The following is a 55,646-nucleotide window of genomic DNA, read 5'->3' on the forward strand; positions in this document are numbered from 1 at the left end:
CCGGCGGCGAGCAGGAGCGTCAGTACGGCGGCGGCGGCGACCACCACGGCCGTCGCCGCCATCAGCGCCTCCCCGACACGGCCGTGGAAGCCGCCGTGTCGCGGGGGCGGGGTGAGCGCGGTGGGTGACGGTGGATCTGTGACGGTGGGCAGCCTGCCGCGGTCGGCGGGGTCCTCCCAGCACTGGGCGTCCGCGTTCCAGTAGCGCCGGCTCTCGGCCATCGCCCTCCTCCCTCACATGCCGAGCAGACCGGTGACGGCTCCCGCCGAGGTCAGCACGGTGGTCAACGAGGCCGCGTCGGTGAGGAGTTCACGCAGGCGGCGCAGCCGGCCCTCGCCCGCGCTCCCGGTGCGGGTGATCTCGTCCTCCGCGTCGGCCAGGGCCTCGTCGAGCTCCGCGGTCTGCTGGCTCGCCCGCACCGTGGTCAGGTCCGCTCGCAGTTCCCTGAGGGCGGCGAGCAGCCGTTCCGTGTCGTCGCCGTTCGCCGGGGCGGTGCCGTGGTGGCTGGTGGCCTCCGCGTGGCTGCCGATGGCGAACGTGCTGTCCGACACGCTGCCGATGCTGACATGGGGTGGGGACTCTTCACTGGCCATGTGGTGCGGGTCCTCTCCACGGCGGGGGCTGCCCGCCGCTCGTCGTGGTGGCTCGGGCACTGCCGCCGACGGCGAACGTGCTGCCGGCCACCGAGTCGATGTACACGCCGCCGTTGCTGATGTGGACGACCTTCTGGGCGAACTCGTCCGTCCGGTAGCCGGCTTCGGCGAGCGCCGCCCGCACGCCGTACGCGATGCGGTCCTGCACCCCTTTGAGGTAGCGGTCGACGTCCATGGACTGGAAGAGCGATCCGGCCGGTTCCGCGGCGAGTTCGCGCACCGAGACCGCCGGCCCCTCCGGCAGACCGCGGGCGAACTCGCCGGTCATCCTGCGCCACGCGTGCACGGCGCGACGGCCGAGGGCGACAAGCGCCTCTCCCGGCGCACCGGCCATGCGGGTGACGATGTGGACCGCTTTGCCGAAGGCGTTCTGGTGGGCGAACGTGTACGCCTCGTGATGGGCGTCCTTGAAGTCCGCGCGCACGGGAAACAGCACGTGCGGGGCCACTTCCAGCATCAGCATCTGGCCTTGCGTGTGGACCCGGACGAAGACCGTGACGACCAGTTCCTCCTCCCAGCCGGCCACCCCGATCCGCAGGAAGTGCCGGCGCTTCTCGCCGCCCTCCTCGACCGCGTGCGCCCGGTGCAGCTCGAACGACCGCTGGTCGTACGGCGCGTCGTCGCGGTGGTCCAGGCCCTCCGCCGGGAGGAACACACACTCGTCGATCCGCAGCTGGCGCAGCCGGTCCCGGACGACCTGGCCCTCCCGCTCCGAGACTTCCGCCACTTCGCGCAACTGCTCAAGGAACGGGCGCACCGAGGCGAGGACGTCGCCGTTCCCGATCGGCCGCCTCTCCCTCGCCGGGTCGGGGCGCAGCTCGACCGCCAGGACCCAGGTGTCGTGCGCGACCCCGGCGCCACAGAACGGATGCGCCTCGTGGTACATGACGAGCGGGGCGTGCTGCTCGCGCCGGATGCGGTCCTTCAGCGCCCGGAGCCTGGGCTCCGCGGCCCACTCGGCCGGATCGATCTCCGCGTCGGGGAAGTGCTCGGGGGACAGCGGGCCCCGCAACACCTCGACGTACCGCGCCTGTTGTCTGACCACGCACACCGCCATCAGCAGCAGGCTGGCCAGCGCGAGCCACGCCTGCGGGACGCTGAGCTCGTCCGCCCCGGGCGGCGGTTCGAAGGGCCCCTTGTCGGCCGCGCCGAAGCCGACGTACAGGGTCGCGATCAAGAGATACGCGAGAAGAAGACGACCGGCCCAGCGGAGCCAGAAGGCGAACGTGCGACGCCGCCCGGGCGGGTCGGCGGCGGTGCCGCGCATCCGGCGCGCGAAGGACAGCAGCAGTCCGGGAACCACCAGGGCCACCAGCCACCAGCCGGAGGCCACGACCCCCAGCAGCAGGAGCATCAACACGCACCAGGACCAGAACAGTTCCATGCGTCGGGCCTGCAGGGCGTGGGCCAGGACCCGGGCCGCGTCGAACCCGAGCGAAGGCGCCACGACCCGGTGCTCCATGCGGTAGAGCTCGTCGATGACCTTGTCCCGGAAGCCCGCGTCCAGATACGTCCCCGCGCAGAGCAGCCGGCTGGCCTCGCTGGCGTGCGGAGGGAGGCCCCGCGGCGGAGGGGCGCCCCGAGGCGGTGCGGCGGACGGCGGAGGGCGGTTGGGCGGTGGCACATAGGCGGAACCCACGATGCTCCTCCACGTTCGCTGGTGCCGGTCCCGCATACCGAACGGATGGGGACCCTGACGCAACGTTAGTTGGGAAACGGTGGATCGGCAGCGCTTTCCCGTCTTTGCCTCTCCTTCCCACCACTCCCTCTTCGCCACGACGGGGCAGCGCGTCGAGCCCGGGCGCGTCGCTCCCTTGGGACATCGGGGTGTCTCCGCGGTGCTGGGGGCTCGGTGACGAGGGGACGTACGTCGGGGGAGTGGCCCGATGGCCGTCAGTTGACCGACCAGGTGTGGCTGACGGGGCGTGTGGCCGCCAGCGGTCTGGTCGGCCGGAGGAGGTCCATCGAGACGAAGTGCGAGACGTCCGTCAGCGAGGGGCTCTCCGTGAGGATGAGGCTCTCCAACGCGCGCAACTCGGCGGGGGCGTCCAGGCCGAGCTGGGCGGAGAAGTGTCCCCGCGTGTCGCGGTAGACCGTGAGAGCCTCCGCTCCTCGCCCGCAGCGGTAGAGGGAGAGCATCAGCTGGATTCTCAGCCTGGTCCGGTAGGGGAACTCCTGGGTGAACTCCAGGAGTTCCGGTACCAACCCCACGTGCTCCCCGACACGCAGACGCGCGTCGACATGGTTCTCGTAGGCGGTCAGTCGCACCTCCTCGTAACGGGGCAGGACGTTCTCGCGGAACACGTCGCTGGAGAGCTCGGGCAGCATCGGCCCGCGCCACAGGGCGAAGGCGGATTCGAAGAGCGGAAGGGCGGTCCGGTCGGGGGCGTCCTTGGCCTGGCACGTCAGCCGTTCGAACCGCACGAGGTCCAGCGAGCCGTCCCCCGTCGTCAGGCGATAACCGTCCCCGACGGTCAGGAGGCGGGCGTGGTCGGCCGTCAGCCCGTTCTCCCGAAAGGTTTGCCGGAGCCGCGAGACGTGTGTGCGGAGGGAGTTCGTCGGGGACGCGGGTGGATCGTCTCCCCAGAGGAGGCGGGTGATGCGGCCCCGGGAGACCGGTTTTCCGCGTGCCAGCAGCAGAATGCCCAGAACCGCTCGACGCTGAGGCGGGCCGGCGTCGATATGCCTTCCGTGATGGACGATCTCCAACGGGCCGAGGACGCGCCAGTTGACCATGTTGCCTTCCAGCCTTCCGGACGAGTGAGCGAGAGGGAACGTCGTCTGTCGCCGACGCGAAGCCGACACCGGGGCCGCCGGGGCCACCGGGGCCTGCCGCACCGCCGTGGCCGAACCCACTCTGCCGCCCGCCTCTTACCAAGCGCTTACCAAGCGCTTCTCAACCCCGCGACAAACGCCAGGACAACGCCACGACATCGCCACCGAGCCGACGCGGCGGCACGGTTCAGACGTCGTCGAGCCGGCGATCCGAGCCCCGGCCCCCGGGGCCGCTCATGAGGGGGGGACGCCGAGGGCGGAGGGCGGTGCCGGCCCGCTTCCGTGCGGGAAAGCGGGGAAAGGGGCGATGCGCCCGGTCCGTTACCCTGCGACGCATGGCCATCAGACTTGAGAACGTCGGCATCGCGGTGCGGGATCTCGAAGCGGCGATCTCCTTCTTCACCGACCTCGGCCTCACGGTCGTCGGTCGTGACACGGTCAGCGGCGAGTGGACCGAGACCGCCGTCGGCCTGGACGGCAACCATGCCCACATCGCCATGCTCCAGACGCCGGACGGCAACGGCCGCCTCGAACTCTTCGAGTACGTGCACCCGGAGGCGATCGAGACGGAGCCCACGCTTCCCCACGAGATCGGGATGCACCGCGTCGCCTTCTCGGTCGACGACCTCGACGAGGCCCTTGAGGTGGCGGCGCGGCACGGATGCCGTCCGCTGCGCGGGGTGGCGACCTACGGGGACGTCTACCGGCTCACCTATCTCCGCGGCCCCAGCGGCATCCTGGTGATGCTCGCCGAGGAGCTGGGGAAGGGCTGAACGGCTGGCCGTTCGCCCCGGGGCGTTCCCGCGGTTCAGGGCGCGCGCGGTCGCAGCCGCACGATCAGCAGGTCGGCTCGGCCTTCGAACCGCTGCGCGATCTCGGTGAAGTCGTCCTCGGGCATCGCGTGGTCGCCCTCCTCCAGGAAACGCGAGAGGACACGGAACTCCGCCGCCGTGTCGTGCCGCTCGGTGGAGGCGCCGAACGCCAGCAGCGTGCCGTCCGTCGCGTGCTCCGGCGCGTAGGGACTCCAGCGCGACGCCTCCAGGCGCGCGCGTTCCTCCTCCAGCACCCGGGAGGCGTCCTCGGCGTGGTGGTCGAGCACCAGGTAGGTGATCTCGTAGGCGTCGGCGCCGGTGGGGTTCGAGGTCTCGACGGTGTGCAGCACCTCGGCCGAGCCGACCGCCTCGGCACGGCCCTCCCGCGTGACTCCGGCCGGACCGTCGGTCCGCACGTGCCAGAGCAGGCCGACCAGCAGGTACATCGTCAACAGCAGCGTGAGACCGAGCCCCACCCCGATGCCGACGCTGCGCGCCACCCGCACGGTCATGTGGTGCCCCCGGAAGACCTCCCGGCCCCGGCTTCGCCTTCTCGCCGCCGTCGGGGTGTTGTTCCTCGCACGTGGCGAAGGTAGTACCCACCGCGTCAAGGGAGCAACGGGGCGTTACGGAAGTCGCGGGCACGCGCGCACGTTTCGGCCAGGTGTGCGCGGTGGGCGCTAGGGGCGGTGGGGCAGCCGTGGCAGTGGACAGGAGAGTGGATGACCGTCAAGACGCTGCGGATCCCGACCGCCGACGGCCCGGCCGGCGCCTTCGCCGCGTTCCCGGACGGCGGGGGGCGGCATCCGGGGGTGCTGATGTACGCGGACGCCTTCGGCGACCGGCCGGTGCTGCGGGAGCTGGCCGGCGAGTTGGCCGGGCACGGGTACTACGTGCTGGTCCCGGAGTACCTGTTCAGGAACGGTCGGGCGCCGCTGGTCGCGTTGCCCGAGTACATCGGGGAGGACGAGAGGCCCGGGCTGCTGGCCGAGTTGATGCCGTTGATCGAGGCGCACTCGGCCGAGCGGACGCGGCGGGACGCCGACGCCTGGCTCGCGTTCCTCGCCGACCAGCCCGAGGTCGCCGCCGGGCCGGTCGGGGTGACCGGCTACTGCTTCGGTGGCCTGCTGGCGGTCAGGACCGCCGCTGCCCGTCCGGAACGCGTGGCGGCCCTGGCCGCGTCCCACGCCCCCGTGGCGGCCGACGGGCCGGGAACCCTGGCGAAGATCACCGCCCGGGCCCACTTCGGCCACGCCGCGAGCGACCTGACCCCCGAGGCTCTGGCGGAGCTCAACCGGGACCTGGAGGCCGCGGGGTTCGACCACACCTCGGAGATCTATCCGGGCACGGTCCACGGGTTCACCATGCGCGACACCGCGGCCTTCGACCCGGCGGGGCTGCGCCGCCACTGGGACCGGCTGATCCCGCTTCTTGACGGGGCGTTGGGCGGCGGCTGAGCGCGCGGAACGCGGGCGGCGGCTCGGAGGGAACGCGGGCGGCGGCGGGGCCCGTGAGGGGAGGCTCGGGACCGGGCCCGGCCGGCCGGACAGCCGACTGGCCGTTCAGCTGTCCTCGCGGGGGATCATCACCACCGACAGAAAGTCGACCGCGTCCGAGCCCGCCTCGAACGCGTAGGGCGAGCCGCTGGGGATCGCCGCTGACTCGTTCGCCTCGGTGAGGAACGCGGTGGCGGCGGAGCGGACACGCAGCACGCCCTGGGAGACGTGCACCATCGAGTCGGGGGCGCCCGGCGTCGGGGTCACCCCGTAGCTGTCGTCGCCGGTGATGTGCCACTTCCACAGTTCGACCGAGACATGGCTCGTCTCCGACGCCTTGAGCAGATATGCCCAGCTGCCGTTCGGAGTTGACCAGACCTTGACCGCGTCGGACGAGGGTGCGCCGATCATGCCGACGAGCGCCGCGAACGTGGTGCCGAGGGCCGCCGCGATGCGGTCGACCGTGCCGAGGCTGGGGTTGGCCTGGCCGAGTTCGATCTGGGTGAGCATCCGCCGGCTGACCTCGCTGCGTTGCGCGAGGTGGGCGACGCTCTCGCCGGACGCCGACCGCAGCGCGCGGATGCGCCGGCCCACGAGGACGGCCACCTCGGGCCGGATGCGTTCGGCCATGCGTTCTCGCCCTCGTTCCCGCCTGGTTCCGTCTCGAACAACCGCGTCGACGGACCCCCGGGTGGGCACTATAGTGCTCACGTGGGGGGTGCGCTCGGAGGACCGGCCGCACGCACACCTCTGGTGAGAAGTGAGGCTCCGATGGTCCGAACCGCCGCCCCTCACCCGGGCGTCCCGGGGCAGGGGGCCCGCGCGTCCCGTTCCCGGCTCGACATCCTACGGTGGCAGGCGGGCTGCGGAACGTTCAACGTCCCCCAGGCCGCGGCGCCGATCGCGTTCGCGCTGATCGCGCTGCCCCTCACGGGCACGGCCGAGTCCGGCGCGGCGCTGGTCCTCGCGATGACGGCGGCGCAGGTGCTCGGGGCCGTTCCCGTGGCGCGCGTCGGGCGGCGGTTCGACGGCGTGCGCTATCTGCGCGCACTCATCGGCGTCCGCGCGCTCGCCCTCGCGGCCGTCACGCTCCTCGCCGCGGTGAAGGCCCCGTTCGTGCTCGTGGTCGCCGCGGTGGTCGCCGCCGGGGTCGTCAACGGCGCGGCGTACGGCTACATGCGGCTGCTGCTCAACTATCTCGTCGAACCGGCGGGCCTGCCCCGGGCGTTGGGCGTGGCCGCGACGCTGACCGAGCTCTGCTTCGCGCTGTCCCCCGTGCTCGCCTCGCTGCTCGGCGCGGTCTCGCCCGCGGCGACGATGGCGGTCGTCACCGTGCTGGGGCTCGGCCCGCTCTTCCTGATGCCGCGCGTCCCCGAGGCGTGCGGGCTCCAGGTCAACGAGGTGGGCCGCCCGCGGGTGCGAGTGCCGAGGGCGGCGTTCCTCTGGCTGTTCTGCGCCTGCGCGAGCGGTTCGGCCGCCGCCGCCGTGGAGGTCGGCGCGGTGCCGTTCGCGCTGGCCTTCGGGCTGGAGCCGGCGTGGGCCTTCCTGTTCGCGCTGACGCTGTGCGTCGGCTCGGTCATGGGCGGCATCTGGGTCAGTGTGCGCAACCGGAAGCCCACGCCCCGGAGGGTCGTCGCCTATCTCGCGGCGATGTCCGGCGGTTCGGCACTGGTGCTCGCCGGCGGGCACCTCGCGGTGACCCTCGCCGGTGCCGCCGTCGTCGGGCTCTTTCTGCCGATGCTGAGCACGTTCTACTCCCTCGCCCTGGACGAACTCTCGCCCCCCGGCAGGCGGGCGGAGATGTTCGCGCTTCAGCGCACCGCGAGCTCGCTCGGCATCATGGCGATCAGCGGGCTGCTGGCGCTGTTCGGGTTGCGGGCGGCGCTCACCATGAGTCTCGTGCTGCTGCTGACGGCGTGCGCGCTGGCGGCGGCGCACGCGGCGGGGCTCGCGCGCCCGGCGCGCGCGGAGGTCACCGACGCCGGTCCCGGGGCTCTCGCCGCGAGGCGGAGCCCGGGGCGTTCGACCAGGGCCTAAGGGTGGAGGCGGTCTAGGACCTGCCGGTTCCATCGGCTCAGCGGGTCTCCGCCGTGTGGCCGATCACGGGGGTGGTGGTCCACTGGTTAGCTTCCACTCATGTCTGACGAACAACGGTTCGAACTCGACGCCTATCTCGACCGGATCGGCTGGCGGGGCGCGCGTTCCCCCGACCTGTCAACCTTGCGCGGGGTGCACCGCGCGCAGCTGCTGGCCATCCCGTTCGAGAACCTGGACCCGCTGCGCGGCACCGTTCCGTCCCTCGAACTCGACGACCTCACCGCCAAGTTGGTGCACCGCCGGCGCGGTGGCTACTGCTTCGAGCACAACCTGCTGCTGGCCGGGGCGCTCCGGGCGATGGGCTTCGACGTGACGGTGCTCAGCGGGCGGGTGGTGGTCGGGGCGGAACGGTTCGCGAGCCGGCCACGCGTGCACGCGCTGCTGCTGGTGCGGGCGGCCGACGACCCGCGGATCCACCTCGGGGACGTCGGCTTCGGGAGCATCGGCGCCCTGCCGGAACCGGTGCCGCTGGTACCGGACGTGGAATTCCACGCCGACGCGCGGCGGCACCGGCTGGTAAAGCTGCCGCACGAGGGGCCGTCGCCGCAGTGGGCGCTCCAGGCGTGGCAGGAGAACGAATGGCGGGCGCAACTCGCGTTCACCGAGGAGCCGTTCGAGGTGTCCGACCTGGTGACCCAGAACTGGTATGCCGCCACCTACCCCAACTCTCCGTTTGTCCAGCGCCCACTGGTCCAGCGGACGCGCGTCGGCGCCCATCTGCTGCTGGACGGCCGGACGTTGACCGAGACGAGCGACGACGGGGCGGTCACCCGGCGGGAGTTGGCCGACGAGGCGGAGGTGCGGCTGGCGCTGGACGGGGAGTTCGGGATCGACGTGCCGGAGGGCATGGTGCTGCTGCCCTGATGCGGCAGGGCCTACCGGGACCGCCTGCCGCGCCCGGGACCGCCTGCCGCGCCCGGGACCGCCTGCCGCGCCCGGGGCGGACGGCGGTGGCGGGCGGTGGCAGGCGGTGGCAGGCGGTGGAGAGAGTCAACGCCCGCGTGTCATCCGGTCCCGGTAGGCCCTGCGGGCGCGGGGATACCAGTTGCGGTGCCAGAGGTAGGACGCGACCAGGAGCACGACCGCGGGGACGAACGAGTACACCGCGGTTTCCCCCGCGCTCGCGTGGGACATGGAGAGGAACCCCTGGAAGGCGAGCAGGCCCCCCACCGAGCCGCACAGGGTGATCACCCCGCCCTCGGCCTGGAGCGGGATGGGGAGCTTGCGGCGGTTCATGAAGCGGTCGGGGTCCGGCGGGGTCAGGTCCCCGAACGTCCCGGCCGAGGCCGAAGCCGAGGCTGAGCCCTGTGCCGACCGCCGGGCGGGCCTCCTGGCCGGCTCCGAACCCGCCCCCGCCCCCGGGCCCGACCTCGGCGGCGCGGGCGGGGCCAACCGCACTCCCAGCCGGACCGGATCGCCGTCCGCGTCGGCCAGTTCGAGGGAGAGCGACCGTCTCCCGTCGAAGGCGATCCAGTAGGTGCCGGCCCGGCCCACCACCTCCACCGAGCCCGGAGCGCGCGGCGCGGGACCGCTGCCGCCGCCTTCGCCCGCGAGGGCGAGGGCGGCCTCGCGAGCGTCGGCGCGTGACGGGTGGGGGCCGTCGGGGAGACGGTTGAGCCGGAATCCCCGCGCGGCGGACGCGTCGACGTCCAACCGGGCGACCCACCAGCGGTGGTCTTCGGCGAAGTGGCCTTCCTCTGCTGACACAAACGCAGCGTAACCATCGAGGGGGGAAGCTCGTCAACGGCGGCGCTTCCGCTCCGCCCGCCGCCCGGTGGGGAGGAAGGGGGCGCCGTGCCGCTGGGTGTGACGCCCCGGCTGCGGACCGGAGAACGGGTCGGCGGCCCCGGTTCAGGCCACGAGCGGCGGGTTGAGCTGGGCGAAGCCGTCCTGGGCGCGGTACGGGTAGTAGGGGTAGGGCGCGGTGTGGGCACTGGCCTGGTCGAGGCGAGCCACCTGCTCGGGGGTCAGCGACCAGCCGACCGCGCCCAGGTTGTCCCGCAACTGCCGTTCGTCGCGGGCGCCGATGATCACGGAGGAGACGGTGGGGCGACGCAGCAGCCAGTTGATGGCGATCTGCGGGACGGTCCGTCCGGTCTCCTCGACCAACTGGTCAAGCACGTCCGTGACCTGGTAAAGCCGCTCGTTCTCGACGGGCGGCCCGAACCGCGCGGTGCGGTGCAGTCGGCTGCCCGCCGGCAGTGGGCGCCCGCGCCCGAGGGCGCCGGTGAGCCGGCCCCAGCCGAGCGGGCTCCAGACCAGGGCGCCCACCCCCTGGTCGTGGGCCAACGGCATCAACTCCCACTCGTAGTCCCGGCCGACCAGCGAGTAGTAGACCTGGTGGGCGACATAGCGGGTGCGGCCGTGACGGTCGGCGGCGGCCAGGGACTTCATCAGCTCCCAACCGGAGAAGTTGGAGGCGCCCAGGTAGCGGATCTTGCCGGCGCCGACCAGGTCGTCCAGGGCGGCGAGCACCTCGTCGACGGGCGTGGCGGCGTCGAACGCGTGCGGTTGGAAGATGTCGATGTGGTCGGTGCCCAGGCGGCGGAGCGCGGCCTCGACCGAGGCGATCAGCCGGCTGCGCGAGGTGCCTGCTTCGCCCGGCCCCCCGCCCATGGGCAGCCCGGCCTTGGTGGAGATCAGCACCTGGTCGCGGCGGCCACGGATCGCCGCGCCCAGCACCTCCTCGGCGGCGCCGTCGGAGTAGACGTCCGCGCTGTCGAAGAGCGTGACGCCGGCCTCCAGGCAGATGTCCAGCAGACGGCGGGCCCCTCGGGCGTCGGTGTCGCCCCAGGCTCCGAAGAGGTCGCCGCGGCCCGCGAACGTGCCGGTGCCGAAGCTGAGTTCGGGGACGCTGAGGCCGGAGGCGCCGAGTCTGCGGTGTTCCATGAGGAGGACTCCTTCCACGCCGCGAAACCCTTAACGGGTCAGGCGTTCCGTTAGGTCGGAGGTGAAGCTAGCACGGCCGTGGACGCAAAGGGAACTGGAGTACCGTTATGGTGATCGTGCCGGAAGGGAAGGAGCCAGAGGTGAGCCCGGAGGCGAAGGAGGGCGCGAGCCCGGGTGGCGTGCGCCCGGAGCCAGGCACCGCGCGCCCGGGTGGCCGCACGGCACGGGTGCGTGCGGCGGTGCTGCGCGCCACCGGTGACGCGCTGGTGGAGCACGGCTTCGACCGTCTCGACCTCGGCGAGGTCGCCCGCCGGGCGGAGGTGGGCCGCACCACCGTCTACCGGCGTTGGGGGACCCCTTCCGGACTGGTGACGGACCTGTTGGCGGAGATGGCCGAGTCCTCGCTACCGCGCAGCGACACCGGCTCGCTGGAGAACGATCTGCGGGCCAACGCCCAACTGGTCAGGTCAACGTTGAACGATCCGCGCCAGGGCCCGCTCTTCCGTGCGGTGATCGCGGCAGCGGCCTGTGACCCGCGCGCCGCGTCGGCACTGCGCCGGTTCTACCGGGCGCGGATCGCGGAGTGGGCGCCCTGCGTTGTCGCGGCGGCGGAACGCGGCGAAGTGCCGGCCGACACCGACCCCGAGGAGGTGGTCCGCGCGGTCTCGGCTCCGCTGTACTACCGGCTGTTGGCCAGTGGCGACCCGCTGGACGAGGCAGCCGCCGAGCGCGCGGCGAAGGCGGCGCTGGCCGCGGCGCGCGCGGGCGCCTACCGGCGGCCGGCCGACCGGTGACGTGGGCGGATCCCTACACTTCGGCACGTGCGCGCGAGATGCAAACTGCCGTCCCACTCGCCTCTGGGAGCCGGCGTCTCCGAAACCGGTGGGCTCGTCCCGCTCCGCGTGCCGCACGGTTGGAACGTGGTCCACAACGCGCTCTGGGCCGCGCGGCTCCCGGATGGGCGGGTAGAGGTCAACGACTCCGAGGACCTCTACTGGGCGTGCACCGCTCCGCTGCCGTTCCTGACGGATGAGGAGCGGAAGGAACGTGCGGGAACGGGCGACCTGCGGTGCGGGGAGATCAATATCGACGCTGGCTGGTACACCGACTCCTTCCGCATCGTCGTCCTCGATCCCGGCTGGGACGAGGTGCGGGCCTCTCACGCCACGTCCGGCTTCGTCTCGTTCGTCGGGACCCTGGAGACGTGGATGTGGGAGATCACTTGTCGGGGTGAGTTTCCCGAGTCCTGAGCGGGTCCCCGGTGTGTGTGCGGCGCGGCCTGGCCCGCTCCGCGGGAGCCGGGCACCGTGCGGGACCACGGGCGGTGCCTCGCGGCGCGTCAGTCTGTGAACTGTCGGAGGATCTCCTCCGCTTCCTGGCGCAGTTCCTGGCCCGTCTCGCGTGCGAGGAAGTTCGTCAATGTGTCTCGACAGACGGGGTCTTGCCCGTAAGCCATCGCCCAGACCGCGACCCGTCTGACGCTCGGGTGAGCACTCTCGGACGCCCGGACCAGCCGAGCGGACACGGCTTCCCCCGCTGCGGGGTGAGCGACGGCCCCGAGGAGGAAGGTGGTCCGTTCCTGTTCGGGAACGTAGACGCTGCCATCGAACGCGAGAGCCGCTTCGTCAACGGACCACTGGTCAATCCCGGTGGTCAATTCCTGGAGTTCGGCCCCAGACGGTTCCTGGGGGCCGCTGACCAGCAGATAACGCTCCCCGAGGAAATCGTCCACGACATAGTGGACGCGCGTCTCCTCCGAGACATCCCATATCTTCTCGAAGAAGATTCCTTCGTCGCGGTTTCGCGGAATGGCTCCCCGCGTGGCCCAGTTTCGGGTGGCGGCCAGAGCGCTCAGCTCCTCCACGGTGACATGGTCCCTGAGTACTACCCGGCGGCTCAGGTGACGCGTGCCGGTCACCGTGCGGCCTCTCCTTCCCCCGCCGCCTCCAGCAGCGTGTCGATGAGGCGTTCGGCGGCGTCGGGGCGGCCGTGGGTGCGGGCGGCGTCAGCCATGGTGGTGCGGGCCGCGGGGTCGGCCAGCAGCGGGGTGAGCGCGGTGCGGAGGGTGTCGGCCGTCGGGGGGTCGGCGAGGGCGACGGCGGCGCCGGCCTCCTCCAGGTGGCGGGCGTTGTGGGCCTGCTCGTTGCCGGCCGAGGTGGCCAGCGGCACGAACACGGCGGCCTTGCCGAGGGCGGTGAGCTCGGCGATGGTGCCGGCGCCGCTGCGGGAGATCACCAGGTCGGCGAGGGCGAGCACGTCGGGGAGTTCGGCGCCGACATAGCCGGTCAGCAGGTAACGGGAGGCGAGTTCGGCGGGCAACGTCGCGGTGTGCGCGCGGAGTTCGTCGACGTTGGCCGGCCCGCACTGGTGGATCACGTTGGCCTGGGGGAGCAGCCAGGGCAGCACGTCCCGCACCAGGCCGTTGATCTGCTGCGAACCCTGCGCGCCGCCCGTGACATAGACGGTGGGCAGCTCGGGGGCGAAGCCCGTCAGGCCGAGGGCGGTGCGGGCCTTCTCCGGCTGGCCGGTGAGGACCTCGGGCCGGACCGGGTTCCCGGTGACGACCGCCCGCGCCCTGGCCGCCTCGGGCAGCAGCGGGAGCGTGGAGTCGGAGGAGACGGCGACGCGGGTGGCGCGGCCCGCGAGGCTGCGGTTGGCGAGGCCCAGGCGCACGGTCTGCTCGTGGACGACCAGCGGTCGCTTGCAGAGCCTGGCGGCAAGCCCGACGGGAACGGCGACATAGCCACCGGTGGCCAGGACCACGTCGGGACGGTGGTCGTTGACCAGTTTGCGGGCCTGCGCGACGCCGAGGGGGACGCGGCCCATGTCCTTCACGTTGGCCGGCGAGAGCATCTTCAGCGGGTTGCTGGCGCGGCGGATCTTGCCGGTGGCCACGGAGGCGAAGCGGATGCCCTCGGCGGCGGCGACCCTCGACTCCAGGCTGTCCGCGGTGCCGACCCACAGCACGTCCAACGCGCGTCCGCCGGCGGCGAGTCGGGCGTTCAGGGTGCGCACGGCGGTCAGTGCCGGGTAGGTGTGCCCGCCGGTGCCACCGCCGGTGACGATCAGTCGGAAGGGCTGGTCGGAGGCGGTGGAGTGCTGGGCGTCTGCGCTGCTCACGAGGCGTGTGTCCCGTCTGGGGGGTGTGGCCGGACGGCGCCGGCCGTAGGACATGGGGGGTGGGGACCATAGCAGGAGCGGGCGCCCTGACGGGAAGTGAGCGGCGTTCTCCGGCCAACGGGCCTTTCCCCGAAGGGACTTTGACCGTCATGGCTCTCGCCGTCCGCGCCGCCGCCCTTCCCGGGGTGTGTCTCGGGCCCCCGCCCCGGGCCCGGTCTCAGGCCCCTCGCAGCGCCGAACGCCCCGCGTAGCGCGCCGAGTTGCCCAACTCCTCCTCGATGCGGATCAGTTGGTTGTACTTCGCGGTGCGGTCGGAACGGGAGAGCGAGCCGGTCTTGATCTGTCCGCAGCCGGTGGCCACCGCCAGGTCGGCGATCGTGGTGTCCTCCGTCTCTCCGGAACGGTGCGACATCACGGCCGTCCAGCCCGCCTCGTGGGCGGTGGCCACCGTGGCCAGCGCCTCGCTCAGGGTCCCGACCTGGTTGACCTTGACCAGAACCGAGTTGCCGACCCCGGTGCGGATGCCGTCCCGCACCAACGCCTGGTGGGTGCAGAACACGTCGTCCCCGGTCAGCTGGCAGCGTTCGCCGACGCGGGCGGTCAGCTCGCGCCAGCCGTCCAGGTCGTCCTCCGCCATCGGGTCCTCCACGGAGACGATCGGGTAGGCGTCGATGAGCCGCGCCAGGTAGTCGGCGTGCTCGGAGGGGGTGCGGCGCACGCCCTCGCCCGCGTAGTCGTAGACACCGTCGCGGAAGAACTCGGACGACGCCGGGTCCATGACCAGCCCGATGTCCGTGCCGGGGCGGTAGCCGGCGCGTGCGACCGCCGCCGTCACGAAGTCCAGCGCCTCCTCGGCGGTGCGCAGCGCGGGCGCGAAGCCGCCCTCGTCGCCGACGCCCGTGGAGTGCCCGGCGGCGAGCAGGTCGCGGCGCAGGGTGTGGAAGACCTCGCTGCCCATGCGGACCGCCTCGGCGAAGGTGGCGGCGCCGACAGGCGCGATCATGAACTCCTGGTAGTCCAGCGGGTTGTCGGCGTGGGCGCCGCCGTTGACGATGTTCATCATCGGCAGCGGCAGCAGGTGGGCCGCGGCGCCGCCGAGGTGACGGTAGAGCGGCAGGCGTCTGGCCGCCGCCGCGGCCTTCGCGGCGGCCAGTGAGACGCCGAGGACCGCGTTGGCGCCGAGGCGGGACTTGGTGGGCGTGCCGTCGAGCGCGATCAGGGCCGCGTCGAGCCCCTCCTGGTCGGCCGCTTCCCGGCCGCGCACGGAGGCGGCGATCTCCCCGTTGACATGGGCCACCGCGCGGTCGACGCCCTTGCCGTGCCAGCGGCTTCGGTCGCCGTCGCGCAGCTCGACGGCCTCCCGGGCGCCGGTGGAGGCCCCGGAGGGGACGGCCGCGCGTCCCAGGGAGCCGTCGGTCAGGACGATGTCGACCTCGACCGTCGGGTTGCCCCGGCTGTCGACGACCGTGCGGGCCGTGACGGTCTTGATGGCGGTCTCGGTCTCGACGGTGTCGACCGTTCCGGTCGCCGTTGCGGACATGGGAGTTCCTTCCCTTCGCCGTGTGTCGTGGCCCCGGCTGCGACGACGCTGGCGCTGGGCTCGACACCCAGACCATACAGCAATGCTGCGCAGTTAGTCTGTGCAGTTTATCTGTACAGAACAGCTGTTCAGTCTCGCTGTGCGTATTGGCTGCAACCGTGCTGGTCAACGCGGTAAAGTGCCGTATGTCCACCTCGGAAGCCGCCGCCATCGCCGCCGAACTGCGCACCGCGATGGGCAAGCTCACCCGACGCGTCAACCACGAGGACCGCATCCCGATGGGGCAGGTCGCCGTGCTCGGCGCGCTCGACCGCAACGGCGCGATGACCACCAGCGACCTCGCCGCCGACCAGCGCGTGCGCCCCCAGTCGATGGCCCGGGTCGTGGGGCTGCTCATGGACCAGCGCCTGATCACCCGGCGGGCGCACCCTACGGACGGCCGCAAGTCGCTGGTCGAACTGACGGCCGCCGGGAGCGAGGCGCTGGAAGCGGAACGTGGCCGCAGGGTTGGATGGCTGGCGCGCGCCATCGATGACGAACTCACGCGGGAGGAACGGGCGTTGCTCGCGCGCAGCGCCACCCTGCTGGAACGGCTGGCCGCCCGTTCCTGACCCTGCGTTCCGTCCGCCCACCCGTTGCTGGAGGAGACATGGACATCGCCACCGCCCAGAGGCTGGCCTGGGAGAACAAGAAGGCCAAGGGGTTCAACACCACCGATGTCGCCCTGGAGTTCGGGCTGCTCACGGCGGAGGTGAGCGAGGCGTTCACGGCCTGGTGCCGGAAGGAGGGGCAGCTGGGGGAGGAGTTGGCCGACGTCTTCCTCTATCTGACGGCGCTGGCCGAGATGAACGGCGTCGACCTGGCTTCCGAGGTCGCCGCGAAGATCGACAAGAACGCGCGCCGCGTCTACGCGCGGAACGAGGACGGTGTGCTTGTCCGCGTCAGCGACGCCTGAACGCCCGCCTTCGTGGTGGGGGGGGTGTCGCGGGGCGGTCTCCGGGGGGCTCCGGGGGGGCGCGGACGTGTCGACTTCGCGGTCGGTCGGGGTCGCGGTCGGTCGGGGTTGCCGTCAATCGGGGTGCCGTAGCGGCAACTCGGCGTGGACCGCGACGTTCCTCGCGCCCGAACCTCCGATGTCACCGTCGCCGCTGTCACCGCTGTCGTAGTCGCCACCGCCGTCGCCGCCGCCGCTGGTGAGCACCGCTCCGCTGGTGAGCACCGCGCCGTTGCGGCGCAGCGCGGTGAGCGCCGCCGTGTTGTGCGCCGTGGTGTCCGCGACCAGGGCGCGTGCGCCGGCGCGAGCGGCCTCGCTGAGAAGCGCGCGGAGGACGGCGGTGCCGATGCCGCGCCCGCGCCGCGCACGGGCGAGCCAGAGGCCGGTTTCCAGCAGGTCGGGGCGGTCGCGGCGCGCCAGGCGGGCCGAACCGACGACCTCCCCGTCGTGGAGGACCGCGTAGGTGGACTCGCCGAGGGGGCCGGCGAGTCCGGGGCGCCGCACGCGGTGCCAGGCCAGGAAGGCCTCCCGTCGTTCCGCCGTCCACCCGGGCGGTCCCGTCACCGGCGGCATGACCTCCTCGGGGGCGGCGTCAGCGACGGCCACCGTGAGGAGGGCCGCGAGACTCTCCTCGTCGATCCGCCGCAGCTCCACCCGACCCACCATGGTGTGTGTCCTCTCCCTCGTCCGCCGGAACCCCCTGATCCTCGTCCGCCGCCGCCCGGGGGGCCAGCGGTTTCCGCGTCTTCGCGCCGGGCGCGCGCTCCCCGCGCGTTCCGAAGCCCCCGCGCCGCGTCACGCGTCCGCGGCCAGCCGGCGCAGCGTCTCGGCCGCGCGTTCGGCGCGTGCCTCGCGGTGGCCGGTGCCGGCCCAGAGGTGGATCAGCCGGGTGTCGCCCGCCGCCGTCGCCGCGCGGCGGAGCGGCCCCGTGAGGTGGTGCAGCGCGGGATAGCCGGCCGGGGCCAGCGCGTCGTAGCGCGCGGTGAAGTGGTTGCGCAGGGCGCGCGCCGGGCGGCCGGTGAACGCGCGGGTGACGACCGTCCCGTTGAACGCCGGGTCCGCCAACGCCGCCCCGTGCGGGGCCGAGGCGCCGCTCTCCTCCGTCCGCAGCAGCACCGTCCCCACCATCACCGCCTCCGCGCCGGCGCGGAGCGCGGCGCTCACGCCCCCGGCGTGCGCGAGTCCGCCGGCCGCGAGGAGCGGGAGCGCCACGTCCCGCCGCACCTCGGCCACCAGATCGGGCAACGGAACGTCGGCCACCGGCCGTTCGGGAGTGAACGTCGCCGAGTGGCCGCCCGCCGCCGACGCCTGGACCACGAGCGCGTCGACGCCGGCCTCGGCGGCGGCGCGGGCCTCGGCGGCCGAGGTGACGGACTGCGCCACGAGCGTTCCGGACGCGCGCAGCGCCTCGACGACGGCGGGCTCCGGCAGGCCGAAGGTGAACGACACCAACGGAACCGGTGCCTTCAGCAGCAGCCGGACCTTCGCCTCCCAGTGGTCGTCGTCCTCGACCGGCGCCTCGGGCAGCGCGACGCCGTACCGTTCGGCCTCGGGACGCAGGGCCTCGGCATAGCGCCGGTAGTCGGCGGGCGGCACGGGCACCGGGCGCGGGGCGAAGACGTTGACGCCGAACGGCACCCCGGCCTCCCGGACCGCGCCGATCTGTTCCGCGAGCGCCTCGGGCGTCAGATAGCCGGCGGCGACGAAGCCGAGACCGCCGGCCCGCCCGGCCGCCGCCACCAGCGCCGGGGTGCCCGCGCCGCCGGCCATCGGGGCGGCGCACACGGGCAGGGTCACTCCGAGCCGGTCGAGCAGTGGGTTCACGGTGGGCCTCCTTCGCGACGGCGACGCGCCTGTCCCGACGCCGGTTCCCGACGCCGGTTCCCGACGCTACGACGTGTGACGCGCTTCGGGCACGGCCGTACCGGGGCGCGTGCGGTCCGCGGCGGCGCCGGCGCCCGGCCGCGCCGGAGTCCGGTGGTGAACCGGCCTAGCGACCGGCCCGTCAACCGGCCCGTCAACCTGTCTGTCGTAGCGCTGAGATGACGGTCCGTCGGGGGCGGGGCGAGGCGTCGGCGAGGGCCGTGGCTGTCAATGGATTCCGTCACGGGAAGTAATGACGGATGTCACTGCCGAGGGGGCGCCGCCGGGCGAAGACTGGATCACGTTGTGGAGGCGCTCGGCCTGGCTCCTCGGTCCCGGTTGACCCGTTGGCCGCGTGTGACCCCTTGGTTCACCGTGTCCCTGGTTCCCCGTGGCCTCGCCCGGTCGACACGCCGAAGGTGTGAGCGAGCGCGGCGCCCGGCGGGCGCCGCAGGGGAGGACGGACAGATGAAGCGGTACCTGTCAATCGGGCTCGTCGTGGCCGCGGTCGCGGTCACGGCGGCCCCGGGGGTGGCCGGGGCGGCCACGCCCGACGGCCCCCGGTGGGGGGCGTGTCCCGAGGACGTGGCGGCCCCGGGGTTGGAGTGCGCGACGCTGGAGGTGCCGCTGGACTACGCGGACCCGGACGGGCGGCAGATCGAGATCGCGATCTCGCGGCTGGCGAGCGAGGAGCCGTCCGAGCGGCGCGGCGTCCTGATGACCAACCCGGGCGGCCCCGGCGGCTCGGGGCTGGCGTACCCGGCCCAGCTCGCCGCCGGCGGGCTGCCGCAGGAGGTGCTGGACACGTACGACGTGATCGGCTTCGCCCCCAGGGGAGTCGGCGAGAGCACACCGGTGACCTGCGACCTGACCGAGGAGCAGCAGAGCCGGGGGAACTTCCCGACCTACGCGCACACCGACGCCGACGTGGAGCGCGAGGCCGAGTACGCCCGGGACATCGCGGAGCGCTGCGGGGACGCCGACACGGCGTGGATGCTGCCGCACATGACCACGGCGAACACGGCGCGTGACATGGACCGGATCCGGGAGGCGCTGGGCGAGTCGAAGGTCTCCTATCTGGGCGCCTCGTACGGCACCTATCTCGGCTCCGTGTACGCGGAGATGTTCCCGGAGCGCGGCGACCGGATGGTGCTCGACAGCGCGCTGGGCCCGGGCGGCTACGACATGACGGCGATGCGGAGGTTCGCCCCGGGATTCGAGGAACGCTTCCCCGACTTCGCGGAATACGCCGCGTCGCACCCCGAGTACGGCCTCGGCAGCACTCCGGACGAGGTGACGGAGAAGTTCTACGAGCTGGCCGAGCGGCTGGACGCCGAGCCGTCCCCGGAGGGGGTGGACGGGACGCTGTTCCGCGGACTGACCTTCGACCGGTTCTATGTCGACGCGCTGATGCCAATGGTGGCCGAGGCATGGCAGGCCCTCGACACGGGCCAGCCGCTGCCGGACGTGCCACCGGTGGCGGGGGACATGCAGAACCTGATGGCCTCGCGTTACGCCGTGATATGCGCGGACTCGCAGTGGCCCGACACGGTGGAGGCGTACCAGGAGGCCGTCGCGGTCGACCGGGAGCGGTACCCGATGCTGGGCGGCACCACGGCCAACATCGGCCCCTGCGCCTTCTGGCCGGCCGAGGCGACCGAGCCGCCGGTGAGCATAGGCGACGAGGGCCCGTCGAACATCCTGATCGTGCAGAACGAGCGCGACCCGGGGACGCCGCTGGCCGGCGCCCAGGAGCTGCGCGAGACGCTCGGCCAGCGCGCGACGCTGGTCACCGCCGACCAGGGCGGGCACGGCGTCTACCCGTTCGGGAGTAACGACTGCGCCAACGACTCGGTGACCACCTATCTGACCACCGGCGAACGCCCCTCGCAGGACCTCGCCTGCGCGGCTGAGCCGGCCGAGTAACGGAGGAGGGCCCGCATGTGGGAGGAATGGCGGCGCCGCCGGGCGGAGCAGCGAGTCAGGCCGGGAGACGGGCGCGCGCTACAGCGCTTCCGCTGGTGGCAGTTGCTCTTCCGCGCGCTGTTCCACCTTCGCCTGACGCGGCCCGACGGCGGGGCGGTGCTCTACACCGTCGACGTCAAGCACTGGATGAAAGGCTCGTCCGACGAGGTCAAAGCCCAGCTCTACCTCGACGGCAAGCAGCACGCCACCTCGAAGCTGCCCGCCCGCTTCCCGGTCCCGGACGGCAGCGTCGAGGTCGCCATGAGCACCTTCGGACTGAAGCGCTGCCACTACGTGACCGACGCCGGGGCCGAGCACCAGCTCACCCCGGACCGCGCCTCCGCCGAGGGCCGCCGCGCGCGGTTCGAGCACACGAGTCCCGGGCTGAGCCGCGCGCTCGGCCGTCTCTCGGTGATCACGCTGATCGTCTCCCTGGCCCTGCTCCTCACCCAGGTCGCCGCCCCCCTCAGCGAGATACCGGCGGTCGCCGAGCGCGTCGGCACGTTCTCCCCGCCCCGGCTGCCGGCGCTGCTCAACGTGGCGCTCGTGCTGTCCACGCTGCTCGCCAGCATGGAGCGCGCGCTGCGGCTGCGGTACCACTGGCTTCTCGACGGCGGAGTCGGCTGAGCCGCGCACCGGTTGACCACGCCCGGCCGCGCCGGTTGCCCGCCGCCGACAGCGTCGGTGGTTGACCACGCCCGGCCGCGCCGGCCGAGGCGCGCCTCGGCCGAAAGGCCGCCGCCCCTCCTCCGCCCGTGAGCGCGCTCTCGCTCACGGGCGGAGGCTGTCGCCCGCGGACAGGGGAGAGACGGTGCGAAGTTCACCCCTTGGCGCGACTCTCGCGGACCGCCTCCACCGCCTCCCGGACCTCCGGATCCTCGTCGGCCGCGAGCCCCTCCAGCAGCGCCGCGACCCCGGGCGTGGACCAGCCGGCGACCGCCCACACCAGGTCCTCCCGCACCCGGGCGTCGGGATGCCCGGCCAGACGGCCCACCCGCGCGAGCGGCCCACGCCGCCGCATCCCGAACCAGTGCAGCGCCTCCCGCAACGCCCCCGGCTCCCCGGGATCGCCGGCAGCCGCGATCCTGGCCAGCAGCACCCGGGCCGGCGGCGGCGGACCATCCAGCGGATGGGGCAGCCGCTCCCGCAGCCGCCGAGCCCCGTACCCGCCGCGCACCCGACACCCGTCACACGTGCAGGGACGCACCCCGTGCGCCTCCGGCCAGTACCGCCACCCCGCCACCTGCGGCGCGGCACGCACCCGATGCACCTCGCGCGGCCGGACCGCCCGGGGCACGAACACCTCCCAGCCGCGCGGGTCCTCCAACGCCGCGATCCGCCGCACCGCCTCCGAGGCGGTGACGCTCTCCCGCCGGCCCGAGTACCGCCCGACCCTCACCTCCTGGCCGTCGTCCAACCGCAGATGCACGGCCACCAGCCGCTCACGACCGCCGAAGCGCGCCAACTCCCGCAGCCACTGGTGGGTCAGGGTGTACGAGGGCAGCACCGGAAAGCAGTAGACCCCCCGCGCGCCGTCCGCGTCACGGCTCACGGCACGAAGCCCCGACCTCAGGACACGCGAGGTGTTCGCCGCCGAGGTCAGATGCACGAACGTCGCCATGGCACCCGAGGATAGGACGCGGCAACCTCCCACCCACCGGCGGCAACCGGGGTACGCGGGCCCGGCGGGTCCGCCAGTTCCCCGCCCGGGCCGGCGGTGGCCCCGCGTCGCCGTTCGGCCGTCCCCACCCCCGCGACGGGAAGGTTGATCGATGTTCCGAAGACTGCGCACGCTCCCCGCCTCCGGCCGGCGCCGCCGTGGCCTCGGCCTCGTCCTCGCGCTCGCCACCGCCGGCGTGCTCACCGGACCCGCAGCCTCGGCCGGCGCCCCGCCCGGGTCCGCCACCACGCCCGAGACCGCCACCGCCTACCCCCTCGCCACGGAGTCGGACCCCGGGACCCGGGCGGACAAGCAGACGCGCGCTCCCCAGTTCATGGTCGACGCGGGCGCCGAGACGGGGAACGTCGCCGAGTCCGAGCACTTCGCCGTCCGTTGGGGCGACGCGGTCGACGCCGTCGCGTGGGGCCGGGAGAACCGCGGGATCGACAACTATCCGCAGTGGGTCGCCGACCACATGGACGAGATCTACGCGTACTACGTCGACGAGGTCGGCTTCGTCGACCCCGCCGACCACCCGGTGGGCTCCCAGTACCGGATCAACCTCCATCTCTGCGGCACCTGGTCGGGCGACTTCCTACCGCCGGCGAACTGGGCGGGGGGCGACGACATCGGGCTCGGCCACATGTGTCTGCCGTACGACAAGGTCTGGGACGAGTGGGTCGAGTCGCACGAGTTCAACCATGTGCTGCAGATCTACGCCGTCGACCTCAACATCGCGGCCGGCCACGGTGGTGGCTGGGGCGCGGGCAACACGGCCGCCGGACCGGTCTGGGAAGCGCACGCCAACTACATGGCCCGGATGAAGCGCCCCGAGGTCGTCGTCGGCTCCGGCTACATCATCGACAGGCAGCACTATCGTTGGCTCTCCCAGGAGACCTACTACGGCGACTGGATGCTGTTCAACACGATCCGTGAGCTCTACGGTCCGGACGTGATCGACCAGTTCTGGTACGAAGCCGAACAGGGCGAGCACCCCATCGACACCGTCAAGCGCGTTCTCGGTCTCGACCACGAGGCGTTCGCCGCGTTGATCGCCGAGTACACCTCGCGGCAGGTCGTCTACGACTTCGTGGACGGTGACTTGATCCGCGGCGACCTGTGGACAGGCGGCGGCGACTACCGCCCGCTGCACACCGACCCGCTCCAGAGCCTGGGCGGCGACCGCTACCGCATCGCGGACAGCGACGCGCCGCACCAGTACGGGCACAACACCATCCAGCTGAACCCGAGCGGCGACCAGGTCTCCGTCAGTCTGACCGGCGCCTCCGACCTCTCCGGCGCCGACTGGCGGTTCCGGCTCGCCGCGGTCTCGCCCGACTTCTCCGTCCGCTACAGCGAAGCCTTCGGCCCCGGCGAGACGGCGGGCTTCGGCCTCCAGGGCGGTGAGACCCATCTGATGCTGGTCGTCGCCGCCACCCCGTCCGAGCACCGGAACTACCCGGCCGGCCAGGTCGGCGTCGGTGACCCGTTCCCGTACGAGTTGACGATCCAGGGTGCCTCCCCGGCGCAGTGACCGCGAGGTCCTGCCCCGGCCGACCCGCGCGGGTCGGCCGGGGGCCGGTCCACGGTGGCCGGGTGGCCGGGTGGCCGGTCGACAGTGGCCGGGTGGCTGAGGCGCTGGGCCGCCTCAGCCACCTAGGCTCGGGGCGATGAGCAGCGAGGTGGGGGCCCTCAGAGCCCGGCGGAACCCGCGCCAGTGGGCGCTCGACGCGGCGCTGTTCTGCGCCGCCGTCCTCTGCGGACTCGTGGTCCTCGGCGTCGTCCAGGAGAGCGGCGAGCAGCCCGACTGGGTCGCCGAGTGGGACCCGCTGCTCGGCCTCGTCGCCTGTCTGGCCCTGTGGTGGCGCCGGCGCCTGCCGCTGACGGTGGCGCTGATCGGCGTGCCGACCGTCGCGTTGGCCAGCAGCGCCCTGCCGGCGGGGGCGGTGATCCTGGTCAACCTCATGCTGCGCGCTCCCTGGCGCCGCGTCCTTCAGCTGCTCGCTCTCTACGCGGTGACGGTGGTGCCCTCGGGGGCGCTGGTGTCCACCAGCGAGGGGCACCTGTGGTTCGACCTCGCGTTCGGCTGCACCTATCTGCTGGCCGCAGCCGCCCTCGGCTATGGGCTGCGCTCGCGGCGGCTGCTGGTGGAACGGTTGCGCGCCGACGCCGCGCGGGACCGCGCCGAGCACGCGCGCCGCCTGGTCGAGGCCCGCCGGGCCGAACGACGGGCGATCGCCCGCGAGATGCACGACGTGCTGGCGCACCGGGTCTCGCTGCTCTCCGTGCACGCCGGCGCGCTCGCCTACCGTTCGCGCCGGGCGGCGTCCGAAGGCGGCGGCCCGGCGCTCAGCGACGCCGAGGTCGCCGAGAGCGCCGAGGTGATCAGGGGCAACGCGCACGCCGCCGTCGGCGAGCTGCGCGAGGTGCTCTCCCTGCTGCGGGCCGAGGACGACGCGGAGGACGGCGAGGGCGGCCCGGTCTCGCTGCTGCGACGGATCGAGGACATCGACGCGCTGGTGGCGGACGCCGAGGCGGCCGGCCAGCCGGTCACGGTCCACCGCGCACTCGACGCGTCGGCGCTCGCCGGGCTGCGCACCCAACTCCACCGCACCGTCTACCGGTTGGTGCAGGAGGGGCTGACCAACGCGCGCAAGCACGCCGCGGGCGCCCCGGTGGAGGTGCGGCTGACCGGGGCACCGGGCAGCGGGCTGACCGTCGAGGTTCGCAACGCGCTGCGCGCCGGCGGCGCGGACCGCACCGCCATCCCGGGCGCCGGAGCCGGGCTCACCGGCCTGGCCGAACGGGTCAGACTGGACGGCGGAACGCTCGAACACGCCGCCGAGCACGGCGTGTTCACACTGCGGGCCCGGCTACCGTGGCCCGGCGAGGTGAGGTCATGATCCGAGTGCTGCTGGCCGACGACGACCCGCTGGTCCGCGCCGGGCTGCGGATGCTGCTGCGGGGGGCGGAGGGCGTCGAGGTGGCCGGCGAGGCCGCCAACGGCGCGGAGGTGGTCGAGGCGGTGCGGCGCGAGACCCCCGACGTGGTGCTGATGGACATCCGGATGCCGGTCATGGACGGACTGGCGGCCACCCGCGCGCTCTCGGGCGAGGAGTCCACCCGGGTCATCGTGTTGACCACTTTCGACGAGCACGGGCTGGTGGTTGAGGCCATTCGGGCGGGAGCCGCCGGCTATCTGGTCAAGCACGCGGCACCCGAGGAGATCGTCGACGCGGTGCGCGGCGCCGCCAGGGGCGAGCCCGCGCTGTCGGCCGCCGCCGCCCGCGCCCTGATCACCCACGCCGCGAGCGGCACCGGCGACGACCGGCGGGCGGAACGGGCCAGGCGGCGGCTGGCCGTCCTCACCGAACGGGAGCGCGCGGTCGCCGACGCCGTCGCCGACAGCCTCTCCAACGCCGAGATCGCCACCCGGCTCCATCTTTCCCTCGGCACCGTCAAGTCCCATCTGTCCAGTGCCCTGACCAAGCTGCAACTGGACAACCGGGTGCAGCTGGCCCTGCTCGCCCACGACGCGCGGCCCCCACGCTAGGAAACGGCCCGATTCCCCCCGGCCGACAGGGGGTCTACGGGTGGTCGGTCGACCGACCCGATGGTGGCCGTCCGGCGGAGGCCCCGACCTGGACGGCCACCCCGGAGTTCCGGGCATCCACCCTCACCCCCCTGCCGAACGCCCCCGACCCCCTGGAGGTCGCCCCGTGTTGAACGTCCGTGGCATCTCCTATCTCGTGGGCGACGCGACCGAGGACGCGCTGCGGCGCGATCTTCGTGTCATCGCACGGGAGTTGCGCTGCACCACCGTGATGCTGATCGGCCCCGATGCGGACCGGCTCGCCGCCGCGGCCCGACTCGCCCTCGACACAGGGCTCGACGTATATCTGCGGCCGAACATCCCCGACCTGCGACGCGCGCCCCAACTCGCCCGTCTCGACGAACTCGCCGGGCTGGCCGAGGAGTTGCGTCTGCGCCACCCGGGTCGGGTGACGCTGCTGGTCGGCAGCGAGTTCTCGCACACCGCGCCCGGCATCGTGCCGGGTCCCTGGTCCTTCGTGCGGCTGCGGGTGGTGCTCCGGTTCCGCCGGCTGCTGCGACGGCGGGTGGAACGGCGGTTGAACGACCTGCTCGCGGCGGTCGCCGCCACGGCCCGACGCCGGTTCCACGGCCCGCTCGGCTACGCGGCGGCCGGCTGGGAGAACCCCGACTGGTCACTCTTCGACCTGGTCGGCGTGAGCCTCTACCGTTCGGCCGGCAACCGGGAGGGCTACGTTTCCCGCCTGCGCGAACTGGTCAGGTCGTGTGAGAAGCCCCTGGTCATCACGGAGTTCGGCTGCGGCGCCTTCACCGGGGCCGACGCGCGAGGCGCCGCCTCCTTCCAGATCGTCAACTGGTACTCAGCGACCCCGCGCATCCGGCGCCCGCACCCCCGCGACGAGTCCGTCCAGGCCCGTTACCTCGGCGAACTCATCGCGCTCTACGCGGCGGAGGGCGTCCACGGCTGCTTCGTCTTCACCTACGCCATGCCGGACTTCCCGCACCGGGACGACCCCGCGACCGACCTGGACCGGGCCGGCTTCGGACTGGTGGCCGTCACCGAGACCGGCGAACGTCGCCCCAAGGCGGCCTTCCACGAGGTCGCCCGGCGCTACGGCGCGTGGGACGGATAGCCGTTCGCCGCTCACCGTCCGCCGTCGGCCGCGGTGAACCGCCCGGCCCACCCCTCCCGCCCGGGCAGCACCGGCGGAGCGACGCCGACGGCGCCGCCCACGGGGTGCTGCCGTTCGGCGCCGACGCCTTCAGCCTCACGGTCTGGGCGCGCCAGCACGGCGGGGAGCTGTACGACCGGGAGGGGAACCCGGCCGTCGAGCCGGAGGTGCTCGCCGCCTACTGGCAGCGCGAACTCGACCTGATCGGGAGCGGTGCCGCCCCCTCCGTGGCCCAGCTCAGCGAGAGCCTGGGCCTGCCACTTGACCAGTCCAACGTGGTAGTCGGCACGGTGGCGATGGCCCTCATCTCGGCCGGGCAGTTCACCGCGTTCCAGGAGGCCGCTCCCGACTACGACTTCGCCCTGGCCGACTGGCCGGCGGACGCGGACACCGCGCCGGGGTACCAGTACCTGAAGCCCACCATGTACTGGTCAGCCTCCTCGACCTCCGACCATCCGGCGGAGGCCGCGCTGCTGATCGACTTCCTCAGCAACGACGTCCGTGTCGCCGAGATCTTCGGGTTGGAACGCGGCGAGCCGGGCAACCCCGCGTTCATGGAGGCGGTCCGCGGCCGGGTGGACGACAACGGGCGGCACGTGCTGGCCTTCGCCGAGGAGATGAGCGGCGAGATCGGCCCGACGCCGCCCCTCACCCCCGGCGGGGCCAGCGATGTCGCCCTACTGCTCAGCCGCTACAACCAGCAGGTGCTCTTCGGGGACGCCACGCCCGAGCAGGCAGCGGACGCGTTCCTCGGCGAGCTGGGCGACTCCATCCGTGCGGCGCGCTGACGGCGCCCCGGGCGGCCCAACCAGGCTTGGAGCAGGGCCGGTTGGGACCGTCCGCGTCCCGTCAGCCCCGCCCCGGCCCGTCGTCCGTCAGCACCAGGGCGGCGTAGCCCCAGCCCAGCGGGAGGGTGCGCGCCAGGCGCCAGCCGGCGGCGGTCGCCAGCTCGGCTACCGCCTCGGGCGAGCGGGACGGCACCCCGGTCAGGGCCATCCGCAGCAGCCGCTGGTCAGCGGCGGCCGGGCCGAGTTCGTCCGGGCGCGGTGACTCCACCAGCAGCAGGGTCCCGGCGGCGCGACGTGCCCGCGCCAGCAGCCGCCGTGCCTCGTCGTCCGTGCGGTGGGCGAGGGAGAGCGCGGCCACCGCCACCTCGAACCGACCGGACGGCTCGCCGGTCTCCTCGCCGAACTCGCCGCCGAACGCGACCCGTTCGTCACTGACCAGCGGCCGGAGCGTGCGCCGCGCCTCCGCCGAACCGGTCACCGTCAGTGCGGCCCGGACGCCGCGGTCGCGCAAGGTGTTGGCGACGGCAGCCGCACCCGGGCCGTGCAGGACCACGCTGGCCGCGCCGGCCACCACCGGATCGGCGGCCAACGCGTCCAGTACGAACGCCAGGGACTCCGCCCGTTCCACCAACTCTCCGTAGAGCTCCGTGTCCTCGGCGGCTGCCTCGTGGACGGTGCGTCCGTGGGACAGTGCCCAGCCCGGGGTGCCGCTTCGCAGCGTCTCGTCCAACGAGGCCAGGGAGAGCAGCAGTTGGCCGTCGAAGCCGTCGAAGCGCTCCCGCGCGTGCTCGTCGTGTGCCAGCGCCTCGCCGGTCGCGGTCAACGCGGCGGTGTCGTCCGTGAGTTCCACCAGACCGTGACGGACGAGGACGCGCAACAACGCCTCCAGCCGGTCCCTTGGCACGCGGACTCGCACGGAGAGCGCCTCGACGTCCAGGGCGCCGGCGCCGGCCAGGGTGTCCAGCACCGGTAGACGCAGCGCGGCGCGGACCGCGAACCAGGCGAGGGCGTCCGAGGGGAGGTCGGCCGTCCGGGGCGGGCGGCCGACCAGGCCCCCCGCCGGGTCGGCCGCCGCCTCCGGGGACCGTGCGTGCCAGTAGCCGGTGATGTTGATCCGGTCGGCGGTCAGGCCGAGTTCGTTCCGCAAGTGGCGGCGCACCGGCAGCAGCGCGCGGCTCTCGCCCGCGCCCCAGACGTACCCCGCGCCCTCGCGCCAGGGGTGCGCGCGGACCAGCCGCAGCGGGAGAGCCGGGTCGTGCTCCGGGTCCTCGATCCAACGCACCCGGTCGCCGGGGCGGGTGGGCAGGTCGATACGGGCCTCCCGGTGACTGACCGTCAGGTAGAGGTCGGCGGGCGCCAGGGTGGGCCGTTCCTCCAGGAAGCGGGCGACGGCGGGCAGCGCCGTCTCGTCGCCGAGTAGCACGATCCAGTCCAGCTCCTTCGGCAGCACCGTGGAGGACTTGGGCCCGACGAACCACAACTCGTCGCCCGCACGGGCACGTTGCGCCCAGTCGGCGGCCGGCCCGTCGTGCCCGAGGACAAAGTCGAGTGCGAGCGTGCCGTCCCCGACGCGCCTGGGGGTGTAGTCGCGGTAGAGCCGGTGCTCCGCGCGTGGCCACTCGATGCCGTGCGGGAGTTGGACGGGCAGCGCGTCCTCGATCCGGCCGCCGTCCGTGAGGACGAGCTTGACATGGTCGTCGAACGCCGGTGAGGCGAAGGCTGGTTGCTCGCGACCGGCGGCGGGGAACGCGCCCAGCTGCTCCCCGGTCAGTGTGACGCGGACCGTGCGCGCGTTGATCCGTTCGGTGCGGGCGACCTCGACCCGGCGCAGCACCAGGGGGTGGGTCACCAGAGTGCGTGCCGCCATCTCAGCCGAACAACTCCTCGATGATGTCGAGCAGCGCCAGCGCGTCGTCGTAGTCGGGGCGCACCACCCAGTACGGCAGGTCGTGCGCGTCGCCCGACTCGAACGAGGGCAGCGAGGCGTACGCCGGCTGCTCGGAGAGGGTCGCGACATCGGTCGTGTCCGCGTTGAACCCCGCGATGAAGAGGGTGGGTTGGGTCAGCGTGCCGGCGATCTGCTCGGTGGACAGCTCGAACATGTCGCCGCCGCTGGTGTACGGCTCGAAGCCGCCCTCGGCGAAGAGCGGCGCGGCCTCGATCCCGACCTCCTCCAGCACGGCCGGCACCCCCTGGTCCTCGATCAGGACGTAGGGCGTGTTGTCGGCGGTGATCGACAGGTAGGCGGCGGGGCCCGGCGGCGGGGTGATCGTGTCGCGTACCTCCGCCACCCGTTCCTCGTGGTGGGCCACCATCTCCCGGTGCCGCTCAGGGCTGTCGAAGACGTCCTCGGCGAGGAAGGACAGCTGCTGCTGCCAGGTGTCCAACTCGCCGCCGACCAGTACGGTCGGCGCGATTCCGCTCAGTTCGTCGTACGCCTCCTCAGCCTGGACGAGCGGTAGCCCGAGGCCGCCGCCGACGATCAGATCGGGGTCGGCCTCCAGTATCGCCTCCATGTCGTACCCGTCGATCGACCACGGGAGGAAGGTCGTGCCGTCCTCCTCGGCCGCCGCGGCCCAGGCGTCGGAGAAGGCGCCCTCGCCCTGGTCGGAGGCCTCGGGGGTGATCGCGGCGACGGGCACGTCCAGGTGGTAGAGGTAACCGGCAAGCGCGTGGTTCAACACGACCACCCGCCGCGGGTCCTCGGGCACCTGGACGTCCCCCTGGTCGGTCGCGACGGTCCGTGTCGCGGAGTCGGAGCCGCCGCCGTCCCCGTCGTCGGACGAGGAGCAGCCGGCCAGGGCGAGAGCCGTGGCCAGGGCAAGTGCGGCGGGGACGGAACGGGCGGGCCGGAGAGGGGGCTTCATGACGACCTCGGAAGACGAATGATGACAAATGGCATATGCTGCCGATCGAAACTGAGGTTAGGCTAACCTCAGTTTCTCCGTTCGGGCGGTCCCAGGGCGACACGTTCGCTGCCGCATCTGACGTCCTCGACCGGACGGGGCCGTCGCGCCGCCGCCGACGCCGCCGCCGGACGACGATCGTTCGCGACCCAGCAGACCCAGCAGACCCAGCAGACCCCGTAACACCGCAGACCCGCAGACCCCGTAACACCGCTCACCGTGGAGGAGCCACGTGACCCTCTCCCCGCTGGCCGCCGTGGTGCCGCAGCACGCCATCCGGTTCGTCGGCCATGACACCCACCAGCACGAACTGCCGCACCTCGTCTATGTCGTGAGCGGCCGGGCCCACTTCACCGCGGGCGACCGGGCCGCCTACCGCCTGGCGGCGGGCGAGAGCGTCTGGCTTGCCGCGCGCGTGCCGCACGCCGTCCGCGTCTCGGACGGCGGCCTGGTGCTCGGGCCGTTGCTCGACGCGGAGGACGCGCCCCCCGGCCCGGTGATGCGCCTGCCGGCGCTGCCGGAGGTGAGCCGGGTGACGACGGTGCTGCTGGGGGCCGCGCCCACCACGGAGGCGCAGATCGCGCCGTTCCGCCGGGCACTCGGCGAGGCGCTGCGCGCCGCCTGCGCGCGGTACTTCCCGCTGGTCGAGCCCCGTCACCCGGTGGCACGCGCCATCGCGCGGGAGGCGCTGCGCCACCCCGACACCCTGGAGCGGCTGGCGCGCCGCCACCACATGAGCGCGCGGCAGGTGCAGCGGCTCTTCCTCGCCGAGACCGGCCTCGCCTTTGCCCGCTGGCGCACCCGCGCCCGGCTCAACTCGGCGATACCCGAGCTGCTCGCCGGCACGCCGGCCACGCTGGCGGCGGCGCGCGCCGGCTACACGACGCGCTCCGGACTGCTGCGCGCCCTGGCGCGCGAGTGCGAGGTCGACGCGGACGAGCTGCGCCGCGACCCGCGGATAGCGCTGTCGGACCGGGTCGCGTAGCGGGCAGATATGAACGAGCATCCTTCAACCCGCCGTGTGGCCGCCGGCGAGAGCCGGCACGACCACCGTGGACCTGACCAGTGCGCGGCCGACCACCGTGGACCTGACCACCGTGAACGACTGGTCAATACGCGCGACGTGGGGGACGACGAGGCCGCGGGCGTGGGGCGAGAGCCGCCGGCGGGCCGCACCAGGACACGGCTGCTCGCGCTTCTGCTGGCCGCCGCCGCTTTGGTCCTCTCCGTCGCCCTGAGCATCATGGTCGGCTCCACCCATGTGCCGCTCAGCTCCGTGCTCGGCGCGTTCGGCGGGCACGACGGCTCGCCCGAACACATCGCCGTCCGTGACCTGCGCGTGCCGCGCACCGCGCTCGGCCTGCTGGTCGGCGCGTCGCTCGCCGTCTCCGGTGCGCTGATGCAGGGCCTGACCCGCAACCCCCTCGCCGACCCCGGCCTGTTGGGGGTGAACGCGGGCGCCGGCTTCGCCGTGGCGCTCTCCGTCGCGTTCCTCGGCGTCACCCGCGTCGACCAGTATCTGTACTTCGCCTTCGCGGGCGCGGTGGCGGCCACCGCCGCCGTCTACCTGATCGCCTCCCAGGGGCGCGGCAGCCCCACGCCGCTGCGGCTCACCCTCGTGGGCCTCGCCCTGGGGTCGGTACTGGTCGGGCTCGCCCAGACGTTGGCGCTGCTGGACACCGAGACCTTCGAACGGGTGCGGTTCTGGGACGTCGGTACCCTCGCCGACCGGCCGGTGGGCACCGTCGGCGCCGTCACGCCGTGGATCTGCGCCGGCCTGCTGCTGGCGTTGGCCTGCGCGCGTCCGCTCAACGCCCTTTCGCTCGGCGACGAGTTGGCCCGCGCGGTCGGCGTCCGGGTCGGGCTCACCCGCCTCGGGGTGGTCCTCGCCGTGACGTTGCTCTGCGGCTCGGCGACGGCGGCGGCCGGTCCCTTGGCGTTCGTCGGGCTGATGGTGGGGCACGCCGTGCGCTGGCTCACCGGTCCCGACTACCGCTGGGTCCTACCGATGTGCCTGCTGGTCGGGCCCGCGCTGGTGCTGTCGGCCGACGTGCTGGGGCGGGTCATGGTCGGCTCCGGCGAGTTGCAGGTCGGCGTGGTCGTGGCGCTGCTCGGCGCTCCGATGCTGATCGTCATGGTCCATCTGCGAAGGGCGAGCGCGCTGTGAACGGAACGTCGGCGACTGGTCAAGCGAGCACAGGCCCAACGTCTGACCAGACGGCTGAACAGGTTCCTGACCAGTTCCTTGACCAGGGGAGGCTTGACCAGGGGAGGAGGGAACGGTCGGAGTCGGTGGCCCCCGGCTATCTGGTGCTCAGGCGCGGCCGGTTCTCGGCGCGGCTGGCGGTGGGGCCGCTGCTGGTCCGCGGCCTGCTGGCGCTGCTCGTGCTGGCGCTGTCCGCGCTGGCCCTCACCCTGGGGCGCGCGCAGGTCACCCTCCCCGAGCTGGTGTCCGTGCTCGGCGGCCGGGAGCAGGGCACGCTGCGCACGGTGGTTCTGGAGTGGCGGCTGCCGCGCGTCGTCGCCGCCGTGCTCTTCGGCGCCGCGCTCGGCGTCAGCGGCGCCGTCTTCCAGTCCCTGACCAGAAACCCCTTGGGCAGCCCCGACGTCATCGGGTTCAACTCGGGTGCGTTCACCGGAGTGGTGGCCGCCGTGCTGCTGGGCGCGACCAGCTATGTCGCGCTCTCCGCCTGGGCGTTGCTGGGCGGGGTGACAACCGCGGTACTGGTCTACGTGCTCGCTTTCCGGCGGGGTCTCTCCGGGTTCCGCTTCCTCATCGTCGGCATCGCGGTCGGGACGTTCCTGTCGTCGCTCAACTCGTGGTTCTTCGTGAAGGCCGAGCAGCAGCAGGCGCTGCGGACCGCGGTGTGGGGCGCCGGGACGCTGACCCGGGCCGACTGGACCACGCTGGCGCTCGCGGGGGGAGCGGCGCTCGCCGTCGCCGCCGTGCTGCCGCTGGCCGGGCGGTGGCTGCGGCAGCTGGAGTTGGGCGACACCACGGCCGCGGCGCTCGGCGTGCCGGTCGAACGGGCCAAGGCCGTCCTCGTGTTGCTCGGCGTCGTGACGACGGCGCTGGTCACGGCTTCGGCCGGGCCGATCTCGTTCGTCGCGCTGGCCGCGCCGCACATCGCCCGCCGCATCACCCGGCGGGGCGGCTCCGTCGATCTGCCCTCCGCCGCCCTGGTCGGCTCCCTGCTGCTGCTCGCCTCCGATGTCGCCGCCCAACACGCCATCTCCGGCGTCGTGTTGCCGGTCGGCGCGGTGACCGTGTGCTTCGGCGGCCTGTATCTGGTCTGGCTGCTGGTCGTGGAGTCGAGACGCTCGTGACGGACGACGAGCGGAACAGCGGGGCGCGACGACGGGTGCGGCAACGGGCCGAACGGCGTGAGCCACTAGGTCTTACCAGTTGAAAGCCTCTACCCGTTGACAGCAGCCCTGACCAGTCGAGCGAACCTCACCAGTGGAACGGACCTGACAAAGTGAACGGCACTTACCAGTCGAACCGGCAGGGGGAAGGAGCCCCCGTGCCGGGGCTCTCCGCCCGGGAGCTGCGCGTGGGCTACGGCGCCCGGGACGTACTCCCCGGGCTGGACTTCGACGTCCCCGACGCCGAACTCACCGTCATCATCGGCCCCAATGCCTGCGGCAAGTCCACCCTGCTGCACGCGCTGGCCCGACTGCACGCCGCGCGCGGCGGCAGCGTGCTGCTGGACGGGAAGGACATCCGCCGGTACGGCGCCAAGGAGGTCGCCCGCCGCGTCGGCCTGCTGCCGCAGTCCTCGACGGCGCCCGACGGCATCACCGTCCACGACCTGGTCTCCCGGGGCCGCTACCCGCACCAGAGCGTGTTGCGCGGCTGGTCGCGCGAGGACGCGCGGGCGGTGGAGGACGCCCTCCGCTCCACCGGCGTCCTGGACCTCGCCCACCGCCGCGTCGACCAACTCTCCGGCGGACAGCGCCAACGCGTCTGGATCGCGATGGCGGTGGCCCAGGAGACCCCGCTGTTCCTCCTCGACGAGCCGACCACCTTCCTGGACATCGGCCACCAGGTCGAGGTGCTGCGGCTGATGCGCGAGCTGCGGGAGGCGGGCCGGACCGTCGTCGCCGTCCTGCACGAGATCAACCACGCCGCCCGCTATGCCACCCATCTCGTCGCCATGCGCGAGGGCCGGATCATCGCCAGGGGCGACCCGCGCGACATCGTCACGCCCGAGCTGATCGGCACCATGTTCGGGCTGACCGCCAGGGTCCTGGTCGACGACGTCACCGGCGCCCCCGTCGTGGTCCCCGACGAGCCGATCCGCCCCGCCTGACCGCGCGGAACAACGGGCGCGCCCGGGCAACGAGGGCGCGCGGTGGGGCGCGCGGCGGAAACTCCCTACCGCCCCGGCCGCCGAGGGCACAGACTCGTGCCATGGCTGACATGGGGGCGTTCAGGGAAGCGGTCGTCGCGTGGGCGGCGGGCGGGCCCGGCGAGCCAGCCGCCGCCCTGGTCGGCCGTCTCGACGTGCGGACGGTCGTGCTGGTGGAGGGGCCCAGCGACACTGCGGCGGTCGACGCGTTGACCGAACGGCGGGGCCGGGACCTGCCGTCCGAGGGCGTGTGCGTGCTGCCGATGGGCGGTGCGATGAGCGTGGGGCGCTTTGTCGACCTTCTCGGCCCCTCAGGTCTCGGGCTGCGGCTGACCGGCCTCTGCGACGAGGCCGAACGGCCCTACTACGCACGCGCGTTGGGGCGGGCCGGCGCCGACGAACGGGACATCTTCGTCTGCGTGGCCGACCTGGAGGACGAGCTGATCCGCGCGCTGGGGGTGCGGCGCGTCGAGGAACTGGTCAGGTCGGAAGGTGACCAGCGACCACTGGAGACGTTTCTGCGCCAACCCGCGCAACGCGACCGCACGGACCAGCAGCGGCTGCGGCGCTTCCTCGGCACCAGGAAGGGGCGCAAGATCCACTACGGCCGCGCGCTCGTCGAGGCCCTGGAGCCCGACCGCGTCCCCGCGCCCCTCGACGACCTGCTCGCCCGCCTCTGACCCCGCTGGTCTCGGCCCCCGTCTCCGCACCCGTCTCCGGTCCCGCCCCGCTGCCTGGCCCGGCCCCGGGGGTGCCGGGCCCGGGGCCGTCCGTGTGACCTGCCGTGGCATCCGTTGTGCGCGCGGGAAGGGGCGCGGCCCGGCGCCCTACTGTGACGCCACCGGACGGCGGGTCCGGGTACCGAGCGACACGGGGCGGACGAGGATGACGGAGCCGGAGATCGACTACCGGGCGGCCTTCAGGGCGGCGCCGACGCCGCTCGCGCTGCTCACCACGGAGCTGCGGTTCGTCGACGTGACCGACGCCTATCTGGAGCTGGCCGGCCGCCCGCGCGAGCAGGTGGTCGGCCGCCTCGCCTACGAGGCGTTCCCCGACCAGCCGAACAGTGAACGCCCCAGCGGCGTGCGCCGGTTGCGGCGGTCGATGGAGCGCGTACTGGCCACCGGCAAGCGCGACGTGATGGCCGTCCAACGCTACGACGTGGAGCCGGAGGAGGGCTCGGGGCGCTGGACGGAACGGTACTTCAGCATCGTCAACGCCCCGGTGCTCGGCCCGGACGGCGAGGTGCGGCTGCTGCTCAACAGGTTGGAGGAGGTCACCCGACTGGTTCTCACCAGTGGTCCGGAGGGCCGGCAAGGGGACGAGCGCGACGGAACGGGCGGCGCGCGCGGGGAGGAGCGGGCAGGTGAAGACCGCCGCCAGGCCAACGGGAGCGCCCGGCAGGAGTCCGACCTGTTGGCCAGAGCTGACGAGTTGCAGCACACCAACGAGCGGCTGCGCGAGGCGCACTCGCGGGAGCGGCATGTCGCCATGGAGCTGCAACGGGCGATGCTGCCGACCCCCGAGCTCATCGCGCCGCGGGACGCCGCCGTTCGTTACCAGCCGGCCAGTGCCACGATGAACGTGTGCGGTGACTGGTATGACCTGATCGACGTCGACTCCCACCACTCGTCGGTGGTGGTCGGCGACGTCGTCGGTCACGGGCTCGAAGCGGCGGGCGTCATGGGCCAGTTGCGCAGCGCGTTGAGTGCGCTGGCCAGGGCCGCGACCCCGCCGGCCGCGGCGTTGAACATCATCGACATCTACTCGCGTTCCGTCCCCGGCGCCGAGTCGACCACCGCGGTCAGTATCCAGGTCGACTGGTTGGCGAGTCGACTGGTCTACAGCAGCGCTGGTCACCTGCCACCGCTGCTCGCCCGCCGGAACGGGACCGTGGAAGTGCTCGACCGGGCCACCAACCCGCCCCTCGGCCTGCTCCCCGAGGGCGGGGCCACGATCGAGGGCCGCGTCGCCTTCGAGCCGGGGGACGTGCTGGTCGTCTACACCGACGGGCTGGTGGAACGGCGCGACGAGGACATCGACCGCGGCCTGGCTCGGCTGGCCGACTCGCTGGCGAGCCATCGCACCGCGCCCGCCGAGGAGTTGGCCGAGGCGCTGCTGGCCGACCTGCTGCCCCCGGAGGGCACCGAGGACGACACGGCGCTGGTCGTCCTGCGACTGGCCCACGACGGGCCGGGCTGACCCGCGCGGCGGGGACCGTTCCGCCGGCCGGGCGTGCGAGGTCAGCGGCTCGCGGGCCGGCGGTCGGCGGCGGGAAGCGGGAACGCGGGCCGGGTCACGCCGCCGGGCCCGGCCCGGCCAGGGACTCCTCCGCCTCGACGAACTGCCCGCGGTAGGCGCTCGGGGTGATGCCCAACTCCCGCCGGAAGAACGCCCGGAAGTTCGCGGCGCTGCCGAACCCGGCGGCGCCGGCGACCCGTTCGATCGACCAGTCCGAGGTCTCCAGCAGCCGCCGCGCGTGGTGCAGACGTTGGAGGGCGAGCCAGCGCATCGGCGGCAGGCCCGTCTCACGGGTGAACCGCCGCACGAAGGTCCGGCGCGAGAGCAGGCTGTGGTCGGCCAGCCGCTGCACGGTGAGGGGCTCCGCCACGTGTGCGATCGCCCACTCCCGCGTCGCGCGCAGGTTCGCGCGGCCCGGCGCCGGCACCCGCGAGTACTGCGGCTCGTCGGCGTGGCGGAGCGCGGGCGAGACGACCTCCTTCGCCACTCCGTCCGCGGCGGAGCTGCCGAAGTCCGTGCGCACCACGTGCAGACAGGCGTCGATCCCGGCCCCGGCGCCGGCCGAGGTGACGAACGGGCCGTCCTCGACGAGCAGTCGGTTCTCCACGACGTCGACCTCCGGCCGCAGCGCCCGCAGCCGGTCGGTGTAGCGCCAGTGAGTCGTCGCCGTGCGCCCGTCCAGCGCCCCGCTGGCCGCCAGCGCGAAGACGCCGGTGCAGACGGCGACCACCCGCGCCCCGCGCGCCACCGCCGCCCGCAGAACGGTCAACGCCGCCTCGGCGACCGGGAGTTCGGGCTCGTCGTAGCCCGGTACCACCACGATGTCGGCGCGCGTCGCGTCGGCGAGCGGCCGGGTGGGGCCGAGCTGCGCGGCGAGATCGCGCGCGGACGCCTCCTCTGCCGCGCGCTCCTCCGCGGCGGCTTCGACGCGGTCCCCGGTGTCGAAGCCGGCCTCGGTGTCGGTGCCGGTGTCGGCGCCCCCGGTGCCGGTGCCGGTGCCGGCGCGGCGAGTCGGGGCGGGATCGCCGCAGATGGCGACCGAGTAGCCGGGATGGCGGCCGAAGACGTGCGCCGCGATGCTGACGTCCAGGGCATAGGCGCGGGGCAGCGCGAGGATGGCGACCTCCGTGTCCTTCGCTCGCTTCGGCGTGGTGCTCAACGCGCGTCCCTCTCCCGTTCTGCCGTCCAGTTCGCTTACCAGCTCGTATACCGGTTCGACTTACCGGTTCGTCTTACCAGTTCCGGTGCGGCTTTCCGTGCCGTCCCGAGCTGACCAGTCTACGAACGGGCCCGATGGCACGATCCTTGCCGCGGTTGGCACGGCCGGGGCTGTTTCGCCCCGGAACCGCCGCATAGCGTCCGAGTGTGCGTGCAGGGCGCACCGAAGGCGAGGAGAGAAGAACGATGAGCGGTGCCGAGCGGGTCGAGAGCTGGGGCGTGCCCTGGGAGGAGGGGCACGGTTACGTGCAGGCGGTGCGGCGCGGGGACACCATCTACCTCTCCGGGCAGGTTTCGCACGACGGGGAGACGCTGGTCGCGCCGGCGCCTCTCGACGACTCGGGGAGGGTCACCGACACCGCCAACACGGGGGAGCAGCTGCGCCAGGTGTACGCCAACGCGGCCGAGCTGCTGGGGCGCTTCGGCGCCTCCCTGGACGATGTCGTCGAGGAGGTGATCTACGCCGTCGACCTGGACCAGATCCACGCCTCCGGTGGGCCGGTGCGCAAGGCGGCCTACGGCCGGCCCGACCCGCGGGTCGCCAGTACGGTGATCGGTGCGTCGCGGCTGGCCTTCCCCGAGCTGCTGGTCGAGGTCAGGTTCGTCGCCAGGGTCTGAGGCGTCCCGGTCGGCCCGGCGCGGCCCGGCGCGGCCGGGCCGACCGGGACGACCGGCTCGTTCGGTCCGCGACACCGAGCGAGAAACCGCCCCCGTGTCGTGCTTGTGTGCCAACTCCGTGCGCATAATCGCCACTTGGCCCGCCTGGCATATGCGGCCCGGCGCGGCGACCGTGCGAAGCAGTCTTCAGGAAGGGCAGCTCATGAACGAGAACACCGGTGACGCCATCGACACGACGGTGCCGCACTCCGCCCGGATCTGGAACTACTGGCTCGGTGGGCGCGACAACTACGAGGTGGACCGGGTGGCCGGCCGGGCGTTCGAGGCGCGTTTCCCCGGCATCACCCTCGGCGCGCGCGCCGCCCGCTACTTCCTCGCCCGCGCGGTGCGCCACCTGACGGAGGAGACCGACGTGCGGCAGTTCCTCGACATCGGCACCGGGCTGCCGAGCGTCGACAACACCCACGAGATCGCGCAGCGCGTCGCGCCGGAGTCGCGCACCCTCTACGTGGACAAGGACCCACTGGTCATCGCCCACGCGCGGGCGTTGTTGACCAGTAGCCCGCAGGGCGCCACGCGCTATCTGCTGGCCGACATCCGCGAGCCGGAGGTCATCCTGGAACGGGCGGCGGAGCATCTCGACCTCTCCCGCCCGACCGCGCTGATGCTGATGGGCATCCTCGGCCACATCGAGGACATCGAGGAGGCGCGTTCCCTCACCCGCCGACTGGTCGAGGGGCTGCCGCCCGGCAGCTATCTGGTGCACTACGACAGCACCAGCACCAGCGAGGACTACGTGGCCGCCATCGAGGGCTACAACGCGCAGGCACCCGTGCCGTACATCCTGCGCGACCCGGAGGAGTTCCGGCCGTTCTACGACGGCCTGGAGCTGCTGGAGCCGGGACTGGTCTCCTGTTCCCGCTGGCGCCCCGACACGCTGGCGCTCGGCCTCCCCGAGGAGGTTCACCAGTACGGCGCGGTGGCCTACAAGAGGTGACCTGACCACTTCGCGCCGTTCCCCGCGCCCCCGGAAACGGGGGCGCGGGGAACGGCGCGAGCCACCACGGCCCTGGCCGTGGCCGACGGCGCGCCGCTCACCACCCCGCGACCGCCGTCGCCCCCGCTCCGCCCCCCTCGCCTGAGGGCCTACGCGCCCAACTGCTCCGCCGCCAGCGCGTGGGCCGCGTCCCGGGTCGCCGGGTACAGGTCCCGGTAGATCCGGTAGAGCCGGTCGTACCGTTCCGCCGCCGCCGGGTCGGGTTCCACGGTGTGCGCGACCGGGTTCCACGCCGCCATGTCGCCGGCGCCGGCCAGACCGGTGCCGACGGCCGCGAGGAACGCGTCGCCGTAGGAGGCGCCGATGGTGTGGCGCGGGATCTCCTGCGGCCGGCCGGTGACGTCGGAGACGATCCGCGTCCACAGCTCGCGCGCGCCGCCGCCGACGGCCACCAGCCGGTCCAGCTCCCCGCCGGACGCGGCCATCACCTCCAGGTTGTGCCGCACGCCGAACGCCGTGCCCTCCAGCGCCGCCCGGTACAGATGGCCCCGCCCGTGGCGGAGCGTCAGCCCCAGCACCAGGCCCCGCGCGTCGGGGTCGAAGACCGGCGTGCGTTCGCCGGCGAAGTACGGCAGCATCACCAGCCCCTCGGCGCCAGGTCCCGCCGCGTCCGCCTCCTCGACCAGGGTCTCGAACGCCGCGCCGGTGAGGTCCCGCAGCCAGCCCGTGACCGCGCCCGAGGTGGCCATCCCGCCGGCCAGGCAGGAGGTGCCGGGGAAGACGCCCCTGGTGGTCCACATCAGGGGTGTCGGTTTCGGCGTGCCGACGACGTTGACCAGGAACATCGTGCTGCCGTACATGAGCATCAGGTCGCCGGGCGCGCCCACCCCGGCGGCCGTGGCCTCCGCCCAGGCGTCGACGGTGCCTGCCACCACGGGCGTGCCGGCAGGCAGGCCGGTCGCCTCGGCCGCGGCCGGCGTGATCTCGCCGGCGACCTCGCCCGGCCACAGCAGCCGCGGCCACTCCATGCCGGGGGCGATCTCCTCGCACCACTCCTCGATCCAGGCCCCCCGGGCCGGATCGTAGAGCGGCGTTGACTGGCTGGCGGAGTGGTGGTCCAACACGTAGGCGCCGGTCAACCGCTTTACCAGAAAGGAAGTGGCCATAAACCAGCGGCGGGTGGCCGCCCAGACCTCGGGCTCCTCCTCGCGCACCCATTCCAGCTTCGGACCGACGGCCTGACTGGTCAACAACGAGCCGCAGCGAGCCAGTACCGTCTCCTCGCCGTAGCGGGCGTGCTGCGCGGCGATCTGCCGGCCGGCGCGGGTGTCCACGCCGTAGAGGATCGCCGGACGGAGCGGGTTGTCGTCGGCGTCGGCCGGCAGCAGACAGGGGCCGATGCCGCTGACGCCGACCCCGGCGATCTCCTCGCCGGCCGCCCGGTCGAGCAACTCCCGTGTGAGGGCCAGGAAGTCGGCCCACCACACGTCCAGCGCGTCGTGCTCGACCCACCCGGGGCGCGGCGTCGCGGTGACGTGGCCCCGGGTGGCCTGGGCGACCAACTCCCCGTCGGGGCGCACCAGTACGCCCTTCGAAGCGGAGGTGCCGATGTCGATGCCGAGCAGCAGGGTCACACCCGCTCCTTCGCCTGCTCGGGGCCGGCGGCCGTGCCGAAGCCGTCCCAGCGCACGCCCAGCAGCCGGCAGACGGCGCGCAGCGCGTCGACCTGGTCGCCGGGCACGGCGTGCAGGTGGTTGGAGCCGAAGCGGCCGAGGAACTCCTCGGCGGGCGCCTCCAGTCGGGCGAACGCGTGCGGCCACTCGTAGGTGGAGGCCCGCATCAGCCGCTCGTTGGTGGCGTCGTCGTAGGTCTCCAGGCTGCCGCGCGTCACCTGCATCCGGTACTCGCCGTCCAGCCGCGTCAGCCGGGCGAACGTCAGGTCGCCCGGCGCGGCGAGGTGCTGCACGGAGGCGCCGCCGGCGGGGAAGTAGAAGACCTCCGGGTGGAAGTTGACGCGGGAGAGGTTCTCCGCCGGGTCGTCGGAACGTGCGGCGTACCAGGTGGCGTGCTGACCCGAGTTGCACAGGTCCCACAGGTCGCGGTCGGCGTGGTAGTGCCGCACGTCGGCGAAGAGCACCGGGTCGCCGGTGAGCAGCTTCAGCAGCTGCATCGTCAGCGCGCCGTCCATGTCCGCCTCGGTGGCGGTGACATGGGTGGCCTTCGGCCCCTCCCAGTCGTAGGGGTCGTTGAGGAACGCCTCGGCGACGTCCATCGTGCAGAAGTGCGTGGTCAGTTCGGGCTGACCCTTGATGCCGGAGAAGTCGAGGTTCCACTCGTCGATCAGCTCGCGCATCGCGTAGTACGAGCGGATCTGACGCTCCAAGAGTTCGGGGGTGAGCTGCTTGCCGTCGTAGTGGACGCCCGCCGCGTGGCGTTCGATCCACTCGCGTCCGGCGCGGACCCGCGCGGGGTCGGCGTTGTCGGCGCGGCGGACGATCTCCCACTGGTCGATCTCCTCGACGTCCACGCCGAACTGGCTCATCCACTGGTCAGGGTTGGCGACCGCGGTGTACATGCCCATGGGTCGGCCGCCGATCCGGCCGAAGGTGGAGCCGCGCAGCCCCTGCACGGCGGCGGCGGCCCGGACCTGGGTGAGGATGCGCGTGACGACGGCGGGGTCCTTCAGGTCGCCCCAGGCGCGGGAGTGGACCCGCCCGATCTGGTCGAGACCGCCGCCGCCCGCGAGCATCCCGACCATGCCGGGGAACTGCGGGTCGATGTTGGCGACCAGCAGCAACGGCCCCGGCGTGGCCTCGGCGGCGAGCATGGTGAAGTGCGGGAACGTCCACACCGAGTGGTGCATCACGGTGAGGTCGGGGTGCTGGTCGGCCAGCCAACGGGCCTGGGAGGTGGCCAGTGCGTTGGTGCTGACCTGCTCGGGCGCGGTGATCACCTCGTGACCGGCCGCCGTGAGCACGGCGGCCAGTTCGCGGCCGGCGCGGTCGATGTGGTCGGTGACGTCGCGGTGGACGAAGTCGCGGCCGTCGGAGAGGGAGAGCAGGCCGATACGTGCCATGGTGCGTTTTCCTCCGCGGGGGTTGAACGACGCGTGACGCGTCGGTGTGGGCGGTCACGCCACGGCGCCGTCGTGGGGCGCCGTGGCGTGTCGGGCGTCAGGACTTCATGCCCGAGGTCTTGATGGACTCGACGATCTGGCGCTGGAAGGCGAAGAACAGCGCCAGCATCGGGAGCGCCGCGACGGTGGCCGCGGCCAGGATGTAGTTCCAACTGGACGCGTACTGCGTCTGGAAGGAGGCGATGCCGAGCTGGACGACCGTCAGCTCCTCGCTACTGGTCGCGACCAGTGGCCAGACGAAGGCGTTCCAGTTGGCCAGGAAGAAGAAGACGGTCAACGCGGCCAGGATCGGCTTCGACATGGGAAGCACGATGCTCCAGTAGATCCGCCAGTGGCCCGCGCCGTCGACGATCGCCGCCTCCTCGATCTCGCGCGGAAAGCCGAGATAGAACTGGCGCAGCAGGAAGATGCCGAACGCGTTGAAGATGGCGGGGATGATCAGGCCGGCGTAACTGTCCAGCAGGTGCAGTTCCTTGGCCACCAGGAAGAGCGGGATCAGCACCACGGGCGCGGAGACGAGCAGCGTCGCGAAGATCGAGAGGAAGATCGGCTCGCGCCCGGGGAACTTCAGCCGGGCCAGCGCGTAGGCCGCCATCGAGTGGAAGAGCAGCGCCGCGAGGGTGATCACGGCCGAGATGAAGAAGCTGTTCCACATGTAGCGGGCGAACGGCACCTCGGTGAAGACGTAGACGAAGTTGTCGAACGTCACCTCACGCGGGATGAGTTGGCCGTCGGTGACGCTGTCGCGCGGCTTGAGCGAGGAGGTCGCCATCCACAGCACGGGGAAGACGGTGATCGCGGAGAGCACGATCGCGACGACGGTCAGCCCGGTGCGCCTGGCGCGGTTCTCAGCTGTCATTGTCGAACCTCCCGCCGCGCGTGACCGCGAAGATCACCGCGGAGAACGCGACCATGATCAGCACCAGGAACGAGCCCATGGCCGAGGCGTAGCCGTACTCGCCGAAGCCGAACGCCTGTTGGTAGATGTAGAAGATCGCCAGCGAGGTGCCGTTGGCGGGACCGCCGTTGGTCAGCACGAAGATCAGGTCGAGTCCGCCGGTGATGGCGGCGACGGTCGACATCAGCAGCACGAAGAAACTGGTCGGGCGGAGCAGTGGCCAGGTGATGTTGCGGAAGGTCGACCAGGGGCCGGCGCCGTCGATGCGGGCCGCCTCGTAGTACTCGGCGGGAATGTCCTGGAGGCCGGCCAGGAAAATGATCATGTAGTACCCCATCATCACCCAGACCATCACGGCGATGACGGAGAACAGGGCGAACTTGGGGTCGCCCAGCCAGGACTCGCCCTCCATGCCGAGCGAACGCAGCGCGCGGTTCACGACGCCCACCTGGTCGTCCAGCATGAACTTCCACAGCAGGCCCACCACGACCAGGCTGATGACATACGGCAGGAAGAGCGCCGTGCGGTAGACCGCCATGCCGGGCAGCTTCTGCTTGATCAGCAGCCCGAGCCCCAGGCTCACGCAGAACAGCACCGGGACCAGCACCACCACGTAAAGCCCGGTGATGCGCATCGAGTCCCAGAACAGCGGGTCGTTCATCATGCGCTCGTAGTTGCCGAGCCCGACCCAGGTGTAGGAACCGAAGCCGCTCACCTGGAAGAAGCCCAGGGCGATCGAGAGCACCATGGGGACGGCGACGAAGATCAGCAGCCCGATCACGTCCGGCGCCAGGAACAGCCCGGCCGCCACCCACTCGCGGTGCTTCCTGCTCAGCCGCCGACGCTCCCGGCGACGCGGCTCCGCGCCCCCTGGGGCGTCCGTGCGCGCCTCGGGCGCGATGGTCTCGCTCATATGAGACTCGCCCCCTCATAGCTTTTGACGTAGGCCTGGATGGCGGCCTCGGCGCGCTCCGCCTGGCCGGCCACGTCGCGGCCCGCGAGCATGGAGCCCTGGATGGCGTCGGAGAGCGCCTTGTAGACCACCGGCGGGTAACGCGGCTCGCCCCGCCCGCCGGGGAAGATCTCGTCGCGGAACTTCTTCATCGCCCAGAAGTCGTAGCCGCCGGACGCCTCGCCCAGCTCCAGCACGGACTCCCGGGGCGCCATGTCCGTCTTGGCCACGGTGCACCAGTCGACCATCCGGTCGATGCAGCGCTCGTCCATCGTCCCCAGCGCCCAGGCGCAGAACTCGGCCGCCGACTCCGGGTCCTTGCCCTGCGCGTTGGCGCAGAAGGCCCAGCCGCCCATCGCCGTCGCGTAGGAACCACCCTCCGGGACGGGGAGCTTGAAGACGCCGTACTCGAAGTCCGGCGCGTGGGCGCGGAAGCTGGCGACCTCCCAGATGCCGGACTGCCACATCGCGACGTTGTCCCCCTGAAAGGCGTTCAACAGGTCGCCCGCCGCCGGCATGGTGCGCGGGGCGATGCCGAACTGGACCGCGTCCTGCCAGAGTTGCAGCGCCTGCCGGGTGGCGCGTGAGTTCACGGTCACCGAGCCGTCCTCGGCGAAGACCTCGCCGCCGCCCTGCCACATCCACGGGTACCAGGTGAAGTTCTGGTAGTAACCGGGCTCGGTGTCGAAGGCCAGCCCCGCGCGTGTGTTCCCGCGCAACCGGTCGCCCACGTCGAGGAGTTGGTCCCAGGTCGTGGGGATGTCCCCCTCGGAGAGACCGGCCCGTTCGAAGGCGGAGACCGAGTAGTAGATCGCCAGCGGCTCCACCTCCATCGGCAGCGCGTAGACCCTGCCGTCCACGGTGCGGGTCTCCAGCGAGTCGCCGTAGTCCGCGATCGCCTCCCGGTCCATGTACGGGGTCAGGTCGGTCAGTACCCCGCCGTTGTAGTAACGGAGGAAGTCACCGGGGGAGATCAGGAAGATGTCCGGCCCCGACTCGGCGGCGAACGCGGACGGCAGCTTGGCGCCGTCCGTGTAGGTCGCGTTGGGGATGAAGACCAGTTCGATCTGCCGGTCGTGCGTGGCGTTCCACTGGTCAACCAGGTCGATAAACCACTGGGACTGCCGTTGCACGGCCGGGTCCTCGGTCCTCTGGGGGGCGTACTGGTTCCAGAAGGTCAGCTTCCCCCCGCTGCCACCACCCGAGCCGCACCCCGTGAGCAGTGCCGGAGAGGCCGCCGCCGTCGCCACCCCCGCCGCCCCGGCGAGGAAGCCCCGGCGGGAGGCGCCCCGACCGGGCGCGCGGCCGGGTGGTCGGCCGGTGCGCGCGACAACGTTGTCGTGCTGGAGCATGGTCCGTGCTCCTGTCCTTAGGTGTCGGTAGAGGTCCCGGGCGGCGGCTCCGCCCGGGACGGGTCGTTCAGTCCACTTCGATGTCCAGCAGGCCGGGCGCGGGCGGCCTGGCCCCCGGAGCGCTCGGCGCGTCCAGGTAGAACAGCGCGGTCGAGGCGATGTCGTCGCTGGTCGGCCGGTACCGGTGCGGCAGCCCGTTGTGGTGCCCGGGGCCGATGCCCAGGCTCTGCACGGTCACCCGCAGGTCCTCGGCGAACCGCACCGGGTCCGGGATGTGCCAGCGGTACATCCCGAACCGCTGCTGGCTCAGGTACAGCCCGTCGGGACGCAGGATCTGGTTCAGCCCGAGGTACGGCGTCGAGAACGCGGTGTACCCCTCGCCGGTGATGTCGAAGTTCCACGCGCCGCCGAAGTAGTCCTCGGTGCCGGTGCCGCAGATGGTCGGGTACGCGTCGTCCCCGTCGAGATAGAACTTCACCTCGCCCTCGCCCCACCAGCCCGGGCTGTTGACACCCCAGGCCAGATAGGTGCCCACGTAGTGCCCGGCGCCGCGCACGCCCTCCAGGAGGGTGTGCGTCTCGCCCGCCGGCACCGGGTGGCTGCGCCGCCACACCGCGTGGAACCAGGAGGTGTCCTCGTTCCGTTCGTCGGACAGCTCGTAGTCGATCTGGTAGTACAACGTGACGGTCTCGGCCGACAGGTTCTCCAGGGTGATCCGCGCCGCGTCGCGGAACGGCATCGGCCAGTAGGCGTTGAAACCCCCGTTGGGGTTGGCGGCCACCGGCAGCGAGGAGACCTGGCTGAAGGTGTTCCAGCCGTTGCAGAAGAAGTCGCCGAGCGGGGTCTCGACCGCCGGCTCCTCCTCGCCCTCCCAGTACATCCGCAGCAGCGTGCCGCGCCAGGCCCGGTGCGGGGCCGTGGTGCACCAGATGTGGGTGATCTTGCCGGGGCCCTGGATGTCGGCCAGGGTGGCGGTCTCGCCCGGGGCGATCTCGATGCTGGGGGAGACCTTCCACCCCCGCCCCAGCAGGCTCGCCGCGCGGGCGCCCGTTCCCTCGTCGGCCCTGCCGCCCGCGCCCTTCGCGCCGGTGAAGTTCTCCGCGCTGATGGACCGGGTCACGGCCCGGCTCCGCTGGGCCAGCCCGTCGAGTCCAACTCCCAGGTGCGTCATCGTTGGTAGGTCACCCCTTGGACCGTTTGATAGGGCGTCAAGCCCCCGGATTTGAAATCGATTTCAAGTGGAACTGAGAGTGTCGCGCGGTGTTTTAGCAGTAAAACACTGGTCCGAGTTGGGCGGTCACCCTCGGCTCCGGTGAGCTTGAACGGCTGCGCTTGAAATCCTTTTCACGCGAACATAGGGTCGCCCTACAGCGGTGTCAAGAGCCCGGTCGGCGAACCGGGGGTGGGGATGCGGAGCGTATGACGACCATCACGGATGTGGCTCGGGCCGCTGGCGTTTCGCCGGCCACCGTCTCGCGGGTCTTCAACGGCGGCCGGGTCACCCCCGAGCGCGCGGCGAGGGTGCGACGCGCCGCGGCCGAGCTGGGGTTCGAGCCCAACCGCGTCGCCCAGTCGCTGCGTAAGCAACGTGGCAGCGTCATAGGACTGCTCATTCCGGACATCGAGAACCCGTTCTTCACCTCGCTGGCGCGCGGCGTCGAGGACGCCGCCCAGCAGACGGGCCTCTCCGTGGTGTTGTGCAACACCGACGAGGACATCGACAAGGAGCGCCGCTACCTCGGCATAGCGCTCGCCGAGCAGATGGCCGGAGTCATCGTCGCCGCCGCCTCCCGCACCCAGACCGACCTCTCCCCGCTCGCCGCCCGCGGGATGCCGGCGGTGGCCGTGGACCGTAGACCGCGCGGCGCCCTCGTGGACGCCGTACTGGTGGACAACCAGTACGGGGGCGAGGCCGCCACCGAACACCTGCTGCGCGCCAGGTACCGGCGGATCGCCTGCGTCACCGGGCCCGAGGGCGCCTCCACCTCGGAGGAACGACTGGCCGGCTACCGCTCCGCGCTCCGCGACGCGCTCGCCGACGGCACGCTCACCCCCGAGGACGGCGACGACCCGCTGACCGCCTACGTGCGCTACGCCGACTTCAAGGTCGGCGGCGGCCGGGCCGCCATGGCCGACCTGCTGGCGATGGAACGCCCGCCGGACGCCGTCTTCGTCGCCAACAACCTGATGGCCGTGGGCGCGCTGGAGGTGCTGCGCGAAGCGGGGGTGACACCGCCGGAGTTCGGGGTGCTCTCCTTCGGTGGTGTGCCCTGGGCAGGACTGGTAAGGCCAAGCCTGACCACTGTGGAACTCCCTTCCTACGAGCTGGGTTTCACGGCGGCCAAGCTGCTCCAGGAACGCATCGCCGGCTCGGAGAAGGCGCTTCAGACCGTGGTGCTGCGCACCGGGCTGAGCGTCCGCGACAGCACCGGGGGCCCGCACGACGACGCCGAGGGCCAGGGGCGCCTCCGGGCGCCGTCCCCGCTCGGATAGCGGGAACGGCGCCCGGAGCGCCCACGCGGTGCGGCGCTCAGCCGCCGTAGTAGACCTCCAGCTCGGCGATGGAGGTGAACGTGCGGTCGCCGCCGGGCGCGCCGATCACCCGCACCCCGTCGCCCGCGGTCTCCGGGAAGGTCAGCGTGTAGGAACGGTTCGGCCCCGCCGAGGCGTCGCCCGGGTACGGCGGCTCCACCGTCACCGCGCCCGCGTCCGTCCATACACCGTCCTGCCGCACCTCGACGCGGGGAGCGTCGGTGAACCAGCCGCCGTCCCCGAACATCTCACCCGTCGTGTAGACGACCCGGTCCACCGTGTACTCCCGGGGCCAGGTGTAGCCCCACCAACTCTCGGTTTTCCGCTCGTCGTTCCAGTCGTCCTGACTGGCCGTCAGTTCGCCGTCGTTGTAGACCGAGGGCCCGCCGAAGTGGATCGCGCGCTCGACGCCCGTGGTGCCGGGTTCCGTCGCCAGGTTGTGCGCCGGGTCGGCCGCGTTCTCCGGCTCCGTCTCGACCCGCGGTTCGACGTGCATCTGGCGCAGCGAGTAGGTGTAGGCCCAGTGCTCGCCCGGCGGGAAACCCCCGCCGCAGGGGCAGACGTTGGACTGTATCCACATCGAACGGCCGTCCTCGCTGATGTACTTGGACGGGATCGTCACGCCGTAGCCGCCGTGCTTGGTCGTCGGCCACGGATAGCCGCCGAAGTCCCGCGAGTCGAAGCGCTCCCAGGGGCCCCAGGGCGTCGGCGACTCGTAGAACTCGAAGGTGTACTCCGTCCACGACGTGTAGAGGTAGCGGTCGAGCCCCTCGTTGTAGACGACGCCGCCCTGGCTGAGGACCGTGGTGTTCTCCACCCGTCCCTCGCCGAACACGTCCTGGTAGATGTGCCGGTCGTCGTGGAGCACCGGCGAACGGTCGGCGATGTCGGCCGACCAGGTGGGCTCGCCCGAGTCGTCGGTGCCGCTCACGAACTCCCAGGCGCCGCGGTCCGTCACGGCGTCCTTCGGCACCCGGCCGAGGTACAGGTCGACCGGGTCGGGCACCCGGTCGTTGAACGAGTCGCGCCAGTTGTGGTCAAGTCCGTAGGCGTAGACGTAGTCGTCCGGCGCGTTGGCGTAGTCCTTGCCGTAGTCCAGGAACATCACGGTGGTAAACACCCCGTCGCCGAACATCGGCGCCTCGGTGTCCCACTCCCAGGTCTGCCCCTTGTCGGTGGAGCGGGCGATGGTGGCGGCCGGGGCGTCGTTGAAGTCGAACGCCAGGTCCTGGACGGCGAGATAGAGGTCGCCGTCCACGCAGGCCATGCCGGTGGGCTTGCGGGAGTGCTCGGGGGTCCACGCCTGGCTGACCTCGGTGGCCAGTTGTTCACCTGTCAGTTGACCAGGTGTCCCGGTGATTCGGGCGACCCCGATGTCGCTGTAGACGTCGCCGAAGCCGACGCCGTCGCCGTAGGCGGTGTACACGTGGTCGTCATCGGCCCAGCAGTTGGGCCACAGGTCGCCGTGGTTGACGTTGTCCCCGACGGAGGGGGCGCCGACGGTGGCGGCGGGGTCGATGTCGACGGTGGAGAAGAAGTCGCCTACGGGGGCGTTCGCGGGGGCGTCCGAGCGCGCCGCGGCGCCGTCGCCGCTGGGCGGTGCCGCCTGGCTGGACGCGAGCACGGTGGCGGTGAGCACCCCGCACAGGCTCAGGGACAGCACCAGGCGGGTCCCGGTACTTCTGCGCATCAACTGCCTCCGGGGGGTGGGGTGGCGGGCGTTTGGAATCGATTTCAGGGGAAGGTAAGAGGCTTGCGGGGGTGAGTCAAGGCTTTGGACGCCCCCGGGAGGAAATCGATTCCAGGGGCGTCGACTCGGAGTCGGAGAGCCGGCCGGTGTTCGTCGCGCGGATGCGGGACGACGGGACGACGAGGACGGCGCGGTGCGGACCCGGGCTGGCGTGGGCGCCGGCCGGTCAGTAGAAGTACTTCACGACCGTGGTGGGTGGTTGCCCGTCGCGTAGCCAGCGCCCACGGAGGTGGACGGCCAGTAGGGAGAACTCCTCGTCGCTGAGCGGTGACGGCTCGACGGCCGGGGACATGGTTCCGCCGGGCGGCTCCTGCGACGACGCCTCCCGCGGTGACGCCTCGCCGTCCAGCGCGAACCGCTGATCCCCCGTGGGCGTGCCCTCGGCCGACGCCCGGACGACCTCGCGGCGGCGGGTGTCGAGGAGCAGGTACGTCTGGCGGGCTCCGCCGTCGATGACGACCAGATAGTGATGGGTTTGTCCGACGCCGCCGACGAGTTTCAGGAGGAACGAGCCCATGTGAGCACCGCTTCCCGCTCTCGGCCCGTCGTACTCCCCGGCTGCCGCGGTCCATGGCGGCCGTCGCCGTTGACTGCCGGATGCGTGGTGGTCTGTGGAGACAGGCGCCGGATGACACGCAGGACACGAGAGCACCGTTCGGCGGCCGAACGGCGCGAGCAGCTCCTGGACGCCGCCGTCGAGGTCATGCGCGAGGGCGGCATCGGAGCGGCCAGCACGCGGGCGGTCGCCGACCGGGCCGGTCTGCCGCAGGGCGCGTTCCACTACTGCTTCCGCTCCAAGGACGAGCTCTTCGCCGCCCTGCTGGAACGCGAGTTGAACGCCTCTCTCGGCCAGGTGTGGGACGCCCTGGCCGAGACCCGGGACATGGAGACCAGCATCGCCGCCGCGCTGCGCGCCCTACTGGACCATGTCCGCTCCGATCCCGAATACCACCTGTTGTCGGCCGAGTTGACGGACATGGCGGCGCGCACGCCGGCCCTCGCGCACGTGGCGCGCCGGGAGCACACCACCTATGTCGACCATGTCGACCAGATGCTCCGCCGCTGGGAGGAGGACGGCGCCGGTCGGCTGTCCGTCGACTCGCGGGCGCTGGCCGAGGCGCTGGTCGCCGCCTCGATCGGGATCACGTCCGCCTGGCTCAGCGCGCGCGACGACGAGGCCGCGCACGCCTCCGTCGCCCTGTTCTCCTCGGCGTTGGCGCGCGCGGCGACTCCCTGAGGCCGTTCGGCGCGTCCGCCCAGGTCGGACGGGGAGGCGGCCCGCTACCGGTCGGACGGCGAGGCGGGCGACCGGCCGGCCGGTCGCCCGCCTCCGGTCAGGCGGCGGGGCGGGCCCGCAGCGCCGCGATCAGCCACTCGAAGGCGGGGACCGCGGGCGCGCGGGCCGGCCAGCCGTTGAGGACGCCCAGCAGCTGCCAGTACCGTTCCACCTTTCCGTCGGTAAAGGTGGCCAACTGGTCAGCCAGCTCGTCACGTTCACCAGTGGACAGCTCCGGGCTGACCAGTTGGTCGAGCACGGCCCTCGCCTCGTCGGATGCGGGGTCGGTTCCCTCCCGGACGGCCCGGCCCGCGAGTTCCTGGACGCGCGCGGGGTCGGGCCCCGACGGCTCCGCGGCCGGTCCTGCCCGCGTCCCCGCCACGGCCATCTCGCGGACGCGGCGGCGGAACGCCTCGTCCCGCACGAGTGCCCCCAGCTCCACCCACGCCTCCAGCTGCTCGGAGGTGGGATCGGCGGGCAGTTCCGCCGGCAGGGCGCGCATCGCCTCCGCGATTCCGGCTCCGGGTGACGTCGGGGGCACCCCGTCGAAGACCTCGTGAACGAAGTCGTCGATGATGCGCTGCCGTTGGTCGGCCGACATCCTGGCCAGTTCGTGCATGAGTCTCATCTCCTCGGTCCTACTGCCGTGTTGAGCGATCCACCGCAGCACAGCGCGCCGGATCCGCAGCGCGCGGATCTCCGCGTCCAGCGCCCGCAGATGGGTCGCGGCCACCTCGCGCACCGTTGTCCCGCTCGCCAGTACCCGGCGGACCGTCTCCAGGTCGAAGCCGAGGTCCCGCAGCGTGCGGACGAGCTCCAGCCGGGCCACGGCCCCGGCGTCGTACAGTCGGTAGCCGCTCGTGGAGCGGCCCACGGGTGGGGCCACGCCGATGTCGGACCAGAAGCGGATCGTGCGTACCGGCAGCCCGGTCCGGCGCCCGAGCGCGCCGATCGTGAGGAGCTCCTCCCGTTCGTCACGTTCGTTCCGCTCACGAGACTTCTGTCGCCTGTCGTGATCGCTCACGGACACGACCTTTCACCTTCCAGCGGGTGGAGACTCAAGCGCGGCACGTCGGGCCGCGTGACATGCCCTCGTCTCACGGGCGGCGCGGGGCCGCGAATGCCCCGCGCCCGGCCCGTTCCCGCGTGGCCGGAACCGGACGAGAGGCAGGTGCGGGGCGCCGCCCGGGCAAGGCGGCCGAGGAGGCGGCCGAGAAGGGTAAAGGGATGTCAACTTCCCGTTGGCGCAAACAAGTAGAAGCTTTGCCCTCTTCGGTGGCTTGCTTGTCCTTGTTTTGACCATGCACAAGCAACATTTGACCGCATGAAGACCCTTCATCGCACCCGAGCGGTTCAGGCCATCCTCGCCACGGCCGCCGCGGGCACTCTGCTGACCGGGGTGGCGGTCGCCCAGTCCGGCGGCGACTCCGAGAGCGCCCACCACCCCGCGCCCGCCGACGAGCAGGAGATCCGCGACCTCTTCGAGGACTGGAACGACGCGCTGGCCACCGGCGACCCGGAGGCCGTCGCCGACCTGTACGCGGGGAACGCGGTCCTGGAACCGACGCAGTCGAACGTCATACGCACCGACCGCGACGGCATCGTCGACTACTTCGAGCACTTCCTCGCCCAGCAGCCCGTCGGCCAGATCAACGAGTCCTATGTCGAGCTCCTCGGCCCCGACGCGGCCGTCGACTCCGGCGCCTACACCTTCACGCTGACCGATCCGGAGACCGGGACCGTCGCCGACGTCGCCGCCCGCTACTCCTTCGTCTACGAGCGGGACGAGGCCACCGGTGAGTGGAGGATCGTCAACCACCACTCGTCGGCGATGCCCGAGGGCTGACCCTCCCACCGCGGGGAAACGGGCGGGTGGGCCGGGAACTTCCCGGGCCACCCGCCCGACCTGTGGGGTGCGACGTCGTCGCGCGACCACGGAGCCGACCGGAGAGGAACCCACGATGGACCCCCTGCGCCCGGATACCTACGGCGAGTTGAACGCCGACGTGTACGACGAGTGGCACTCCGCCAACGACCCCACCGACGCCGTGCGCGGGCTGGCCGAGCTCATCGACGAGGGTCCCGAGGGCCCGGTGCTCGAACTGGCCGTGGGCACCGGGCGCGTCACCCTCCCGTTGGCGGCGCGCGGCGTCGAACTGTGGGGCATCGACGCCTCGGAGGCGATGGTGGAACGCCTCCGCGCCAAGCCGGGCGGCGACCAAGTGCCCGTCACCATAGGCGACATGGCGGACGTCGAGCCCGAGACCGACGCCTCCTTCGCCATGGTCTTCGTGGTCTTCTCCACCTTCTTCTTCCTGATGTCCCAGGACGAGCAGGTCCGGTGCTTCGCCAACGTCGCCCGCCGCCTGCTGCCCGGCGGGCGCTTCGTGCTGGAGTGCCCGATGCCCGACGTCGCGCGCTACGACCGTGACCAGCGGGTCGCGGCGCACCAGGTCGGGCTCGGCCATGTGCGGCTCACCGCCGTCCGCCACGACCCGGTGGAGCAACGCTTCGAGGGGCAGCACGTGTTGATCACCGAAGGCGGCATCAAGTTGGCACCCGCGTTTATGCGCTACGCCTGGCCGAGCGAACTCGACCTGATGGCCCGGCTGGCCGGGCTCGAACGCCTTCACCGCTGGGGCGGATGGCACCGCGAACCCTTCCGGGGCGAGGGCGAGTATGTGACGGTCTATCAGAAGCCGTCCCGCTGAACGGGGTTGGTCGAGCCCGGCCGACGGCGCCGGGCCAGCCGACGGCCCAGCAGCAGCGCCAACGGGGGCAGCGCCACGCACTGCGCGGCGGCGCTCAGCCAGAACGCCTCGGCGGCGCCCGCGCGTTCGAAGGCCCCGTACAGGGCGCCGCCCACCACCCCGCTGAGCAGCGCGCCGACGCCGACGGCCAGTCGCTGCTGCCCGAAGGTGACGGTGACCGATCGATCGGAGAGCGCGATCGCCTCCAGGTCGTTCTTCAGAAACAGCACCGCCGTGCCGAGGCTCAACGCGGCGGCTCCCGCCGCGATCCCCACCGGCCCCCCGGTGGCGAACGCCCCCAGCCCCACCGCCATGCAGCCGAAGCCGACCCCCATCGCCGCCGTGTGCCGGACCGCTCCCACCCGGGAGGCCAGCAGCGGCTGGAGAACGGCGAGTCCCAACGAGTAGCCCATCATGACCAGTCCATAGCCCGTGGTGGGCAACCGGCCAGTCACATAGACCGACAGATACTGGTAAAACTGCATGTAAAGGTAGTGGGTGACCACCGTGACCGTGAACGGCACCCACGCCAGTCCGCGCAACATCCGGCGGAACGGCTCGGCCTCCGGGGCGCGCCCCGGCTCCGAGTCCGGCCGCAGCGCCAGATGGCCGGCCGCGAGCAGCGTGTAGAGCACGCTGGTCACCCCGAAGAGCAGGCTCGGTCGATGCAGGAAGAACGCCCCGGCGACCGGCCCCAGCGCGATGCCGAGGTTCCCCGCCGCGTTGCCCGCCGAGACCAGCCGGGGCCGCTCCGCCGCGCCCCCCGTCCGTACCATTGCGGAACGGAAGGCGGGCGAGTAGAGCGCGCCCGCCGCACAGCTCAGAAAGAGCCCCACCACCGTGAGCGCGGGGACCCGCACCCCCGCCAGATAGGTCAGCGCGCCGGCCGTGTACAGCGCGGTGGCCAGCACCAACGCCCGCCGCAGCCCCATGCGTTCGGCCAACGCCGCCGTGAGGGGCGCACTCGCGAACTGCACCAGCGTGGCGACGCCCAACACCACGCCGACCGCCGCCATTCCGACGCCCAGCCGGTCCCGTAGCAGCACCGCAAGATACGGATAGACAGCGAACGTGCCGACGTTGACCAGGAACCCGCCGACCAGCAGGGCGAGCGGGGAGCCGGAGAGCAGGCGCCCAGGGCCTGGCGCCTCGGCCGCCGCGCGCGGGCTCAGCGCGGGTCGACCGGGCTCGGCGAACGTTCCCCGGTCTCCGTCCCGGCCCCCGTCTCCGTCTCCGTCCCGTCCCCGGCCACCGGCGCGGTCCCGGCCTCGACCTCTGCCTCGGCCTCTGCC

Annotated in this window: 55 protein-coding genes (2 of these 55 cut by a window edge); 27 read left to right on the forward strand and 28 right to left on the reverse strand. The window is 72.5% G+C overall.

From position 1 onward, the window contains the following. The 4 genes from FH715_RS03860 to FH715_RS03875 all read right to left on the reverse strand — a co-directional run. Positions 1-221, reverse strand: the 5' end (the start) of a protein-coding gene (locus FH715_RS03860) for a hypothetical protein (RefSeq protein WP_139640648.1). 583 nt of this gene lie to the left of the window's left edge; only the first 221 of its 804 coding nucleotides appear in the window; it begins with the start codon at positions 219-221; the stop codon falls past the left edge of the window. Positions 222-233: 12 nt separating this feature from the next. Continuing rightward, positions 234-593 carry a hypothetical protein gene (locus FH715_RS03865; RefSeq protein WP_139640651.1) on the reverse strand — a complete coding sequence of 120 codons (360 nt, stop codon included), beginning with the start codon at positions 591-593 and terminating at the stop codon, positions 234-236. Beyond that, positions 583-2,292 carry a hypothetical protein gene (locus FH715_RS03870; RefSeq protein WP_139640653.1) on the reverse strand — a complete coding sequence of 570 codons (1,710 nt, stop codon included), beginning with the start codon at positions 2,290-2,292 and terminating at the stop codon, positions 583-585. The genes FH715_RS03865 and FH715_RS03870 overlap by 11 nt, the downstream gene beginning before the upstream one ends. Positions 2,293-2,546: 254 nt before the next feature. Continuing rightward, entirely contained in the window at positions 2,547-3,389 is an 843-nt protein-coding gene (locus FH715_RS03875; RefSeq protein ID WP_139640655.1) for an AfsR/SARP family transcriptional regulator, read from the reverse strand. A gap of 374 nt (positions 3,390-3,763) precedes the next feature. On the opposite strand from FH715_RS03875, the gene FH715_RS03880 reads away from it, so the two are divergent. Then, positions 3,764-4,201 carry a VOC family protein gene (locus FH715_RS03880; protein ID WP_139640657.1) on the forward strand — a complete coding sequence of 146 codons (438 nt, stop codon included), beginning with the start codon at positions 3,764-3,766 and terminating at the stop codon, positions 4,199-4,201. Positions 4,202-4,236: 35 nt separating this feature from the next. Here FH715_RS03880 and FH715_RS03885 read toward each other — a convergent pair whose 3' ends face one another. Then, positions 4,237-4,752, reverse strand: coding sequence for a hypothetical protein (locus FH715_RS03885; RefSeq protein WP_139640659.1), 516 nt, complete (start codon positions 4,750-4,752; stop codon positions 4,237-4,239). A 210-nt stretch (positions 4,753-4,962) separates the two neighbouring features. Between FH715_RS03885 and FH715_RS03890 the strand changes: the two genes are divergently transcribed. Further along, on the forward strand, positions 4,963-5,697 hold the full coding sequence (locus FH715_RS03890; RefSeq protein WP_139640661.1) for a dienelactone hydrolase family protein: 735 nt from the start codon (positions 4,963-4,965) through the stop codon (positions 5,695-5,697). Positions 5,698-5,802: 105 nt separating this feature from the next. On the opposite strand, the gene FH715_RS03895 is transcribed toward FH715_RS03890, so the two are convergent. Further along, a complete protein-coding gene (locus FH715_RS03895; RefSeq protein WP_139640663.1) occupies positions 5,803-6,366 on the reverse strand; it encodes a helix-turn-helix domain-containing protein in 564 nt (187 codons plus the stop codon). Positions 6,367-6,507: 141 nt separating this feature from the next. On the opposite strand from FH715_RS03895, the gene FH715_RS03900 reads away from it, so the two are divergent. Continuing rightward, positions 6,508-7,773, forward strand: a complete 1,266-nt coding sequence (locus FH715_RS03900) for an MFS transporter (protein WP_139640664.1) — start codon at positions 6,508-6,510, stop codon at positions 7,771-7,773. Positions 7,774-7,872: 99 nt separating this feature from the next. After that, on the forward strand, positions 7,873-8,697 hold the full coding sequence (locus tag FH715_RS03905; RefSeq protein WP_139640666.1) for an arylamine N-acetyltransferase family protein: 825 nt from the start codon (positions 7,873-7,875) through the stop codon (positions 8,695-8,697). A gap of 126 nt (positions 8,698-8,823) precedes the next feature. Here the strand turns inward: FH715_RS03905 and FH715_RS03910 are convergent, their stop codons facing one another. Next, positions 8,824-9,540, reverse strand: a complete 717-nt coding sequence (locus FH715_RS03910) for a hypothetical protein (protein ID WP_139640668.1) — start codon at positions 9,538-9,540, stop codon at positions 8,824-8,826. A 144-nt stretch (positions 9,541-9,684) separates the two neighbouring features. Further along, positions 9,685-10,722, reverse strand: a complete 1,038-nt coding sequence (locus tag FH715_RS03915; RefSeq protein WP_139640670.1) for an aldo/keto reductase — start codon at positions 10,720-10,722, stop codon at positions 9,685-9,687. Positions 10,723-10,862: 140 nt separating this feature from the next. On the opposite strand from FH715_RS03915, the gene FH715_RS03920 reads away from it, so the two are divergent. Beyond that, the gene (locus FH715_RS03920) at positions 10,863-11,516 is read left to right on the forward strand and encodes a TetR/AcrR family transcriptional regulator (protein WP_246108530.1); all 654 of its coding nucleotides are present in this window, start codon (positions 10,863-10,865) and stop codon (positions 11,514-11,516) included. A gap of 126 nt (positions 11,517-11,642) precedes the next feature. Next, positions 11,643-11,972 carry a hypothetical protein gene (locus FH715_RS03925; RefSeq protein WP_139640674.1) on the forward strand — a complete coding sequence of 110 codons (330 nt, stop codon included), beginning with the start codon at positions 11,643-11,645 and terminating at the stop codon, positions 11,970-11,972. Positions 11,973-12,061: 89 nt separating this feature from the next. Here the strand turns inward: FH715_RS03925 and FH715_RS03930 are convergent, their stop codons facing one another. From FH715_RS03930 to eno, 3 genes are all read right to left on the reverse strand, one after another. After that, complete coding sequence (locus FH715_RS03930; protein WP_139640677.1) at positions 12,062-12,640, reverse strand: hypothetical protein; 579 nt, start codon at positions 12,638-12,640, stop codon at positions 12,062-12,064. After that, positions 12,637-13,842, reverse strand: a complete 1,206-nt coding sequence (locus FH715_RS03935) for a UDP-N-acetylglucosamine--N-acetylmuramyl-(pentapeptide) pyrophosphoryl-undecaprenol N-acetylglucosamine transferase (RefSeq protein WP_246108531.1) — start codon at positions 13,840-13,842, stop codon at positions 12,637-12,639. The genes FH715_RS03930 and FH715_RS03935 overlap by 4 nt, the downstream gene beginning before the upstream one ends. Positions 13,843-14,059: 217 nt before the next feature. Next, positions 14,060-15,382 (reverse strand): phosphopyruvate hydratase, encoded by a 1,323-nt coding sequence (gene eno, locus FH715_RS03940; protein WP_139640681.1) that lies wholly within the window; start codon positions 15,380-15,382, stop codon positions 14,060-14,062. Between the two features lie 185 nt (positions 15,383-15,567). On the opposite strand from eno, the gene FH715_RS03945 reads away from it, so the two are divergent. Continuing rightward, on the forward strand, positions 15,568-15,993 hold the full coding sequence (locus FH715_RS03945; protein WP_139640683.1) for a MarR family winged helix-turn-helix transcriptional regulator: 426 nt from the start codon (positions 15,568-15,570) through the stop codon (positions 15,991-15,993). A 38-nt stretch (positions 15,994-16,031) separates the two neighbouring features. Continuing rightward, the gene (locus FH715_RS03950) at positions 16,032-16,337 is read left to right on the forward strand and encodes a MazG-like family protein (RefSeq protein ID WP_139640685.1); all 306 of its coding nucleotides are present in this window, start codon (positions 16,032-16,034) and stop codon (positions 16,335-16,337) included. Between the two features lie 114 nt (positions 16,338-16,451). On the opposite strand, the gene FH715_RS03955 is transcribed toward FH715_RS03950, so the two are convergent. Further along, complete coding sequence (locus FH715_RS03955) at positions 16,452-17,042, reverse strand: GNAT family N-acetyltransferase (protein WP_246108532.1); 591 nt, start codon at positions 17,040-17,042, stop codon at positions 16,452-16,454. A 129-nt stretch (positions 17,043-17,171) separates the two neighbouring features. Then, positions 17,172-18,200, reverse strand: a complete 1,029-nt coding sequence (locus FH715_RS03960; protein WP_139640687.1) for a nitronate monooxygenase — start codon at positions 18,198-18,200, stop codon at positions 17,172-17,174. A gap of 507 nt (positions 18,201-18,707) precedes the next feature. On the opposite strand from FH715_RS03960, the gene FH715_RS03965 reads away from it, so the two are divergent. Continuing rightward, positions 18,708-20,165 carry an alpha/beta hydrolase gene (locus FH715_RS03965; RefSeq protein WP_139640689.1) on the forward strand — a complete coding sequence of 486 codons (1,458 nt, stop codon included), beginning with the start codon at positions 18,708-18,710 and terminating at the stop codon, positions 20,163-20,165. Positions 20,166-20,180: 15 nt separating this feature from the next. After that, complete coding sequence (locus FH715_RS03970; protein ID WP_139640691.1) at positions 20,181-20,831, forward strand: hypothetical protein; 651 nt, start codon at positions 20,181-20,183, stop codon at positions 20,829-20,831. A 193-nt stretch (positions 20,832-21,024) separates the two neighbouring features. Here the strand turns inward: FH715_RS03970 and FH715_RS03975 are convergent, their stop codons facing one another. After that, complete coding sequence (locus tag FH715_RS03975) at positions 21,025-21,825, reverse strand: HEAT repeat domain-containing protein (RefSeq protein ID WP_139640692.1); 801 nt, start codon at positions 21,823-21,825, stop codon at positions 21,025-21,027. Positions 21,826-21,976: 151 nt separating this feature from the next. Between FH715_RS03975 and FH715_RS03980 the strand changes: the two genes are divergently transcribed. From FH715_RS03980 to FH715_RS04000, 5 genes are all read left to right on the forward strand, one after another. Continuing rightward, on the forward strand, positions 21,977-23,398 hold the full coding sequence (locus FH715_RS03980; RefSeq protein ID WP_139640694.1) for a DUF6055 domain-containing protein: 1,422 nt from the start codon (positions 21,977-21,979) through the stop codon (positions 23,396-23,398). A 136-nt stretch (positions 23,399-23,534) separates the two neighbouring features. Then, positions 23,535-24,767: a sensor histidine kinase gene (locus tag FH715_RS03985; protein ID WP_139640696.1), complete on the forward strand. Its 1,233-nt coding sequence runs from the start codon at positions 23,535-23,537 to the stop codon at positions 24,765-24,767. Continuing rightward, positions 24,764-25,417: a response regulator transcription factor gene (locus tag FH715_RS03990; protein ID WP_139640698.1), complete on the forward strand. Its 654-nt coding sequence runs from the start codon at positions 24,764-24,766 to the stop codon at positions 25,415-25,417. The genes FH715_RS03985 and FH715_RS03990 overlap by 4 nt, the downstream gene beginning before the upstream one ends. Positions 25,418-25,583: 166 nt before the next feature. Continuing rightward, the gene (locus tag FH715_RS03995; RefSeq protein ID WP_139640700.1) at positions 25,584-26,549 is read left to right on the forward strand and encodes a glycoside hydrolase family 113 protein; all 966 of its coding nucleotides are present in this window, start codon (positions 25,584-25,586) and stop codon (positions 26,547-26,549) included. Then, a complete protein-coding gene (locus tag FH715_RS04000; protein ID WP_139640702.1) occupies positions 26,537-27,376 on the forward strand; it encodes a type 2 periplasmic-binding domain-containing protein in 840 nt (279 codons plus the stop codon). Before FH715_RS03995 ends, FH715_RS04000 begins: the two co-directional genes overlap by 13 nt. Positions 27,377-27,437: 61 nt before the next feature. Here FH715_RS04000 and FH715_RS04005 read toward each other — a convergent pair whose 3' ends face one another. After that, positions 27,438-29,243: a siderophore-interacting protein gene (locus FH715_RS04005; protein ID WP_139640704.1), complete on the reverse strand. Its 1,806-nt coding sequence runs from the start codon at positions 29,241-29,243 to the stop codon at positions 27,438-27,440. A gap of 1 nt (position 29,244) precedes the next feature. Continuing rightward, on the reverse strand, positions 29,245-30,243 hold the full coding sequence (locus FH715_RS04010; RefSeq protein WP_139640706.1) for an ABC transporter substrate-binding protein: 999 nt from the start codon (positions 30,241-30,243) through the stop codon (positions 29,245-29,247). Between the two features lie 271 nt (positions 30,244-30,514). Between FH715_RS04010 and FH715_RS04015 the strand changes: the two genes are divergently transcribed. From FH715_RS04015 to FH715_RS04040, 6 genes are all read left to right on the forward strand, one after another. Beyond that, a complete protein-coding gene (locus FH715_RS04015; RefSeq protein WP_246108533.1) occupies positions 30,515-31,267 on the forward strand; it encodes an AraC family transcriptional regulator in 753 nt (250 codons plus the stop codon). A gap of 138 nt (positions 31,268-31,405) precedes the next feature. Further along, complete coding sequence (locus FH715_RS04020) at positions 31,406-32,449, forward strand: FecCD family ABC transporter permease (RefSeq protein ID WP_246108534.1); 1,044 nt, start codon at positions 31,406-31,408, stop codon at positions 32,447-32,449. Between the two features lie 125 nt (positions 32,450-32,574). Then, complete coding sequence (locus FH715_RS04025) at positions 32,575-33,609, forward strand: FecCD family ABC transporter permease (RefSeq protein WP_425472659.1); 1,035 nt, start codon at positions 32,575-32,577, stop codon at positions 33,607-33,609. Between the two features lie 197 nt (positions 33,610-33,806). Next, on the forward strand, positions 33,807-34,595 hold the full coding sequence (locus FH715_RS04030) for an ABC transporter ATP-binding protein (RefSeq protein WP_211367419.1): 789 nt from the start codon (positions 33,807-33,809) through the stop codon (positions 34,593-34,595). A 101-nt stretch (positions 34,596-34,696) separates the two neighbouring features. Beyond that, entirely contained in the window at positions 34,697-35,314 is a 618-nt protein-coding gene (locus FH715_RS04035; protein ID WP_139640711.1) for a TOPRIM nucleotidyl transferase/hydrolase domain-containing protein, read from the forward strand. Between the two features lie 205 nt (positions 35,315-35,519). Then, entirely contained in the window at positions 35,520-36,836 is a 1,317-nt protein-coding gene (locus FH715_RS04040; protein ID WP_139640713.1) for a PP2C family protein-serine/threonine phosphatase, read from the forward strand. Between the two features lie 94 nt (positions 36,837-36,930). Here FH715_RS04040 and FH715_RS04045 read toward each other — a convergent pair whose 3' ends face one another. Further along, positions 36,931-38,034 carry a GlxA family transcriptional regulator gene (locus FH715_RS04045; protein ID WP_246108535.1) on the reverse strand — a complete coding sequence of 368 codons (1,104 nt, stop codon included), beginning with the start codon at positions 38,032-38,034 and terminating at the stop codon, positions 36,931-36,933. 245 nt (positions 38,035-38,279) lie between these two features. Between FH715_RS04045 and FH715_RS04050 the strand changes: the two genes are divergently transcribed. Next, the gene (locus FH715_RS04050; RefSeq protein ID WP_139640715.1) at positions 38,280-38,711 is read left to right on the forward strand and encodes a RidA family protein; all 432 of its coding nucleotides are present in this window, start codon (positions 38,280-38,282) and stop codon (positions 38,709-38,711) included. A gap of 202 nt (positions 38,712-38,913) precedes the next feature. Continuing rightward, positions 38,914-39,708, forward strand: coding sequence for an SAM-dependent methyltransferase (locus tag FH715_RS04055; protein ID WP_139640717.1), 795 nt, complete (start codon positions 38,914-38,916; stop codon positions 39,706-39,708). A 149-nt stretch (positions 39,709-39,857) separates the two neighbouring features. Here the strand turns inward: FH715_RS04055 and FH715_RS04060 are convergent, their stop codons facing one another. From FH715_RS04060 to FH715_RS04085, 6 genes are all read right to left on the reverse strand, one after another. Continuing rightward, positions 39,858-41,342 carry an FGGY-family carbohydrate kinase gene (locus tag FH715_RS04060; protein ID WP_139640719.1) on the reverse strand — a complete coding sequence of 495 codons (1,485 nt, stop codon included), beginning with the start codon at positions 41,340-41,342 and terminating at the stop codon, positions 39,858-39,860. Beyond that, positions 41,339-42,784, reverse strand: coding sequence for an L-fucose/L-arabinose isomerase family protein (locus FH715_RS04065; RefSeq protein ID WP_139640721.1), 1,446 nt, complete (start codon positions 42,782-42,784; stop codon positions 41,339-41,341). The genes FH715_RS04060 and FH715_RS04065 overlap by 4 nt, the downstream gene beginning before the upstream one ends. A gap of 97 nt (positions 42,785-42,881) precedes the next feature. After that, positions 42,882-43,703: a carbohydrate ABC transporter permease gene (locus FH715_RS04070; protein ID WP_139640723.1), complete on the reverse strand. Its 822-nt coding sequence runs from the start codon at positions 43,701-43,703 to the stop codon at positions 42,882-42,884. Continuing rightward, positions 43,693-44,655: a carbohydrate ABC transporter permease gene (locus FH715_RS04075; protein ID WP_139640726.1), complete on the reverse strand. Its 963-nt coding sequence runs from the start codon at positions 44,653-44,655 to the stop codon at positions 43,693-43,695. The genes FH715_RS04070 and FH715_RS04075 overlap by 11 nt, the downstream gene beginning before the upstream one ends. Next, complete coding sequence (locus tag FH715_RS04080) at positions 44,652-46,046, reverse strand: ABC transporter substrate-binding protein (RefSeq protein ID WP_139640728.1); 1,395 nt, start codon at positions 46,044-46,046, stop codon at positions 44,652-44,654. Before FH715_RS04080 ends, FH715_RS04075 begins: the two co-directional genes overlap by 4 nt. Before the next feature lie 67 nt (positions 46,047-46,113). Continuing rightward, positions 46,114-47,166, reverse strand: coding sequence for a glycoside hydrolase family 172 protein (locus FH715_RS04085; RefSeq protein WP_246108536.1), 1,053 nt, complete (start codon positions 47,164-47,166; stop codon positions 46,114-46,116). A 299-nt stretch (positions 47,167-47,465) separates the two neighbouring features. On the opposite strand from FH715_RS04085, the gene FH715_RS04090 reads away from it, so the two are divergent. Further along, the gene (locus FH715_RS04090) at positions 47,466-48,539 is read left to right on the forward strand and encodes a LacI family DNA-binding transcriptional regulator (RefSeq protein ID WP_139640732.1); all 1,074 of its coding nucleotides are present in this window, start codon (positions 47,466-47,468) and stop codon (positions 48,537-48,539) included. A 37-nt stretch (positions 48,540-48,576) separates the two neighbouring features. Here FH715_RS04090 and FH715_RS04095 read toward each other — a convergent pair whose 3' ends face one another. After that, entirely contained in the window at positions 48,577-50,268 is a 1,692-nt protein-coding gene (locus FH715_RS04095) for a glycoside hydrolase family 183 protein (RefSeq protein ID WP_139640734.1), read from the reverse strand. A 226-nt stretch (positions 50,269-50,494) separates the two neighbouring features. Further along, positions 50,495-50,845, reverse strand: coding sequence for a hypothetical protein (locus FH715_RS04100; protein ID WP_139640735.1), 351 nt, complete (start codon positions 50,843-50,845; stop codon positions 50,495-50,497). A gap of 111 nt (positions 50,846-50,956) precedes the next feature. Between FH715_RS04100 and FH715_RS04105 the strand changes: the two genes are divergently transcribed. Then, on the forward strand, positions 50,957-51,565 hold the full coding sequence (locus tag FH715_RS04105; protein ID WP_170184618.1) for a TetR/AcrR family transcriptional regulator: 609 nt from the start codon (positions 50,957-50,959) through the stop codon (positions 51,563-51,565). A 97-nt stretch (positions 51,566-51,662) separates the two neighbouring features. On the opposite strand, the gene FH715_RS04110 is transcribed toward FH715_RS04105, so the two are convergent. Then, positions 51,663-52,628 (reverse strand): helix-turn-helix domain-containing protein, encoded by a 966-nt coding sequence (locus FH715_RS04110; RefSeq protein ID WP_139640741.1) that lies wholly within the window; start codon positions 52,626-52,628, stop codon positions 51,663-51,665. A gap of 300 nt (positions 52,629-52,928) precedes the next feature. Here FH715_RS04110 and FH715_RS04115 point away from each other — a divergent pair, with 300 nt between their 5' ends. Then, entirely contained in the window at positions 52,929-53,450 is a 522-nt protein-coding gene (locus FH715_RS04115; RefSeq protein ID WP_139640743.1) for an SgcJ/EcaC family oxidoreductase, read from the forward strand. 115 nt (positions 53,451-53,565) lie between these two features. Continuing rightward, positions 53,566-54,315 carry a class I SAM-dependent DNA methyltransferase gene (locus tag FH715_RS04120; RefSeq protein WP_139640745.1) on the forward strand — a complete coding sequence of 250 codons (750 nt, stop codon included), beginning with the start codon at positions 53,566-53,568 and terminating at the stop codon, positions 54,313-54,315. Here the strand turns inward: FH715_RS04120 and FH715_RS04125 are convergent. Both FH715_RS04125 and FH715_RS04130 read right to left on the reverse strand, forming a co-directional pair. Continuing rightward, positions 54,297-55,526, reverse strand: a complete 1,230-nt coding sequence (locus tag FH715_RS04125; RefSeq protein ID WP_139641026.1) for an MFS transporter — start codon at positions 55,524-55,526, stop codon at positions 54,297-54,299. The genes FH715_RS04120 and FH715_RS04125 overlap by 19 nt on opposite strands. Next, a protein-coding gene (locus tag FH715_RS04130; RefSeq protein WP_139640746.1) for a ferric reductase-like transmembrane domain-containing protein crosses the window boundary here: on the reverse strand, positions 55,523-55,646 show its 3' portion. Its footprint extends 1,076 nt past the window's final position; 124 of the gene's 1,200 nt are visible here — the last part of the coding sequence; its start codon lies beyond the right edge, outside the window — the gene reads right to left on this strand; its stop codon occupies positions 55,523-55,525. Before FH715_RS04130 ends, FH715_RS04125 begins: the two co-directional genes overlap by 4 nt.

Source organism: Streptomyces sedi (assembly GCF_006335015.1).
GTDB lineage: Bacteria > Actinomycetota > Actinomycetes > Streptomycetales > Streptomycetaceae > Streptomyces > Streptomyces sedi.

What these genes read in the sequence shown, in the direction of transcription:
- FH715_RS03865 (WP_139640651.1), bottom strand. Translation starts at nt 593, where the DNA reads ATGGCCAGTGAAGAGTCCCCACCCCATGTCAGCATCGGCAGCGTGTCG.
- FH715_RS03875 (WP_139640655.1), bottom strand. Translation starts at nt 3,389, where the DNA reads ATGGTCAACTGGCGCGTCCTCGGCCCGTTGGAGATCGTCCATCACGGA.
- FH715_RS03880 (WP_139640657.1), top strand. Translation starts at nt 3,764, where the DNA reads ATGGCCATCAGACTTGAGAACGTCGGCATCGCGGTGCGGGATCTCGAA.
- FH715_RS03885 (WP_139640659.1), bottom strand. Translation starts at nt 4,752, where the DNA reads ATGACCGTGCGGGTGGCGCGCAGCGTCGGCATCGGGGTGGGGCTCGGT.
- FH715_RS03890 (WP_139640661.1), top strand. Translation starts at nt 4,963, where the DNA reads ATGACCGTCAAGACGCTGCGGATCCCGACCGCCGACGGCCCGGCCGGC.
- FH715_RS03895 (WP_139640663.1), bottom strand. Translation starts at nt 6,366, where the DNA reads ATGGCCGAACGCATCCGGCCCGAGGTGGCCGTCCTCGTGGGCCGGCGC.
- FH715_RS03900 (WP_139640664.1), top strand. Translation starts at nt 6,508, where the DNA reads ATGGTCCGAACCGCCGCCCCTCACCCGGGCGTCCCGGGGCAGGGGGCC.
- FH715_RS03905 (WP_139640666.1), top strand. Translation starts at nt 7,873, where the DNA reads ATGTCTGACGAACAACGGTTCGAACTCGACGCCTATCTCGACCGGATC.
- FH715_RS03915 (WP_139640670.1), bottom strand. Translation starts at nt 10,722, where the DNA reads ATGGAACACCGCAGACTCGGCGCCTCCGGCCTCAGCGTCCCCGAACTC.
- eno (WP_139640681.1), bottom strand. Translation starts at nt 15,382, where the DNA reads ATGTCCGCAACGGCGACCGGAACGGTCGACACCGTCGAGACCGAGACC.
- FH715_RS03945 (WP_139640683.1), top strand. Translation starts at nt 15,568, where the DNA reads ATGTCCACCTCGGAAGCCGCCGCCATCGCCGCCGAACTGCGCACCGCG.
- FH715_RS03950 (WP_139640685.1), top strand. Translation starts at nt 16,032, where the DNA reads ATGGACATCGCCACCGCCCAGAGGCTGGCCTGGGAGAACAAGAAGGCC.
- FH715_RS03955 (WP_246108532.1), bottom strand. Translation starts at nt 17,042, where the DNA reads ATGGTGGGTCGGGTGGAGCTGCGGCGGATCGACGAGGAGAGTCTCGCG.
- FH715_RS03965 (WP_139640689.1), top strand. Translation starts at nt 18,708, where the DNA reads ATGAAGCGGTACCTGTCAATCGGGCTCGTCGTGGCCGCGGTCGCGGTC.
- FH715_RS03970 (WP_139640691.1), top strand. Translation starts at nt 20,181, where the DNA reads ATGTGGGAGGAATGGCGGCGCCGCCGGGCGGAGCAGCGAGTCAGGCCG.
- FH715_RS03975 (WP_139640692.1), bottom strand. Translation starts at nt 21,825, where the DNA reads ATGGCGACGTTCGTGCATCTGACCTCGGCGGCGAACACCTCGCGTGTC.
- FH715_RS03980 (WP_139640694.1), top strand. Translation starts at nt 21,977, where the DNA reads ATGTTCCGAAGACTGCGCACGCTCCCCGCCTCCGGCCGGCGCCGCCGT.
- FH715_RS03985 (WP_139640696.1), top strand. Translation starts at nt 23,535, where the DNA reads ATGAGCAGCGAGGTGGGGGCCCTCAGAGCCCGGCGGAACCCGCGCCAG.
- FH715_RS03990 (WP_139640698.1), top strand. Translation starts at nt 24,764, where the DNA reads ATGATCCGAGTGCTGCTGGCCGACGACGACCCGCTGGTCCGCGCCGGG.
- FH715_RS04005 (WP_139640704.1), bottom strand. Translation starts at nt 29,243, where the DNA reads ATGGCGGCACGCACTCTGGTGACCCACCCCCTGGTGCTGCGCCGGGTC.
- FH715_RS04010 (WP_139640706.1), bottom strand. Translation starts at nt 30,243, where the DNA reads ATGAAGCCCCCTCTCCGGCCCGCCCGTTCCGTCCCCGCCGCACTTGCC.
- FH715_RS04035 (WP_139640711.1), top strand. Translation starts at nt 34,697, where the DNA reads ATGGCTGACATGGGGGCGTTCAGGGAAGCGGTCGTCGCGTGGGCGGCG.
- FH715_RS04040 (WP_139640713.1), top strand. Translation starts at nt 35,520, where the DNA reads ATGACGGAGCCGGAGATCGACTACCGGGCGGCCTTCAGGGCGGCGCCG.
- FH715_RS04050 (WP_139640715.1), top strand. Translation starts at nt 38,280, where the DNA reads ATGAGCGGTGCCGAGCGGGTCGAGAGCTGGGGCGTGCCCTGGGAGGAG.
- FH715_RS04055 (WP_139640717.1), top strand. Translation starts at nt 38,914, where the DNA reads ATGAACGAGAACACCGGTGACGCCATCGACACGACGGTGCCGCACTCC.
- FH715_RS04065 (WP_139640721.1), bottom strand. Translation starts at nt 42,784, where the DNA reads ATGGCACGTATCGGCCTGCTCTCCCTCTCCGACGGCCGCGACTTCGTC.
- FH715_RS04070 (WP_139640723.1), bottom strand. Translation starts at nt 43,703, where the DNA reads ATGACAGCTGAGAACCGCGCCAGGCGCACCGGGCTGACCGTCGTCGCG.
- FH715_RS04075 (WP_139640726.1), bottom strand. Translation starts at nt 44,655, where the DNA reads ATGAGCGAGACCATCGCGCCCGAGGCGCGCACGGACGCCCCAGGGGGC.
- FH715_RS04080 (WP_139640728.1), bottom strand. Translation starts at nt 46,046, where the DNA reads ATGCTCCAGCACGACAACGTTGTCGCGCGCACCGGCCGACCACCCGGC.
- FH715_RS04090 (WP_139640732.1), top strand. Translation starts at nt 47,466, where the DNA reads ATGACGACCATCACGGATGTGGCTCGGGCCGCTGGCGTTTCGCCGGCC.
- FH715_RS04095 (WP_139640734.1), bottom strand. Translation starts at nt 50,268, where the DNA reads ATGCGCAGAAGTACCGGGACCCGCCTGGTGCTGTCCCTGAGCCTGTGC.
- FH715_RS04100 (WP_139640735.1), bottom strand. Translation starts at nt 50,845, where the DNA reads ATGGGCTCGTTCCTCCTGAAACTCGTCGGCGGCGTCGGACAAACCCAT.
- FH715_RS04105 (WP_170184618.1), top strand. Translation starts at nt 50,957, where the DNA reads ATGACACGCAGGACACGAGAGCACCGTTCGGCGGCCGAACGGCGCGAG.
- FH715_RS04115 (WP_139640743.1), top strand. Translation starts at nt 52,929, where the DNA reads ATGAAGACCCTTCATCGCACCCGAGCGGTTCAGGCCATCCTCGCCACG.
- FH715_RS04120 (WP_139640745.1), top strand. Translation starts at nt 53,566, where the DNA reads ATGGACCCCCTGCGCCCGGATACCTACGGCGAGTTGAACGCCGACGTG.